The following is a 53,503-nucleotide window of genomic DNA, read 5'->3' on the forward strand; positions in this document are numbered from 1 at the left end:
CCGGCCCCCACCACCCAATGCGAGTTGCGCGACTAACGCTCAGTGAGTCCTCACGTCTGCTGCTCTTGGCGATGTCGCCTTTGGCCTTGATGCTGGAACCGACGGAATGACATCGTGCGGCGCCCTGCCGGCCTCCGATGCCCCGATGTACAAACAGGTAGTTGTTACCAGGGATGCTCCGACGCCCCATGACGCCTATGTCGGCGGAGGTGCATTTCTCCCGGACGATGTTCAGTGGCCCGGGCTTGCCGACGGTCTTCCTCTGGTCCACTTGGCCGCATTTCCTGCGGACTGGTTTTATCCGGAAGGAGTCGCGCTGGACTTCTGGATATCGGTGTTCATTCCAGTCGACATGGAACGTTTCAGCCATCTTGACCAGTTGAGGCTGCATGACGGTTCCAGTGCGGCGGCTGTGATTGCCTATCGCCGTTCCTCAAGGCAGCACTGCAATACACCAATGGATCTGCTGGAAGCTGGGCGCTTGGAGAGGGTTGATTGCCACGACGAAGATGACGAAGACAATCTTGATTCGAAGGTTGACGGCGTCGATGCGTGGCTGCAGGCACCTCTGGCATGGCCAGGCGGACGCCGAAGGTTGGCCATCTATGGTGCAGACATTGACGCCGCTATGCCGAGTAGAAGGGGAATGTTGTTCGACGGAATGGGCTATCTGTTTCTCTCCGATCGACCAGAATTTGACTCATTCGACGAGATTGGAGCGTTTTGCTTTCAGCTGGGTTGATCTTCCTGCTTTGCAGATTCACCAATCACCGCCCAACAACGCCTCCGCCAACACCTGCAGCTTCGGCGAAGCCTGCCGCGAGGGTGGGTAGACCAGTGACAGCACCCGGCTGCGGCCCTCGAAGGGCTGCAGCACCCGCTGCAGCCGCCCGTCCGCCAGCGCATCGGCGACCGCGAAATCCATCACCTGCACGATGCCGATCCCGGCCAGCGCCCCTTCCACCAACGGGTCGCCGCTGTCGAACACCATCCGCGCCGGTGGAGTGAACTCACGCAATTGGCCGTCGGCCTCGCGGAACTGCCAATCCACCAGCCGCCCGCTGCGCAGATTGCGCACCGCCAGGCAGGCGTGATCGTGCAGCGCATCCACCGCGGCCGGTTCCCCGTGCCGCGCGATGTAGGCCGGAGACGCGACGGTGACCCAGTTCAACGGCCGCAGCGGGCGCGCCACCATGCGCACATCGCTGATCGGCCCGGTGCGCAGTGCGGCATCGAAGCCTTCTTCGACCAGATCGACCAGCCGGTCGTTGAGTACCAGCTCGAACTGCAGTTGCGGGTGCGCCGCCATCAACTGCCCGGCCAGCGGCACCAGCACCTTGCGCCCGAACATCGAGGGCGCCGTCAGTTTCAACACGCCCGAGGGCGTGGAGGGGCGATCACCCAGCCGGCGCTCGGCATCCTCCAGCCCACTCAGCAGCGGCGCGCAGTGCTCGACGAACTGGCGGCCATCCGGGGTCAGGCTGACGTTGCGGGTATTGCGGTGGAGCAGCCGCACCCCCAAGGCGCTTTCCAGCCGGCTGATCGCCCGTGACAGCCCGGATTGGCTGATCCCCAGCTGGCCGGCGGCGACGGTGAAGCTGCGTGCTTCGGCCACCTGCACCAGCATGCGCACGGCGTTGAGGTCCATGGATTTCTCCGATTCATGCGGATATGCATGACAGATATCGAAGTATCCGGGTTTATTTCTGCAGCGTCATCAATGAGACTGCCCACCTTCTTACGCAGTACCGAGTCGGCATGACCTCCCCCCTGTCTCCCGCTGGCGCGCCGGCGCCCGCATTTCCGCGCCTCGCCCTGGCGTTGCTGGCCACCGCCCAGCTGATCATCGCGCTGGATTCCACGATCATCTTCGTTGCCCTGCACGAGATGGGCGCGCAGCTGCGCATCAACGCCCAGCAGCTGCAGTGGATCGTCAGCGGTTACACGGTGGCGTTCGGCGGGTGCCTGCTGCTGGGCGGCCGTGCGGCCGATTTGCTGGGGCGCCGCCGGGTCTATCGGCTGGGCATGGCGCTGTTCGCGCTGGCTTCGCTGGTCGGTGGGTTCAGCACCAGTGCGTGGCTGCTGATCGCGGCCCGCGCGGTGCAGGGCATCGGCGCGGCGTTGCTGTTCCCGGCCACGCTGGCGCTGATCAACACCATCTACGCCGAAGGCGCGCCGCGCAATCGCGCGCTGGCGATCTGGTCGATGGCCAGCGCCGGCGGCCTGGCCCTGGGCACGCTGCTCGGTGGCGTGCTGACCCAGAGCTTCGGGTGGGCGTCGGTACTGCTGGTGATCGTGCCGTTCGCCGGCGGCTGCGCGCTGCTGGGTGGCTGGTGGCTGCCGCGCGATCCCGCGCCGCTGGCAGGGCGCTCGTTTGATCTGGCCGGCTGTGTGACCGTCACCCTCGGCGGCAGCCTGCTGGTGACCACCCTCGTGCAGGGCCCGGAATGGGGGTGGTCGGCCCCGCTCACGCTGATCTGCCTGGTCGTGTCGGCAGTGATGCTGGCCGCCTTCGTGCAGATCGAACGCCGCAGCCGCGACCCGCTGATGCAGTTCTCGCTGCTGCGCCTGCGCAGCCTGCGTGCGGCGATGCTGCTGACCATGCTGTTCATGAGCAGCTACGGCGTGCAGTACTACTTCCTGGCGCTGTACTACCAGGATGGCTACGGCTGGAGTGCGCTGCAGGCGGGCCTGGCGTTCCTGCCGCCGACCTTGGTGTGCACCTTCGGCATCCGCATCGCCGAGCGCATGCTCGCGCAGCGTTCGCCGCGTCAGGTGCTGACGGTGGGCATGCTGGCCGGCGCGATCGGCATCGCCGCGGTCGCCGTCGCGCTGCCGTATGGCGCGACCTACTGGGCGCTGCTGCCGGGCATCGTGGTGCTCAGCCTTGGCCAGGGCATCACCTGGACGGCGATGTGGATCGTGGCCGGGCAGGGCGTGCCGGCGGCGCAGCAGGGCGTGGCCTCGGGCATGGCTGCCACCGCACAACAGATTGGCGGCGCGCTGGGCCTGGCGTTGCTGGTGATGCTGGCCAATGCCGGTCGTGGCAGCGCGGGCGCCAGCAGTGAGGCGGCCCTGCAGGGCATGATCCACGCGCAGTACGGCGCGGCCCTGTTCGCCCTGCTGGGGGTGGGCGTGGCGCTGTGGCTGCGGCCGCAGCCGGAGGCCGCGCCTGCCAGGCCGTGCCTCGAATGAACCGGCGCGGTGGGCGCGCAGCCGGCTGACGACCGGCATCACGCAGGCGGCAAGGCGTCCAGCTGCGGCTGCAGTGCAGTGAAGATGCGGGCCAGGCGCTGCGCCCAGGCTAACTGCCCGGCGGCATCGGCAATCAGGTCCTGACGGATCTCCAGCTCCACATGCACCAGCCCGCGGCCTTCGCCATGCACCGGCACGGCATAGTCGCTGGTGCTGCTGACCGCGTAGGGCTGGTTGTCGCCCACCACCAGGTCGCCTTCTTCGCGCAGCGCCTGCAGCAGCGCACGCGCAAAGCGCGTGTCCCGGTGGTACAGCACGCCGGCATGCCAAGGCCGCACGGCGTCGTTCATCACCAGGGTGAAGCTGTGCATCATCACCAGCAACGTCGGCCGGGCCTGCGCCTGGCGCGTGTCCAGCTCGGCATCGATGCGCGCATGGTAGGGCGCATGGATCGCCGCGATACGCTGCTGACGCTGCAGCGCCGACAGGCCCTGGTTGCCGGGAACGGCGGTGAGGTCGCTGACCGCCGGCATCAGCGTGGGCGACGCCAACGGCCGGTTGCAGTCGATCACCAGCCGCGAGTAGGTCTGCGTGATCGCCCACGCATCCAGCAGGCGCGCCAGTTCAATGGTGACCCCGGCGATGCCGATGTCCCAGCCGATGTGGCGGTCCAGTTCGTGCTGCGGCAGGCCGAGGCCGGCCAGTGACGCCGGCACCTGCTGGCCGGCGTGGTCGGCCAGCAGCAGATAGGACGAGCGGCCCTGCGCCTGATGCACGGTGAACGGCGCCGGGTCGGCCGGCCCGAGCAGTGACGCACCCGTGTGCGGAGGGGCAAACGCATCAGCCACGCGGGGTGCCGTCCAGGTGGTGTTCGATCATCCACAGGCCGGCCCACAGCTTGGCGTCCAGCTCATAGCCCTGGCCCATCTTCTCGACCAGCCACGCGGCGGCGCGGGCGCGCGGAATCGCGTGCACGGTGATGTCTTCGCTGGCATCGCCACCGCCCTCACCCACCTTGCGCAGGCCGGTGGCACGGACGAAGGCGATCTTTTCGCTGCTGGCCCCGGAGGAGGTCGGGCCGATCATCAATACCTCGGCGTGATCGGCGGTCCAGCCGGTTTCTTCCTCCAGCTCGCGCACGGCCGAGACCTCGATCGACTCGCCGGCATCGATGTCGCCGACCAGGCCGGCCGGCATTTCGATGGTCTTGGCCTGCAGCGGCACCCGGAACTGTTCGACGAACAGCACCGTGTCGTCCGGGGTGACCGCGATGATGATCGCGGCCAGACCGCCGGCGTGGGTGCGCTCGCTGTACTCCCACGTGCCGCGCACGACCATGCGCTGGTACTTGCCTTCAAAAACGACCTTGGGGGCTTGCGTATTGGGGCTCATGCGAACTCGCTGGCAACGGAAGAGGAATCGGACAGGCCGGCGGCGGTGAACAGGCGGCGCCGGGTCAACGGCCCGAACCGCAGTGCATCGCACAGGCCCTGCAGCATCTGTGCATCGGCCACGCCCCGGCTGAAATCGACGGCGGCGCCGTCCAGCGGCGCATCCAGCGCGATGGTGGTCAGCTGGCGCCACAGCAGCGCATGCTCGCGCTGTTCGCGCAGCCGCACTGCCATCTGCGCCGCGCCGCGCAGGCGCAGGAAGGGCACTTCATCCAGGCGCTCGTACAGCACGTCCAGGCTGCCGAAATGGGCCAGCAGCACCGCAGCGGATTTGGCCCCGACCCCGGTCACGCCGGGGATGTTGTCGACCGCATCGCCGCACAGGGCCAGGTAATCGGCGATCTGGTGCGCATGCACGCCGTGGCGGGCTTTGACGCCGGCCATGCCCCAGCGCTGATTGCGCGCGTAATCCCACTGTTCGTCATGCTCGAACAGCAGCTGCGAGAGGTCCTTGTCGGCGGAGATGATCACCCCGCGCATGCCGGCATCCCGGCGTGCATGCAGGGCGCTGCCGATCAGGTCATCGGCCTCGTACTCGTGGTGGGCCAGCACGGCCAGGCCGAGCGCGGTGCACAGCGCCTTGCAGTGGGCGAACTGGCGGCGCAATGCATCGGGCGCGGGGTCGCGGTTGGCCTTGTAGGCCGCGTAGATCCGGTGCCGGAAGCAGCTGTCCAGGGCTTCATCGAAGGCGATGGCGATGTTGGCGGGGCGTTCGCGCTCGAGCAGGTCGAGCAGGAAGCGCGCGAAGCCGTGCACGGCATTGGTCGGCCAGCCCTGCTGATCCTGGAACTCATCGGGCATCGAATGCCACGCGCGGAACACGTACAGACTGGCGTCGACCAGGTACAGCGGCGCACGCAGCGGCGGGTGCGCCATGCCGGGGCCGGCGGGAAGGGCGGACATCTCAGCCCTCCCAGTCCTGCAGCAGCGCGGCCGGGTCCGGGCGCTCGCGCTCGGGAACCGCGGTCTTCGGTGTGCCGATATGGATGAAGCCGGCGATCTGCTCGCCCTCGGCCAGGCCCAGGTGGGCGTGCACGGCCGGGTCGAAGGCCATCCAGGCGGTCAGCCACTGCGCGCCGAAGCCGAGCGCCTGCGCGGCCTGCAGCAGGGCGAAGCAGACGCAACCGGCGGTCATCAACTGCTCCGCCTCTGGCACCTTGGGGTTCGGGCGCGGGCTGGCGATGACGGTGATGATCAGCGGGGCATGGGAGAAGCGCTGGCGGTCCTTGTCCAGCTGGGCCGGTGAGACCTGGGGGTCGCGCTGGACGGCGCGCTCGGCCAGGAAGGCGCCCAGACTGTGACGTGCATCGCCGGCAATCCGCAGGAAGCGGTAGGGCACCAGCTTGCCGTGGTCCGGCACGCGTACGGCCGAGCTCAGCATCCTCATCAGGGTGGCCGGGTCGGGCCCGGGTTCACCCAGTTGCTTGGTGGGGACCGAACGACGGGCGTCCAGGGCGTGCAGCGCGGGGGGGACGGACATGGGCTCTCAATCTGGCTTCACGGTGCCCCGATTATAGTCGCGACCGTTTGTGACACGGCCTTGGGCGATCTCGGTGCAATTTGCGACAAAACGTGATGAACATCACCTAATCAGCGGACTTCCTTCACGTGGCTGTACTCGCTTCCACGGCCTGCTGCGCTTACGATACAAAGCCTGCCGGGCCACCGGTAACGAGGTTTAAAGTGTCGACTGTTTCACTGTCTCTGACCGGTCGGCCGGCCTACCATCCGAACGTGGGCGCATGGGGTGCGCCGGCGTTCGTTATATCCATGCTGTACTCAGTGCCTGCGAGGGTGGGGAGCCTTTTCGCATGATTGCCACGCCCAATGTAGGGGGGCACCCGGGCCGTGACCCGGCGTTGTTGACGATGGCCCGTGAGGCCGTGCTGCCGGGGCTGGTCGAGTCGTTCTCGACGGTGCTGGCGCGCTTCGACGACGTGCTGTTTGACCGTGCTGGTACCGCCGGCGCGTCGCAGTTGCTGTTCCTGGATGGCATGCGCGAGCTGCGCCGGCGCCGGGACGACATCGTGGCCGGCTTCCGCGCCCACCTGGCCCAGGCCTGGGAGGCGCTGGAGCGGGGCGAGCCGCTGTCGGCCGAGGCCACCCTGGCCGGCCAGATAGAAGATGGGCTGAGCCTGGTGCCCGAACACGTGCTGGAGTCCCGGCTGGCGGTGCGCAATTTCGCCACCGTTCTGCTGCGTGACTTCAAGCCGGTACTGTCGCGTCTGGACCGCCGCCTGGGCATGATCGCCGGGGGGCTGGAACTGCAGGCCGATACCAATCCGATCAGCCCCGAGCACCTCGGTGTGGCGATCCACGAGGCCTTCGCCGATTGTGAACTGGCCCCGGAAGTGCGGCTGGTGCTCATCAAGTTGTGCGAGCGCGATCTGCAGCAGCCGATCGGCAAGCGTTACGAGTATCTGGATGAACAACTGGCCGCAGCGGGCGTGATGCCGCAGATGGCCGCGCGCCGTCCTGCTCCGCGCGCGCCATCGCCGCCGCGCGAGGACCGCGATGCCTTCGAGGGTTTTGAGCCCGAGAGCAGCATGGGATCGGCGGGCGAAGAGGGCCAGGCACCGGCCTGGGCACGTCGCTTCGCCGACCGCTGGGCCGAGAGTCGCGGCCGCCTCCAGGGCGGCGGGCATGCCGCGCACGAGGGACATGGCGAGGGCGGTGACAGCCTTGGGGGCAACCAGGGCATGCTGCTCGATGCCCTGCACGAACTGCTGCAGCAGACCCGCCATGTGCGCGAGGACGCCACCTCGGCGGCCAGCGTCGCGGTCGGCCAGCAGCGCCCGCTGAGCCAGCGCGAAATGATGTCGGTGCTGTCGCTGCTGCAGGCCACACCGAGTGCGACCCTGCGCGCGGCGATCGGTGAAGACGGTGAGTCGCTGGCGCAGCGCCTGAAGAGCGAAGTGCTGTCCGGCGCGACCCGGCTCGGGGTCGATCCCGCGCAGGCGCGGCTGGACCCGCAGGATGAAGATGCGATCGATCTGGTCGGCATGCTGTTCGACGTGATGCTCGATGAGCGCGACCTGGAGGGCCGCTCGCGCGAGCTGATCGGCCGGCTGGTGGTGCCCTTCGTCAAGGTCGCCATGCTCGATCGCCGCATGTTCGTGCAGAAGACCCACCCGGCGCGCAAGCTGCTCAACTCGCTGGCCGAGGCCTGTGAAGGCAACACCGGCGAAAGCCAGGCCGAGCGCGTGCTGATGGGCAAGGTCGAGGAGATCATCGAGCGCCTGGTGGCCGAGTTCAACGAGAACCTGGCCATCTTCCTGACCCTGGAAGAAGAATTCCGCGAGTTTCTGACCCAGCACCGGCGCCGGATCGAGATCGCCGAGCGGCGCGCCGCCGAAACCCAGCGCGGCCAGGAAAAACTTGAAATGGCGCGCCAGCGGGCCAGCACCGAACTGGACCGGCGCATCGGCGACACGACCTTGCCGCAGGCGATCGGTGAATTCCTGCGCCAGCCCTGGCAGCACCACCTGACCCTGACCGTGCTGCGCGAAGGCGAAGACGGCGCTTCGGTCGGTGAGGCGCTGAGCCTGGCCGATGGCATGCTGGATGAAGTGGCCGAGGCACGCCGGCATATCGTCGGCAAGCCGTGGCTGCAGGCCTGGCACCCCGCACTGCGCAAGGTCTTCGCCAGTGTCGGTGTGCATGCCGACGCGGCCACCAGTGCCATCGATGCGCTGCACGACACCCTGCAGGGCATCGCCGAATCGCGCCCCGAGCTGGAACGCGCGCTGCCCGAGCTGCCGCAGGTGGCGTTGCCTTCGCCGCCGGCGCAGGAATCGGCGGCGGTGGAGTTGGGCAGCAAGGTGGATGTCAGCGATTTCGACAATGCCGATGCCGACCGCTTCCGCGGGCTGGAGATCGGCAGCTGGCTGGATTTCGTCGACAAGGACGGCAAGGTCCAGACGGGCAAGCTGTCCTGGGTGAGCCCGATCTCCCAGCGCCTGCTGTTCGTCAATCGGCGCGGGGTGCGCTTCTGCGTGGCCTCTCCAGAAGAGCTGGCGGTGATGGTGCGCCTGGGGCGTCTGCGCGCGCATATCGACGATGGCGCCTTCGACAGCGCCATGCAGGGCGTGATCGATCGCCTGGATACCAAGAACGCCACCGTGCATTGATCCCGGGGCCACCTTGGCCTGACGATCAGGTTACGATCAGCCCACAATCCGCTGATCGTCGGGGACAGGCATGGCTGTCGAGGTGTTGGTGGTAAAGGAGCACGCGCCGGGGGAACGGCGCGTGGCGATGACGCCGGAAACGGCGCGCAAGTTGATCGCGCTCGGCGCGGGCGTGTCATTCGAACCCGGTGCCGGGTTGGCGGCGGGCTTCCCGGATGCGGTGTATCAGGACGTGGGGGCCCAGCCGGCCGATGACACCCGCCTGGCCCAGGCCGACATCGTGCTGTGCGTGCAGCCACCGTCCAATGACCGCCTTGCCCGGCTGAAATCCGGTGCCAGCCTGATCGGCATGCTGCACCCGCAGGCCGATGCCGAACGCGCGGGCCTGATCCAGTCACGTGGCCTGCAGGCGTTCCCGCTGGAACGTCTGCCGCGCACCACGCGCGCCCAATCGATGGATGTCCTCAGTTCGCAGGCCGGCATGGCCGGTTACAAGGCCACCCTGATCGCGGCCCAGCGCGCGCCGCGCTTCTTCCCGATGCTCACCACCGCCGCCGGCACGATCCGTCCGTCCAAGGTGCTGGTGGTCGGTGCCGGTGTGGCCGGCCTGCAGGCGATTGCCACGGCCCGCCGTCTCGGCGCGCAGGTGGAAGGCTTCGATGTGCGCCCGGAAACCCGCGAGCAGATCGAATCGCTGGGCGGAAAATTCCTGGATCTGGGCGTGAGCGCGGTCGGCGAAGGCGGCTACGCGCGGCCGCTGACCGATGAAGAGCGTGCCGAGCAGCAGCGTCGCCTCGGCGAGCACCTGCGCACGGTGGACGTGGTGATCTGCACCGCCGCGGTGCCCGGGCGGCCAGCGCCGAAAATCGTCAGTACCGCGATGGCGCGGGGGATGAAGCCGGGCAGCGTGATCGTCGATCTCGCCGCAGAAACCGGCGGCAACTGCGAAGCCACGCAACCGGGGGAGGTCGTGGATCTGGACGGTGTGCTCATCGATGGCCCGCTCAACCTGGCCAGCCAGGGCGCAGTGCATGCCAGCGAGATGTACGCCCGCAACGTCTACAACTTCGTCGCGCTGTTCCTGAAAGACGGCGCGGTCACCTTCGACTGGGACGACGAACTGCTCGCGAAAACCCGCTGGGTCGCCGCCTGAAATAACAGGGACGGAGGTAGTTAATAATCCCCTCCGTCCCCGTTAACGCCGTTAACGTTAACGCCGTTAACGGCTCAGCGCTTTGGCGGCGGTGGCGGCGTCGGTGCAGGGTTGGCTTTGAGCCACGCCTTGCGTTCATCCGGGGTCATTCGCGCCCAGCGATCACGCAGGTCCTGCCGCTGCTCCGGGGTCATGCTGCGCATCTGGCCGAACAGCGCGCGCGCCTGCTCGCGCTGCTCCGGCGTCATGTTTTCGAAACGGTGGCGGCCCCGGTGCGCCTGCGCGCGTTGTTCCGGGGTCATGGTCAGCCAGCGCTGGCCGTGCTGCAGCATGCGCTCGCGCTGCGGCGCCGGCGCGTCGTTCCAGCGGTCACGCACGGGCGCGATCAACGCTTCGCGCTGCTGCGGGCTGAGTCTGTCCCAGTCCGGTAGCGGGGCGGTCTGCGCCCAGCCGGCCGCACTCAGCGTCAGCAATACCAGCCCCAGGGACAGTCGCAGTTTCATCATCACTCCATTGCCAGGTCGGTGCTGCCCAGCCACACGTACAGATCGGGATTTTCGTCGAGAACATCGCTGCCGTCATCGGCCGCGCTCGCCACGACCGGTGCCGGCGGGGCGGTCGATTCGCCGAGGAGGAAACTGTAGCCCAACGCGAGCGCGACCACCGCAGAACAGGCGGTAGCCATCCACCAGGACGGCGCATGCCGCTTGGCCGACGGGCCGGCATGACGCGCGCTGCGCAGCCGCGCCAACGTGGTCGGCGAGAGCGTATCCAGCGCCTGCGCATGCAGCTGCCGCAGGGCGGCATCGTCTTGCATCGAAGGGGGCAGGGGGCGGTTCACAGGGCGATCTCCAGAGACTGCTGCAGCGCTTGGCGGGCGCGCGAAAGATGGGTTTTGACCGCGCCTTCGCTGCAGCCCATGGCCTTGGCCGTGGTGGCGCCGTCCAGGTCCTGCAGCACGCGCAGGGTGAAGGCCTCGCGCTGGCGGGCGGGCAGCTCACGCAAGGCTTGCACCAGCTGCGCATACTGGTCGCGCTGCTCGTGGGCCTGGGCCGGGCCGGGTGCGTGGTCAGCCCAGTCGATGTCATGCTCGCCGCCGGTCTCGTCGCTGCTGCGCCAGAACTTGAGGCGGAAGCCACGGCGGCGCTGCAGATCCACCACGCAGCGGCGCAGGATGCTCCAGAACAGCGGCGCCCACTCGGCGGCGGGTTTGTCGCGGTAGCCGAGCATCTTCAGCATGCTGTCCTGCACCGCATCCAGCGCGTCGTCGCGCTGGCGCAGGCCGGCCTCGGCGAAACGGAACGCGCGCGGGCCGATGCCGGCCAGGAACGCATCCAGCGACACCGGCAGCGCCACCTCGGCAGGGGCGGGCAGGTCGGCATCCGTCGACGGTAGGGGAGAGCTCACCAGCACAGGGTAGCGTTCCGGCAGGGGGATACCGTGAGAACGCCCCAGGGCGGCCGCGGTTGACCGGCCCGCCCGATTGGTTCAGCGCATGGTTATGATGCAGGGAACGGGATGACCGCCTGGGAGAGTGACTGCAATGAGCGACGGGTTCGTGGCGTTGTATATCTTCATGCTGGCCGCCATTGCCGGCCACGTGATCATTTCGCGGGTGCCGGTGATCCTGCATACCCCTTTGATGTCCGGCTCCAACTTCATCCACGGGATCGTGCTGATCGGCGCGATGGTGGTGCTGGGGCACGCGCAGACCCCGCTGGAGAAGATCATCGGGTTCATCGCGGTGGTGCTCGGCGCGGGCAACGCGGCCGGTGGCTACGTGGTGACCGAACGCATGCTCGACATGTTCAAGCCCAGCGCCAAGCGCGACGCCGGGGAGAAGACGCCTTGAACGTGACCACCGCGCAACTGCTGCAGTGGCTGGTCCAGGTGAGCTATCTGGTTGCCGCAACCCTGTTCCTGCTCGGCCTGCAGCGCATGGCTTCGCCGATGATCGCGCGCAGCGGCATCCGCTGGGCCGGGCTGGGCATGCTGATCGCCACGGTGGCGACGTTCTTCCTGCCCGAGCTGCACAACATCCCGCTGATCCTGGCAGCGGTAGCGATCGGCACCGGCGTGGCGTGGTGGTCGGCCAAGCGCGTGGCGATCACCGACATGCCGCAGATGGTGGCGCTTTACAACGGCATGGGCGGCGGCTCGGCGGCGGCGATCGGTGCGGTCGAACTGCTGCGCTTCTCGTTCCTGACCAACCGCGATACCACGCACTGGAGCGAGCAGGCACTGGCCGATCTCGCTGCGCGCCAGCCGTCGGCCACCGTGCTGGCGCTGGCCGTGATCGGTTCGGCGATCGGCGCGGTCTCGCTGTCCGGCTCGATCATCGCCTGGGCCAAGCTCGATGGCCGGCTCGACCGCCGCGTCACCTTCCCGGGGCAGCAGGTGTTCAATCTGCTGGTCGCGCTGGCGATGGTGGTGCTGGGCATCTGGGCAGCGGTCACCCTGAGCCCGGTGGCCATCATCAGCTTCTTCGTGGTCGCGCTCGCACTCGGCGTGCTGATGACGCTGCCGATCGGCGGCGCGGACATGCCGGTGGTGATCTCGCTGTACAACGCGTTCACCGGCCTGGCCGTGGCCTTTGAGGGCTACGTGCTCGGCAACGAGGCGCTGATCATCGCCGGCATGATGGTCGGCGCGGCGGGCATCCTGCTCACCCGCCTGATGGCCAAGGCGATGAATCGTCCGATCAGCGGCGTGCTGTTTTCCAACTTCGGTGGCGGCGGTGTGGCGCAGGAGATCAGCGGCGCGCAGAAGCCGATCGAGGCCAGCGATGTCGCCGCGATGCTGGCCTTCGCCGAGCGCGTGGTGATCGTGCCCGGCTACGGCATGGCCGTGGCCCAGGCCCAGCACAAGGTGTGGGAGCTCGCGCAGCGGTTGATCGATCGCGGCATCAAGGTGAAGTTCGCGATCCACCCGGTCGCCGGGCGCATGCCCGGGCACATGAACGTGCTGCTGGCCGAGGCGGGCGTGCCCTACGACCTGATCGCCGACATGGACGACATCAACCCGGAGTTCCCCAACACCGACGTGGTGCTGGTGATCGGCGCCAACGACGTGGTCAATCCGGTGGCGCGCACCGACCCGGCCAGCCCGATCTACGGTATGCCCATCCTGGACGTGGTCAACGCCCGCAACGTGGTGGTGATCAAGCGCGGCAAGGGCACCGGCTTTGCGGGCATCGAGAATGCGCTGTTCTACGCCGATAACGCCCGCATGCTGTACGGCGATGGTGCGGGTGCGGCGAGCGCGCTGGTGAGCGAACTGAAGGCGCTCGACGGCGGGCATTGAGGCGCGGATGCAAGGGTCACGACCAACGGTCGTGACCTACCGGCGACCCCGGATCTACGGCGACTCCGGACCTGCGGTAGTGCCGGCCGCTGGCCGGCTCAACGCGATGCCTGAATGCCAGCGCGTTTCCGTTCTGATGTCATGAGGAGCCGGCCAGCGGCCGGCACTACCGATGGCACGCCGCGGCAGCGTGCAGGGGGGGCGTTATTTCGCCACCCACCAACCCACGACCAGCGCCACGCCCAGCCACAGCCATTCGACCGCGCCGTTGGCCAGGCCGCTCAGGGTCCAGGCCAGATAGGGCCCCATGCGCAACGCTGATTCCCACGGGGTGAGCCCCATCGCGCCGCCCAGGTAGGCCGAAGCGATCCCCCAGTTGGCTGCCAGCGCCGCCAGCACGGTGGCCAGCAGGGTCAGCACCACCCGGGTGGTGCCGGCGCGCAGGGTGCCCAAACGCAGCATGAAGGCGATCTCCAACGCCGCCAGAACCGCCATCCAGCCGGCCTGGCGGCCGGTGAGCAGGGCGATGAACAACCAGGCCAGCACGGCCGTGACGACACCAAGCAGAAACAGCGGGGGCCAGAGCCAGTGGCGGCTCCGGACAGGCACGGACGTGGGCGACATACAATCTTCCTGTAAGTCCCCACAGGATACCGGCTTGCGGGGTGACCGGCGCGTGGGCGGCCACTGGGCTAAAATGGTCGCCTTGCGGGAATTGGCCGCGACCCCCATATCGATCCACATGTATTCCCGTAGCAGTGAACCTGTCCACTTCGAACGCGACTGCGAGGCCGTCATGGTCCCGCAGGGCGAAACGGTCACGCTGCCCGCTGGCAGCTATGGCTATATCACCCAGGCCCTGGGTGGCAGCTATACCGTCTTTGTCGAAGGCAATCTGTTCCGCATCGCCGGCAAGGATGGCGATGCCATCGGCAAGGAAGCGCCCCCGGCGCTGGAACTGCCCGCCGATGCCTCCGACGAGGAGGTCGAAAAACTGGTGTGGCAGCAGCTGCGCACCTGTTTCGATCCGGAAATCCCGTTCAACATCGTCGATCTGGGCCTGGTCTATGAAGTGGACCTCAAGCACCTGGATGACGGCCAGCGCGAGGTCGAGATCAAGATGACCCTGACCGCACCCGGCTGCGGCATGGGCGAGATCCTGGTCGATGACGTACGCAGCAAGCTGGAAATGATCCCGACGGTGGCGCAGGCCGACGTCGAGCTGGTGTTCGACCCGCCGTGGGGCCGCCACATGATGTCCGAGGCCGCCCGGCTCGAAACCGGCATGCTGTAACCGCCCATCGCCAGCCGGCGTCACGGCGTTCCCCGTAACCAGAACAGGAAATATCCGGTGTCCCAGTCTTCCGTGAGCTTCAACACCACCCGTTCCGCCCAGCCGCGCAGCAGCGAGGAGCGTGAACGCATCCTGGCCGCCCCCGGTTTTGGTCTGCACTTCACCGATCACATGGTGGAAGTGCGTTGGGACAAGGACACCGGCTGGCACGATGCCGTGGTGCGCCCGTACGGCCCGCTGCAGCTGGATCCGGCCGCCGCGGTGCTGCATTACGGTCAGGAAATCTTCGAAGGCATCAAGGCCTACCGCCACGCCGACGGCTCGATCTGGACCTTCCGCCCGGAGGCCAACGGCCGCCGCCTGCAGCGTTCGGCCCAGCGCCTGGCGCTGCCGGAACTGCCGGTGGACATCTTCGTCGAATCGCTCAAGCAGATGATTGCCGTGGACGCGTCGTGGGTGCCGTCGGCCGACGAATCCAGCCTGTACTTCCGTCCCTTCATGATTGGCGATGAAGCCTTCCTCGGCGTGCGCGGCGCGCACAAGGCCGGCTACTACGTGATCGCCAGCCCGGCTGGCCCGTACTTCGCCAAGGGTGTGGCGCCGGTGTCGATCTGGCTGTCCACCGACTACGCACGCGCAGGCAAGGGCGGCACCGGCGCGGCCAAGTGCGGTGGCAACTACGCCGCCTCGCTGTTGCCGCAGCAGAAGGCGCAGGCGCAGGGCTGCTCGCAGGTGTTGTTCCTGGATCCGGTGGAAGGCAAGTACCTGGAAGAACTGGGTGGCATGAATGTGTTCCTGGTCTACAAGGACGGCACCCTGGTGACCCCGGCGTTGTCGGGCAGCATCCTGGAAGGCATCACCCGTGAAAGCATCCTGCAGCTCGCCCGCGACCGCGGCATGAAGGTCGAAGAGCGCAAGGTCACCCTCGAGGAGTGGAAGGACGGCGTGACCTCCGGCGATATCGTGGAAGCGTTCGCCTGCGGTACCGCGGCGGTGGTCACCCCGATCGGCCAGCTCAAGGGCGAAGGCTTCTCGGTGGGCGACATCAACGCGCCGGCCGGCGAAGTGACGATGTCCCTGCGCAAGGAATTGACCGACATCCAGTACGGTCGCCTGCCGGACCGTCACGGCTGGCTGGTCCGCCTGGACGCCTGATCCCTGCGGATCCGCGCTGATGCATCAAAACCCGCCTGGTGACAGGCGGGTTTTTTGTTGCCTGTTCGCCGCCGACACTCCATGTCCCGCGGTGGCAATAGCGCAAGTCCTTGATGCGCAAGCGTTGTCCGGCCTTTGTCGGCGGAGACAGCCATTTCGGACATCCGGTGACGCCTTCAGAGCGCTTGGAAGCCCCGGCGTCCCTTCACTTTCACAAACCCTCGACCCGGAAAGTCTCAGATCCGACATTTCATGTCATGGAAGCGCGGCTGAAACGTTGTTCATCCGCCAGCAAGCTATTAGCGTCGACTCACTCACCGGGCCGATCCGCGCCATCGCTTCAGCAGCCCCCGGATCGGAGCCGGATTCTCAGCCGCGACGACGGCATTCACTGTCTGAAAGGGAAATCCGATGTCTCATGTCTCGCAACACCGTTTGCGTCAGCGTGCATTGGTGGTACTGGGCGCGTCCGTTCTGTCCACCCTGCTGCTGGCCACCCCGGCGTTCGCCGGCGATGTGCAGTTGAGCGGCCTGTCCTCGGCGCCGACCCATCAGCGCTTCATCGTGAAGTACAAGGATGGCAGCAGGGAGGTCGCCACCCCGACCGCACTGGCCAACTCGCTGAAGGCCGCCGCCGCGGCCGTGCCGGCGGCCCAGGGCCGCGCGCTCGGCCTGCAGAAGCTGCGCCAGTTGGCGATCGGCCCGACCGTGGTCAAGGCCGACCGCCCGTTGGACAGTGCTGAAGCCGAGTTGCTGATGCGTCGCCTGGCCGCCGACCCGGGCGTGGAATACGTTGAAGTCGATCAGCTGATGCAGGCCACGCTGGTGCCCAACGACACCCGCTTCTCCGAACAGTGGGGCTTCGGGACGAGCAACGCCTCGATCAACGTGCGCCCCGCCTGGGACAAGGCCACCGGCACCGGCGTGGTGGTGGCGGTGATCGATACCGGCATCACCAACCATCCGGATCTCAACGCCAACATCCTGCCCGGCTATGACTTCATCAGCGACGCGGCGATGGCGCGCGACGGCGGTGGCCGCGACAACAATCCCAACGACGAAGGCGACTGGTACGCCGCCAACGAATGCGGTTCCGGCATTCCTGCGTCCAATTCCAGCTGGCACGGCACCCACGTGGCCGGCACCGTCGCGGCAGTGACCAACAACAGCACCGGCGTGGCGGGCACGGCGTTCAACGCCAAGGTCGTCCCGGTGCGCGTGCTCGGCAAGTGCGGCGGCTACACCTCCGACATCGCCGACGCGATCGTCTGGGCGTCCGGCGGCACCGTCAGCGGCGTCCCGGCCAACGCCAATCCCGCCGAAGTGATCAACATGTCGCTTGGCGGCGGTGGCAGCTGCTCCACCACCTACCAGACCGCGATCAACGGCGCCGTCTCGCGCGGCACCACGGTGGTCGTCGCGGCCGGCAACAGCAACACCAACGTGTCCTCTTCGGTGCCGGCCAACTGCGCCAACGTCATCGCTGTCGCCGCCACCACGTCAGCCGGCGCCCGTGCCAGCTTCTCCAACTACGGTACCGGCATCGACATCTCGGCCCCGGGGCAGGGCATCCTCTCCACCCTCAACAGCGGCACCACGGTGCCGGGCAGCGCATCGTATGCCTCCTACAACGGCACTTCGATGGCGGCCCCGCACGTGGCCGGCGTGGTCGCGCTGATCCAGTCCGTCGCCCCCGCCGCGCTGAGCCCGGCGGCCATCGAAAGCCTGCTCAAGAGCACCGCACGGCCGTTGCCGGGCGCCTGCTCCGGCGGCTGCGGCGCGGGCATCGTCGATGCCGATGCGGCGGTGACGGCGGCGCTGGGCGGGACCAATCCCAACCCGGGCACCGGCAACGTGCTGCAGAACAACGTGCCGGTCACCGGGCTTGGCGCCGCCAGTGGTGCTTCGCTGGCCTACACCGTGACCGTGCCGTCCGGCCGCAGCCAGCTGAAGGTCACCCTCGCCGGCGGCAGCGGCGATGCCGACCTCTATGTCCGCAATGGCAGCGCGCCGACCGACACCGTCTACACCTGCCGCCCGTACCTCAGCGGCAACAACGAAACCTGCACCATCGCCTCGCCGGCGGCAGGTACCTGGCACGTGCGGGTGAAGGCCTACTCGACCTTCTCCGGGGTCACCCTCACCGCGCAGTACTGATCGCGTTCCATCGCCCCAACGCAGAACGCCCCGGCATGCCGGGGCGTTCGTTCAATCAACACCGATTACGCAGCTTCGAACCGGTTGGCGGCCACGTTCTTGCGCACCTGTTCCGGATTCCAGATCCGGCCGTTCATCGCGATGTACACACCGCTCGGCAACGACTGCACCGCACCGATCGCACAGCCGATGTTGAACTCCGCATCCGAGCCGCGGAAGCGCGCCGGGCTCAACGCACCGGTCATCACGATCGTCTTGTCGGTGATCGACTTCAACACCTGGCCCGTCTGCACCATCGAATCGGTGCCGTGCGTCACCAGCACATGCCGCGTCGGCTGCGCGGCGATCGTCGCCCGGATCAACTCACGGTCATCGTCGGTGATGTGCAGCGAATCCTTGCGCAGGATCGGGATCACATTGAAACGGAAGGTCACGCCCAGCTCGCGCAGGATCATCCCGATCTGCGGATCACCGATCTGATAGTCAGACTTGTCGTCGAAGTAGATCTTGTCGATCGTGCCACCGGTGGTGATGATCAGTAGTTCTTCCATTGCAAGCATCCTGGGTACCAGACAGAAGGGCACGGAACCGCCGCGCCGACCCGTAGATGATACGGCTGCCGCCCGCCCGATGCAGGCGCGCGCCGCAGCGACCTCAGCTGGCCGGCGTCCTGCGCCCGAAGCGACGCCGCAGCCCCGGCGTGCTGGCCACCCCGATCACGGCCAGGGCCAGGCCCAGCTCGAGCCAGCCCCAGAGCGCCACCTCCGGATGGCTCCAGGCGCTCATCACCCCATGGCTGAACCAGAACAGCGCCAGCACCCCGGCCCAGAACATCGCCTTGCCACGCCGCACCAGCACGCCCAGCGCCAGCAGCAGCGGCGGCAGGGTGAACACCAGCTGGGTGGCCAGCCAATGCTTGTCCTGCGCGAACCAGACCGCGAACAGCACCGCCAGCGCCACCAGCAGCAGGGCCAGCACGATCTCCTGGGCGCGCGTACTCACGCCAGCCGCCGTGCGATATCGGCGACCCGCCGCCCCAGCGCCCGCGCCAGGATGCTCTCATCCTCGCTCGGCACCGGGTTGTCGTCCGCCCCGGCCACATGGCTGGCGCCATACGGCGTGCCGCCGGTGGTGGTGTGGCTCAGCGCCGGCTCGGTGAACGGGATACCCACGATCAGGCAGCCGTGGTGCAGCAGCGGCACCTGCATTGACAACAGCGTCGACTCCTGCCCACCGTGCAGCGAGGCCGTCGAGGTGAACACGCCCGCCGGCTTGCCGGCCAATGTCCCGTTGACCCACTCCGCGCCCAGCCCATCCAGGAAGTGCTTCACCGGCGCGGCCATGTTGCCGAAGCGGGTCGGGCTGCCCAGCAACAGCCCGGTGCATTCGGCGAGGTCGGCCACGCTGACATACGGTGCGCCATCCTCGGGCACCGGCGGCAGCGCGGTCTGCGTCACCGCCGCCACCGGGGGCACCGTGCGCAGCCGCGCGCTCATGCCCGGCACCTCGCCGATGCCGCGCGCAATCTGGCGGGCAAGCCGTGCCACTGAACCGCCACGGCTGTAGTACAGCACCAGGATCTCCGCCATTTCGCTTTCATCTCATTGCGTCCGATGCGGGCAGTATGGCAACGCAGCCGGCTCAGGGCGAGGTCCGTGCCCGGGCCGGGCACCGTGAGCGGGCGTGCATGCCCCACACCCGTCATCGGGTACCCTTGCGCCGATGGAACCTCTCGATACGATCAACCTGTGGATCGAACGCGTCCGGGATCGCGCGCGCACGATCAGCTTCGGCCGCTTCCTGTGGCGCCGCTTCCTGGATGACCGCCTGTTCCAGGCGGCCGCCTCGCTGGCCTACACCACGGTGTTCGCGCTGGTGCCGCTGGCCATCGTGGTGTTCGGAGTGCTCTCCGCGTTCCCGGTGTTCGACCGCTGGAGCGACACCCTCAGCGACTACGTGTTCTCCAACTTCGTGCCCAACGCCGCGCGCGCCGCCGAAGGCTACCTGCGACAGTTCTCGGCCAGTGCCGGGCAGCTGACCGCCGCCGGCTTCATCGCGCTGGTGGTATCGCTGCTGATCACGCTCAATAGCGTGGAGGAAACCTTCAACCAGATCTGGCGGGTGAGTTCGACCCGGCCCAAGCTCACCCGCTTCCTCGTGTACTGGACCGTGCTCACGCTTGGCGCGATGCTTGCCGCCGCCTCGCTGGCGGTCTCGGCGCGGGTGTTCGCGCTGCCGCTGTTCGGCACCAGCGAGGGCCGCTGGCTGGCCAACGTCTCACTGACGGTCGCGCCGATCCTGATCGAGTTCGTCTGCATCATGCTGGTGTATCGCGTGGTGCCGCACCACACGGTCAAATGGCGCCATGCCGTCCCCGGCGCGATCCTGGCCGCGATCATGCTGGAGTTGGTGAAGTGGGGCATGGGCGCCTACCTGGGCAGCTTCCAGTCCTACCAGAAGCTTTACGGCACGGTCGCCTTCGTGCCGATCCTGCTGCTGTGGATCTACCTGTGCTGGGTCTCGGTGCTGCTCGGCGCATCGCTCGCCTCCTCGATCGCCGCGTTCCGCTACCAGCCGGCCGACCTGCGCCTGCCGGTGGGGTATGAGATCTACGGCCTGCTGCGCCTGATCGGTCGCTTCCACCAGGCGCGTGCCGATGGCCGCAGCCTGGATGACGACGAGATCCTGAAGCTGGAGCCGATGCTGACCGATTCGCTGTTGCAGACGTTGCTCTGCGATCTGGAAGCGATCCGCGTGGTGCGCCGCGACGAGCAGGGCGAATGGCTGCTCGCGCGCGACCTGGACAAACTCACCCTGGCCGACCTGTACGAGACCACGCAGATGCGGATCCCGATCAAGGAAGCCTACCTGCCCTATCGCGACGACAGCCTGGGCACGGCCTCGGTGGCCGCGCTGGACACCTTGCGCCTGCCGCTGCGCGAACTGCTCAAACGCCGCGTCAGCGACATCTACTCGACCCCCGGAGACACACCATGACCGCCAAGCCCCTGCTGCTGGCCCTGGGCATGCTGACGCTGGCCGCCTGCAACAAGCCCGCCGCACAGAGCGAGGCCACCGCGCCTGCCGCCCCGGCCCCGATCAACGAACCCGCCGCGCCGCCGACCGAAGCCGTGCCGGCCACCGAGCGCAAGACCGTCGAACAGCCGACGCTGAAAGCCAAAGCGCTGGACGGCACCGACTACGATCTGGCCGCGCACCGCGGCAAGTGGGTGGTGGTGAACTTCTGGGCAACCTGGTGCGCCCCGTGCCGCAAGGAAATGCCCGAGCTCTCCGCGCTGCACGCCATGCGCAATGAGATCGAGGTGGTCGGGCTGGCCTTCGAAGACATCGAGCCGGCCGAGATGAAGGCCTTCCTGGAGAAGCGTCCGGTCACCTATCCGATCGTGATCGTGGATACCTACAACCCGCCGGAAGACTTCGCGATCCCGCGCGGCCTGCCGATGACCTACCTGATCGCGCCGGATGGCAAGGTCGCCAAGGAGTTCCTTGGCCCGGTCACCGCGCACGACATCGAAGCGCGGATCAAGGAAGGCTGAGCCTGACGGGCGTGCCGGTGGATAGCCGGCACGCCTTTGCCCCGCTGCGCGCGGTAGACCCACGCCGTGCGTGGGTACCGAGTGCAGCAAAGCATCCACGCATGGCGTGGATCTACGTGGTGACAAAGGGTTCGATCGGCTTCAGCACGCCGAAGTGCTCCTTGTACAGCTTGCCCTTCAACGGCGGCAGCGCCAGCACGGGTTCGTCCACGCGGGTATCGGGCAGGCGGTCGAGCAGGTTGCGGATCAGGCCCAGCCGCCCGCGTTTCTGGTCGTTGAAGTCCACCAGCGTCCACGGGGCATCGTCGTTATGCGTGGCGCGCAGCATCACTTCGCGGCTCTCGGTATAGGCGCTGTACTTGCTGCGTGACTTCAGGTCCACCGGCGACAGCTTCCAGCCCTTGAGCGGATCGAGGTGGCGCTCGGCAAAGCGCTTTTCCTGTTGTGCCTGGTCCACGCTGAGCCAATACTTGAACAGCACGATGCCATCGTCGATCAGCAGCTTCTCGAACACCGGCGTCTGCGCCAGGAAGCTGCGGTACTGCGCCTCGGTGCAATAGCCCATCACATGCTCGACGCCGGCGCGGTTGTACCAGCTGCGGTCCATCAGCACGATCTCGCCCGCCGCCGGCAGGTGCGAGACATAGCGCTGGAAATACCACTGCGTGCTTTCGCGATCGGTTGGCTTGGGCAGCGCGACCACCTTGCACTGGCGCGGATTGAGATGCTCGGCGATCGCCTGGATCGCACCGCCCTTGCCGGCCGTGTCGCGGCCTTCGAACAGCACCAGCACGCGCTGCCCGGTGTGCTGCACCCAGCGCGCCATCGCCGCCAGTTCCAGTTGCATCGGTTCCAGCAGGGCCTGGTAGTCCTTGCGCTTGAGCTTGCCCATCGGCGTGCCTCGGTGATTCACAGGGAAGCCCGAGCCTAGCGCAGCCGATGCTCAGGCGATGTGTGGGCCCTGCCAGCCGCGTTCGCGCGCGAGCGTTTGGATCACCTCGGTGAGGTCGCGCGCGAAACCGGCCATGTCGAACAGGCCGCTGGCCTCGCGCCGTTGCGCCAGCGTGGCGCGCGCGGCCTGCAGCGCAGCCGGGTCGTTGCCGAGCTGGATCGCGGTGGCCACGAACGCGGCGTCATCGGCCACGTTGAAATCATGCATGCCCAGATGATGATTGAGGCTGCTGGCCACGCGCGAGGCGAACGTTGTGCCGGGGCAGGTCAGCACCGGGCAGCCGGCCCACAGCGCATCGGAGGCGGTGGTGTGGGCGTTGTAGGGATGCGTGTCCAGGAACAGGTCGGCATGCTGGTAACGCGCCAGGTACTGCGGGTGGGGCAGGCGCGGCATGAACACCAGCCGCGCCGGATCCAGCTGCGCCTGGCGTGCCGCGCTGCGCAGGCGCGCGTCGGCGTTGCCCGGGCCGGAGAGCAGCCACAGCACGCTGCCGGGTACGCCCTGCAGCACCGCGAACAGGCGCTGCACGCTGCGCGGATTGAGCTTGTAGCTGTTGTTGAAACAGCACAGCACCACGCCCTGCGCAGGCAGGCCGCAGTCCTCGCGCGAGGGCACCGGCTCAAGCACGCGGGTGTTGTCCGAGGGCTGGAACGCACGCGGCAGGCGTCGCACGTTCTCACTGAACGCCGGTTCCAGCGCGTTGGGCAGCACAAAGGCATCGGCCAGTAGATGATCGATCCACGGCGCGCCGGAGGTGCCCGGGTAGGCCAGCCAGTTGATCTGCACCGGGGCCGGGCGCATCGCCAGCACCTGCGGGGTGCCGCCACCGCCCCAGCCGCGCAGATCGAACAGCACATCGATGCTGGCCTCGCGGATGCGCCGGGCGATCACCTGATGCGGCTGCGCGCTGACATCGTGCAACGTGTGGGCGGCCTGCTGCAGGCGCTGACGGATGCTGCTGCCGTCATCCGCGCTGAGCGCGAACAGGTGCAGGTCCAGCATGCCCAGCGCGCGCAGCTGTTCAAACAGGGCGACGGTCAACAGGCCGGTCGGATGCGCGCCGAAGCCGTTGGAGAGGAAGCCGACCCGCAGCGTGCCGTGCGGGCGCACCGTGGCCGGCGGCAACCGCGGGATGCCTTCGGCCAGCGCCGCCGCGCGCTGGCGGGCGCAGGCCAGCTGCTCGGCGGCGCTGCTGTCTTCGCTGAGGAAGGCGAACGGCTCGACCACCGCCTGGCCCTGCGCGACGGCCTGGCGCACCAGCGCCGACAGCCGCTCCAGATCCCGCCAATCGCACAGCCGGCGCTGCCAGTTGAGCAGCTGCGCGGTGATGTAGGGCTCGCCCGGCAGCAGGCGATGCGCATGGCGATAGGCATCGGCGGCCGCTTCGGGCTGGCCGGCATCTTCCAGTGCGTGGCCGAGCCACAGGGTGATGCCGGGATGTTGTGGGGCGCGATCCGCCGCCTGGCGCAGCAGCGTGGCCGCCTCGCCGTGGCGGCCCTGCATCCAGCGTGCGCGACCCAGCCGGGCCAGCGCTTCGGGATGGTCGCCGCGCAGCTGCAGGGCGCGTGTGGCGGCCTGTTCGCCGGCACGCACATCGCCGGCCTCCAGCTCCGCGTCGGCCAGCATCACCCAGGCGATGAAGTCCGCCGGTTGCCGCTGCACGGCTTGGCGCAACTGCAGGCGCTGCGGATCGGCACTCATCGCTGCCGCTCGGCGGCCGCCATGCTCAGTTGCCTTCCGCGAGCCGGGCCAGCTCGTCGGCCTGGTGTTCGTGGGTCAGGCGGCTGACCAGCGCATCCAGATCGCCGGTCAGGATGTTGGGCAGGTCGTACAGGGTCAGCCCTTCCACGCGGTGGTCGGTGATCCGTCCCTGCGGGAAGCTGTAGGTGCGGATGCGCTGGCTGCGGTCGCCACTGCCGACCTGCAGGCGGCGGCTTTCGGCCTGGGCGGCGGCCTGCTTGCTGCGCTCGGTATCCAGCAGCTGTGCTTTGAGGCGCTTCATCGCCTTGTCGCGGTTGGCGTGCTGGCTGCGCTCGGTCTGGCACTCCACCACCACGCCGCTGGGCAGGTGGGTGATGCGGATCGCCGATTCGGTCTTGTTGACGTGCTGGCCACCGGCGCCGGAGGAGCGGTAGGTGTCCACGCGCAGGTCGGCCGGGTTGATCACCACGTCTTCGACGTCGTCCGCCTCGGGGATGATCGCCACCGTCGCGGCCGAGGTATGGATGCGGCCCTGCGACTCGGTCGCCGGCACGCGCTGCACGCGGTGCGTGCCTGATTCGAACTTCAGCCGTGAGAACGCGCCACGGCCGACCACGCGCGCCACCACTTCCTTGTAGCCGCCATGTTCGCCCGGGTTGTCCGATTCGATCTCGACCTTCCAGCCCTGGCGCTCGGCATAGCGGGCGTACATGCGGAACAGATCGCCGGCGAAGATCGCCGCCTCGTCACCGCCGGTACCGGCGCGCACTTCCAGGAACAGGTTGCCCTCATCGCGCGGATCGCGCGGCACCAGCAGCAGGGCCAGTGCTTCGTCCAGCTGCTGCAGGCGCTGCTGCGCGGCGATGATTTCCTCGTCGGCCAGTTCGCGCAGGTCCGGGTCCTCGCGCATCGCTTCGGCGGCGGCGAGATCGGCCTTGGCGCGGGCTTCGTCGGCCAGCGCAGTGGCGACCGGCTCCAGCTGCGAAAACTCGCGCGAGAGCGCGCGGAAACGGTCGTTGTCGCCGACCACGGCCGGGTCGGACAACAGGCGTTCCAGTTCTTCGCGGCGCTCGGCCAGCGCTTCCAGCTTACGGCGCAGGGTCGGCGTCATCATTCCTCGCTACATCGGTACGCACGGCAGGGTGCTGGTAACCCGGCTTGGCCGGGAACAGGCGCTCGGCGGCGCGGGTGAGTTCAGTATCGCCGCTGAGCGCGGCCGCGCGCAGGGCGGCGGTCGGCGGGTGCAGCAGGCGGTTGGTCAGGCCGTGCGCGAGCAGCTCGAGCACCTCTTCCGGTGATTTGCCGTGGGCCAGTTGCTGGCGGGCTTTCTCCAGCATCTCCACGCGGGTCGCTTCGCCATAGGCGCGCAGCTGCCGCAGCGGGGCCTGGTGCACGCTGGCCTGCAGCGTTTCCACGAAGCGGGCGACCTGCAGCTCGATGATCGCCTCGGCCTCGGCCGCGGCTTCGCGGCGGCTGCGGCGGTTGTCTTCGACCGCGCGCTCCAGATCATCCACGGTGTACAGGAAGGCGTCGGCCAGTTCGCCCACGCCGGCCTCGATATCGCGGGGCACGGCCAGATCGAACAGCAGCATCGGCTTGTGCTTGCGGGTTTTCAGTGCGGCAGCCACATGTGCGCGAGTGATCACCGGCTCACGCGCGGCGGTGGCCGAGAACACCACGTCGGCCTCGCCCAGGTGGCGGTCCAGCTCACTCAGGGGCAGGGCGACGCCGCCATGACGGCTGGCCAGCTCCTGCGCATGGGCCAGGGTGCGGTTGGCGATCAGCAGCCGCCGCACGCGCCCTTCGCTGAGATGGCGCGCGGCCAGCTCGATGGTCTCGCCGGCGCCGACCAGCAGCACGGTGGAATCTTCCAGCCGCGCGAACGAGTTCTGCGCCAGGCGCACCGCGGTGGAGGCCACCGAGACCGGGTTGGCGCCCACGCGGGTATCGGTGCGGGCGCGCTTGGCCACCGAGAAGGTCTGCTGGAACAACCGGTCCAGGCGCTGGCCGAGCAGGCCGTGATCACGCGCCAGGGCCCAGGCATCCTTCACCTGGCCCAGGATCTGCGGCTCGCCCAGCACCATCGAATCCAGCCCGGTGGCCACCCGGAACAGGTGGCGCACCGCATCGGCGTCGGCGTGCTGGTAGAGGTACCCATGCAAGGTGCCGGCATGCGACTCCAGCCACTGGGCCAGCGCGTCACCGGATTCGGCCACCGCGTACAGCTCGGTGCGGTTGCAGGTGGAGAGCAGGACCGCCTCGGCCACCTGTGGCGTATCGCGCAGCGACGCCAATGCCTGGGGCAGGGCGTCGCCGCCAAAGGAGGCGCGTTCGCGCAGTTCCACTGGCGCGGTCTGGTGATTCAGTCCGAGCACCCACAGGGTCATTGTTCAGTTGCTTGCGATAAGCTGCTGGCCATTCAAGTCGTCATTTTAAGGCTCAGATGCCCCCGATGCCCGCATTGATTCGCATCTCTAGCGTTCTGCTGCTGTCTTTGTTCACCGCCAACGCCCTGGCCGCCCCCCCGGCAGCCCCGGCGAAGGCCAAGAACAGCACGGCCGAGGCGGTCCCCCTGGCCCCGGTCATGGCGGGCGAATTCGCCCTGCAGGCAGGCAAACTGGGCGACGCCGCGCGCTGGTACCTGGAGGCGGCCGAGGCCAGTGAAGGCGATGCCGGCCTGGCCGAGCGCGCCTCCCGGATTGCCATGCTGGCCAACGATGACAAGCGTGCCGCCCGCGCGCTGGCCCTGTGGGAGCAGCGTGCGCCGCGCTCACTGGCCATGCGCAGCAGCACCGCCGCGCTGGACATGCGCCAGAACAAGGTGAAGGCCGCCCGCACCGAACTGCAGGCGCTGCTCAAAGACCCGGACCCTACCGCCTGGAAGTTCGCGATCGGCGCCCTGATCAGCGGCGGCAGCGATCCCAAGGTTCCGGCCCAGGTGCTGGGCGAGCTGGTGGATGCCAATGCCATCCCCGACCGCCTGGAGGTCTGGCAGGAGTTCGGCCGCCTGGCCATGCGCATGGAGCAGCCCGAGCTGGCCCGGCGCATGGTGGATGAGGTGGTCAAGCGCTTCCCGGATGAGCCGCGCGTGGCCCTGCTGCACGCCAGTCAGCTCAACCAGGCCGGCAAGTCCGATGAGGCGCTGGCCCTGTTGAAGGGTGTGGAGCCCAAGACCACGCAGGACCCCGAGCTGCGCAACGCGGTGGCGATCTCTTACGACCTGATGGGCCAGCCTGCTGCGGCCGAGCGCGTGCTGGCGGTTGGCCCGCAGGATGTGCAGACCTACGGCATGCGCGCCTCGCTGCTGGCCAAGCAGAAGGACGACCCCGGCCTGCTGGCCCTGTATACCGAACTCTCCGGGCAGGCGACCAAGCCGGATCCGGCCCAGCGCCTGCTGCTGGGCAAGATCGCCGAGTACCTCAAGCGCTACGAGGAAGCGGTCAACTGGTATCACAGCGTGCCCGGTGGCCCGGAGCGCGATGAGTCGCGGCTGCGCGCGGCCAATGCGCAGAACGAACTGGGCCGCACCGACAAGGCACTGGCCGAAGTGCACGCGATCCAGTCCGATGCCACCGTTGATGACGATGCCCGCCGCGATGCCTATCTGCTCGAGGCCGAGCTGCGCCAGCGCGGCAACGACGATGCCGGTGAGCTGGACGCGCTGGCCCGTGGCCTGGCCGCGTATCCGGACGAAAACGCGCTGCTGTATGCCCGCGCGCTGGCCTGGGAGCGTCGCGATGACATCCCGCGCGCCGAGGCCGACCTGCGCAAGGTGCTGGTCACCGATCCGGAGAACATCGCCGCGCTCAACGCGCTCGGCTATACCCTGGCCGACCGCACGCAGCGTTATCAGGAAGCCTTGGAACTGATCGACCGCGCGCGCGTGGCCGAGCCGGACAACGCCGCCATCGTCGACAGTTACGGCTGGGTGCTGTATCGCCTGGGCCGCAACGAAGAAGCACTGGTGCAGCTGCGCCGCGCCTGGACCCTGGCCAAGGATGCGGAGATCGCCGCGCATGTGGGCGAGGTGCTGTGGGTGTTGAACAAGAAGGACGAGGCGCGCCACTTCTTTGAAGAGGCCCGCAAGCTGGACCCGGACAACCGCGCCCTGCAGCGCGTGATCGAGAAATACGGCGTATGAATCTGCTGTCCCTGAAGGCCGCGTTTGCTGCGGCCGTGGCGTTGTCGCTCTCTGCGTGCGTGTCCCTGGATGAGCGCAAGGCCCCCTCCGCCCCGACCGTGGTCACCACCGTCTCTCCCGCTGCGCAGCAGGCCGAGGTCGAGCGTGTCACTGCGGTGCGCGCGCAGCCGGCCTGGTCGTTCCAGGGCAGGGTGGCGATCAGCAAGGGCCGCAATGGCGGCAACGGCCGCATCGACTGGCAGCAGCAGGGCCAGGGATATGTGGTGGAACTCAGTGCCCCGGTCACCCGGCAGAGCTGGAAGCTGACCGGCGACAGCCATCATGAAGGCGGCCGCCTGGAAGGTCTGGAAGGCGGCACCCGCGAGGGCGACGATGCCCAGCAGGTCCTGCTGGACGCCACCGGCTGGGATATCCCGGTCAACCAGCTGCCCGATTGGGTGCGCGGCCTGATCGCCGATGCGGCCCCGGTCGAGCGCATCGAGCGCGACGGCGACGGCCGCCCGCGACGTGTGCAGCAGCTGGGCTGGGAGATCCAGTACCTGGATTGGTACCCGGCCGAGGCCGGTCGCCCGGTGCTGCCGCGCCGGATCGAAGCGGTCAATGGCGACGCCAAGGTCCGCCTGGTGGTCGACAGCTGGGTGCTGGCCACGCCATGAGCAGGCTGGATGCAGTCGACGGCGGGTCGACCTGGCCGGCCCCGGCCAAGCTGAATCTGTTCCTCCACATCACCGGGCGGCGCCCGGACGGTTATCACCAGCTGCAGACCGTGTTCAGGCTGCTCGATTGGGGCGATCGGATCCATCTGCGTGTCCGCGAGGACGGCCGGATCCGCCGTGAGGGCACCTCCGTGGCCGGCGTTGCCGAGGCCGATGATCTGGCGATCCGCGCCGCGCACCTGTTGAAGGATGCTGCGAACATCGCCCAAGGTGCCGATATCGGCGTCGAAAAGCGCGTTCCGGCTGGTGGTGGCTTCGGCGGCGGGTCCTCCGATGCCGCCACCGTCCTGGTCGCACTGAACCGCCTGTGGGGCGCCGGTCTGGAGGTCGACGCGCTGGCCGCGCTGGGTCTGCAGCTGGGCGCGGATGTGCCGGTCTTCGTGCGCGGGCACAACGCCTGGGCCGAGGGCGTGGGCGAACTGCTGACCCCGATCGCCCTGCCGCCGGCCTGGTTTGTGCTGGTCCATCCCGGCGTTCACGTGCCGACTCCCGCACTTTTCGCATCACCGGATTTGACGCGGGATGCCCCAGTGGCGAAAATAGCGGACTTCGCTTCCGGGTCTTTGCTCGGGAATGCGTTCGAGCCGGTCCTGCGCCGCCGCGAACCTGCCGTAGAGGCAGCGCTCGCAGCGTTGAGCAGTATCGGCCGGGCACGACTCACCGGGTCGGGAAGCGGTTGTTTCGTCGAGTTCGCCACGCGCGCTGCTGCAGAGCAGGGCCTGGCGCAATTGCCGAAGGAACTGCGGGCATGGGTGGCTGCGGGCGTGGAGCGCTCGCCACTGCTTGATGTACTCGAGCGTTACTGATTTTGATGCAGGGGCGTCGCCAAGAGGCCCAAGGCACCAGGTTTTGATCCTGGCATTCGGAGGTTCGAATCCTCCCGCCCCTGCCACTAGCGGATATCTGCCGCGACTCCATGCGCATGTCTGCGCGGGCGCGGTGCATACGCCGCGGTGTTGTCACCGCAGACACCTCCGGGTGCCGGCGGCCCAGTTCTCCGCCAATCGCTCCCGCCCGAGACCGTCATGATGCAAGAACACCCCAACCTGCTGGTATTTTCCGGCAACGCCAACAAGCGCCTTGCGCAGAGCATCTGCAAGGAACTGGGGGTGCGGCCTGGCAAGGCATTGGTGTCGCGCTTCTCCGATGGTGAAGTACAGGTCGAGATCGAGGAAAACGTCCGTAAGCAGGACGTGTTCGTGATCCAGCCGACCTGCGCGCCCAGCGCAGAGAACCTGATGGAACTGCTGGTCCTGATCGATGCGCTCAAGCGCGCTTCGGTCAACAGTGTCACCGCCGTGGTGCCGTATTTCGGCTACTCGCGCCAGGATCGCCGCATGCGTTCCTCGCGCGTGCCGATCACCGCCAAGGTGGCCGCAAAGATGTTCAGCGCCGTCGGGGCTGACCGGGTACTGACGGTGGATCTGCATGCCGATCAGATCCAGGGTTTCTTCGACATGCCGGTGGACAACGTATACGCCTCGCCGCTGCTGCTCGCCGATATCTGGCGCGCCTACGGCACGGAAAACCTGATCGTGGTGTCCCCGGACGTGGGTGGTGTGGTGCGCGCGCGCGCCGTCGCCAAGCGCCTGGACGATGCCGATCTGGCGATCATCGACAAGCGCCGCCCGCGCGCCAACGTCTCCACCGTGATGAACATCATCGGTGACGTCGAAGGCAAGACCTGCGTGATGGTCGATGACATCGTCGATACCGCCGGCACCCTGTGTGCGGCCGCTGCAGCCCTGAAGGCGCGTGGCGCCCTCAAGGTCGCCGCGTACTGCACCCACGCCGTGCTCTCGGGCCCGGCGGTGGACAACATCAACAACTCCCAGCTCGATGAGCTGGTGGTGACCGACACCATCCCGCTGCGTGAAGAGGCGCGGGTGTGCAGCAAGATCCGCCAGCTCAGCGTGGCGGAAATGCTGGCCGAGACGATGCGCCGCATCGCCTTCGGTGAGTCGGTCAGCTCGCTGTACGTGGATTGATTTTTCCGCCCACCGGCAACGGTGGGTGGTTTCCCGGGGAGATCTGGTCGCGGATCTCCCCTCATCGCCTCGCCATCATGGCGCGGCAAACAACGAAGGTAGTAAATCAGCATGGCCAAGAATCATGAAATCAAGGTCGTCCAGCGCGAACTGCAAGGCAAGGGTGCGAGCCGCCGCCTGCGTGGCGCTGGCCAGATCCCGGCGATCATCTACGGCGGCGACGTCGAGCCGAGCGTCATCCAGCTCAACCACAACGAAATCTGGCTGGCCCAGCAGAACGAGTGGTTCTACTCGTCCATCCTGGACCTGAACCTGGATGGCAAGGTCACCAAGGTGCTGCTGCGTGACATGCAGCGCCACCCGTTCAAGCAGCTGATCCTGCATCTGGATTTCCTGCGCGTGAACGAGAACGAAGCGCTGACCGCCAACGTCCCGCTGCACTTCATCAACGAAGACACCTCGCCGGCTGGCAAGGCTGCCGACGTCGTGGTCACCCACGAACTGAAGGAAGTGAGCATCACCTGCCTGCCGAAGGACCTGCCGGAATCGATCGACGTCGACCTGGCCGACCTGAAGGCTGGTGACGTGATCTACCTGTCGGACATCAAGCTGCCGAAGGGCGTCGAGATCCCGGCGCTGGCCCAGGGCAAGGACCATGACGACGCGATCGTCACCGCCAAGCTCGGCAAGGAAGAAGCTGCCGACGAAGCGCCGGCTGCAGAGTAAGTGATTGCGGCGCCTGTCCTTCGGGGCAGGCGCCGTTTCTGTATGTACCGGCACAGCGCTGGTACCGACGAAGAAGAGTAATGACAGGATTGCGATTGATCGTTGGTCTGGGCAACCCCGGACCCGAGCACGCCCAGACCCGGCACAATGCCGGGTTTCGTTTCATTGACGCCCTGGTCGAACAGGCCGGCGCGCGCTGGAGCGTGGACAGCAAGTTGTTCGGCGAGACCGCCAAGGTCGATATCGCCGGCCAGCCGGTATGGCTGCTCAAGCCCGCCACCTTCATGAACCTCAGTGGCAAATCGGTCACTGCGGCGCAGCGCTTCTGGAAGATCGAACCGGAAGAAACGCTGCTGGCGCACGACGAGCTCGACCTGCCGCCCGGCGTGGCACGGCTCAAGTTCGACGGCGGCCACGGCGGCCAGAACGGCCTGCGCGACACCATCCGTCTGCTCGGCCATGGCAGATTCCACCGCCTGCGCATCGGCATCGGTCATCCCGGCCACAAGGACCGCGTGGTCCCGTGGGTGCTGGGGCGTGCCAGCAAAGACGATGATGTGCTGATCGGTCATGCCGTCAACGATGCGATCGACGTCCTGCCGCTGGCAGTGAAGGGCGATTTCAGCGAAGCGATGAAGCGGCTGCACACTCCGCGGTGAGCATGACAGACGGTCGCCTTCCCTGTTCCACATGCAGCGCCATGATTCTGCTGGCGACGGCAGCGCGTACAGGCGGCCAATGCATGCCGTGCAGCAATGGAACGCGCAAGGGCATGGAAGAAGCGCGACGACGCAAGAAGGAGGAGGGCGAGGAGCGAGCGCGATACGAAAAATCGGCAGAAGGACGCCACTGGCGCTGGCTGGTGGATCAGTTGCGTGATGGAGGGGCAGGATTCACTGGGTTGTCTGAACCCAACCAACGATATTTCGCGGTTACTTGCCTTTCCAATGAAGTGCATGGCGGGGGCTTCTCCACGTATTTTCATAATTCGTCGAGTTCTTACCACGCGCACGCGCTTTCGGGGCTTGAAGAGATGGAGGAGACCATCCTCCGCCAGATCGTAGTGGAGGCCCAACGATTGGTATTCGGCCTCGAGGAAGTGTCGTCGGACTGGGCGCTAAGGCGCGAAAGGATGTACGGTCAGCACGAAGAGTTGTCAGAGGAGGTGGAGGCTGCGCTTGATCCATTGGACCGGGCGTTTTGTTTGGCCAAAAATAGCGTCCGTCTGCAGGTGTCGTTGGAAAACTATGCAGAGAAGCACAATTTATACGCTACGTTCTGAAGTCTCGCGGCACTGGAAGATTGGGGATTGGGGCTTTGCCGCGGGGCGAAACCTTAATCCCGAATCATCCAACTACACTCAATCCGGATCCTAGACATGGGTATCAAATGCGGCATCGTCGGTCTGCCCAACGTCGGCAAATCGACCCTGTTCAATGCGCTGACCAAGGCGGGCATCGCGGCGGCCAACTTCCCGTTCTGCACGATTGAACCGAACGTCGGCATCGTGCCGGTGCCGGATCCGCGTCTGAACGAGCTGGCGGCCATCATCAACCCGCAGAAGGTCATCCCGACCGCGGTCGAGTTCGTGGACATCGCCGGCCTCGTCGCCGGCGCGGCCAGTGGTGAAGGCCTGGGCAACAAGTTCCTGGCCCACATCCGCGAAGTGGATGCGATCACCCACGTGGTGCGCTGCTTCGAGAATGCCGACGTCATCCACGTCAACAACAAGGTCGACCCGCTCTCGGATATCGACACCATCGATACCGAACTGGCCCTGGCCGATCTGGACAGCGTCGAGAAGGCGCTGAACCGCGCCGAGCGCGCTGCCAAGGGTGGCGACAAGGAAGCCGCGGCCCGCAAGCCGGTGCTGGCCAAGCTGCAGGCGGCGCTCGCCGACGGCAAGGCGGGTCGTACCGCCGGCCTGGACGAGGAAGAGAAGGCGCTGGTCCGTGACCTGTTCCTGCTGACCCTCAAGCCGGTGATGTACATCGCCAACGTGCTGGAAGACGGTTTCGAGAACAACCCGCATCTGGATGCCGTGCGCGCCCGTGCCGCCGAAGAAGGTGCGCAGGTGGTGCCGGTCTCGGCTGCGATCGAAGAAGAGCTGTCCCAGCTCGACGACGAAGACCGCGACACCTTCCTGGCCGACCTGGGCCTGTCCGAGCCGGGCTTGAACCGCGTGATCTACGCCGCGTACCAGCTGCTGGGCCTGCAGACCTACTTCACCGCAGGCGTGAAGGAAGTCCGCGCATGGACCGTGCGCAAGGGCGCCACCGCCCCGCAGGCCGCCGCCGTGATCCACACCGACTTCGAGAAGGGCTTCATCCGCGCCGAAACCATCGCGTATGACGACTTCATCAAGTACAAGGGCGAGGCCGGTGCCAAGGAAGCGGGTCGTCTGCGTCTTGAAGGCAAGGAATACCGCGTCCAGGAAGGCGACATCCTGCACTTCCGCTTCAACGTCTGATTCCATCGCACGTTGAGGTCCGCAACGCCCCGCCTTGAGCGGGGCGTTTGCGTTCGGGGAACCACCTTCCACGCCATGAACAGGCTGGATAAAAAATGACCAGCCATCGAAATGCTTGCCTGGTATGCCTCCGCCTCACTTGTCCACAACAAACCCCCACGCCTCTCCACGCACCATGTGGAAAACCCGCGCGCGGTAGTGCCGGCCGCTGGCCGGCAACCCATCTGACCCGCCCGCAAGCGACGTGGACAATTTTTGACCACTACTGAAAACCGTTGCAGTGCATCGCTCACACAGGGTTGTCCACAGCAAACCCCCATCGCTTTCCACGCCACCTGTGGAGAACCGATACTGAGGCCCCAATACGGATGTTGCCGCCATGACCGATCTTCCCCGCGAATCTGCACGCAGCGTGCTGGCCCAGCTCCTGCTGGTTACGGCCGTCCTGGTCTGTAGCGGCGTCGCCGTGATGCTGGTGCTGATCGCCTTCGCCGTGCAGCCCGATGCGCACCGATACGCCTACATGCCCATGCTGATGGACCAGCGCCCCATGGCCGAGGCCACACTACGCTTTCTCCATGCGCGATTGACCGCTGATACGCAGGTGATCACTGTGATCGCGCTCCTGCTGGCCAGTGCGTCATGGAGGTTGGCCCGCGCAGCCAAGGCCGCCTGTCTGCGCCACAACAGTCGCCCGCTACCGCCCGCCCTGCCGGCTGTCCGGGCGCGCAAACGCCTGCTTGCCTGGTGCATCCGCCTCGGCCTTGCCAGCGCCGCCGTGCCGCTGCTCTACAGCACCTGGGTGTTGGCGCTGGATATCATCGTCCTGCTGCTCAGCCCGGATCCTTATCCCGCGGCTGAGCGGGCGGACAACGCCTTGCAGGTGCTGTACTGGACATTGAGCGCGAGTGGAAAGCTCCCGATCACCGTCGCCTGCGTGATGGTGCTGGTGGCTGTGGCGACGGCGTATTGGCTGACGAACCGGCTGTTGTACCCGCCGGGCGTCAAGCCGGACATCAGGTAGCAGTGTTTGCCTGGCGTTTCGGCCCGGCTGTATTGCCTGGACAAAAAATCGCCACACCCTGAAAGCACTGCGCTGCATGGCTTGCATGCACTTGTCCACACCAAACCCCCATGGCTTTCCACGACGCATGTGGAAAACAAAGACAGCGCATCCGGCAATGGGTGAATCCGACCAGCGGCCACGGAGCACAAAAAAAGACGGAGGCAATGCCTCCGTCCTTGATCCCCTATCGGCAATGAAACGGCGCTTACAGCGCCGTACCGCCAAACTTGTGCGTGTACTGCAGGTTGATCGTCCGGCCCACGGTGTCGAACCAGGAGACGTCGTAGTACGGATACGGCGTGTACGTGGCATCCTTCGGCGGCATCTTGTTGGCGATGTTGACCACCGACAGCGACAGGCGCGAATGATCATCGAAGCGGTACTGCAACGACACGTTGTAGCGGTACGTCGCCCCGATCCACGGGCTGTCGCCGCTGTCCGGATCAAAGCTCTGGTCGTAACTGTCGTAGGTTGGCAGTTTGCCCAGCCGTGAGCCGTACAGCGTGGCCGACCACGCCGCGTTCTCCCACGTCACACTCGCACTGGTCTTGGTGCGCGGAATGTCGAAACCGCTGTTGACCGCGAACTGGTCCTCGACCACATCGCCGTCAAACTGCTGGAAATCGTGCGTCTTCACCCAGGTGTGGTTGCCGCTGAGGATGAAATCGCCGATCCCGGTGCTCAGGCGGTAGCGCAGGCCCACATCGATGCCGCGGGTCGTTTCGCGCGCGATGTTGATCGGGCTCACGTGCACGCCATACAGGCGGCCATCACTGGTGCGGGTAACCCGGCTGATCGCATCCACGCAGGTCGGGGACGCCGCGTCCGCGTCCCCCAGGCGGCAGGCCGCCTCGTCGCGCAGAATGGTACTCACATCCATGTCCTGCACCTGGTCGCGCATGTCGATATCGAACCAGTCCACCGACAGGTCCAGTCCCGTTGCTGGCGACCACACAAAACCAGCGCTCCACGAGGTGCTGGTTTCCGGGTCCAGCTTGCGGTTGCCTTCGCGCGTGCGGATCAGGTTCTCTTCGTAATCCGAGCAGTCATCGCCGCCGTCCACCGCGCAGGCGTAGTAGTCGTTGGCACTGGTTTCATCATTGCCCGGGCCGGCGTACACGTAGTGCAGGTCCGGTGCGCGGAACGCGGTGCCGTAAGAGCCGCGCACCAGCAGCGTATCGATCGGGCGCCACTCCAGGCCACCGCTCCAGGTCGCCTTGCCGATCGTGTTGCCGGAGTAGCGGTATTGGTCAAAACGGCCGGCCACGCTGACGTTGAACGTGTCATGCAGCGGCAGGCGCAGCTCGGCCGCGGTCGCCCAGCGGTTGCGGCTGCCGTGCCCGTCCGAATCCTTCCAGCTGTAGTAGTAGTACTGCGTCGCCAGCGGGTCCGGATTCAGCGCGTAGGACTGGTTGCCGAACTCGGCGGTCGCCGCGAAGCCGGCCTTGCCGCCCGGCAGCTCGAACAGCTCTCCGTTGGTCAGGGTCAGCGCGGCGGTATCGGTACGCGACTTCGGGGTATAGGTGGTGCGTGCAGCGATCGAATCGTACTCGCTGCGGCTCAGCGGCCGGTACAGGCGCGCCGGGTCGGCGTTGAACACCGGGAACACGTTGTCGTCGTCATCGGTGTACTCGCCCAGCTGCTCGCCCAGGAACAGCGCATTGGCCTTGGCGGCGATGATCTGCGGCCAGCGGATGCTGGATTGGTACTGCGAATGGCTCAGCGAGGCCTCGTATTCCCAGTCCGCACCGAGCGCGCCCTTGAACCCGGTGGTCACGCTGAAGGTCTTCTGGGTGCTGCGCACCATGCCGTTGTTGAGTCCGCCCATTTCCTCGGGGGAGAACTGGCGCTGCCAGAACTCCACCTGGTCGGTGGCCTGGTTGTAGAAGTAGCCGTCCTCATTGCCGTCGGCGGCCATGCGGCCCCACTGGGTGACATCGCGCATCAGCGCCAGGTCGTGATAGCCCATCTGCACATCGGCGAACCATTCCGCGCCGTTGTCGAAGGCGTAGCGCAGCGAGGCATAGCCGTTGGCACCGCGGCGCTTGCTCAGGATCGTGCCGTAGCCGATCGAGCGGTCGCTGCCGCAGTAGAAGCCATACCGCGCACGCTCGGCGTACTGGGTGCTGCCGTTGTTCTGGCCGGCCAGCGCATCGCAGGTGGCCTGGCCCGGGTCCAGGTAGTCGTCGTTGTAGTCGGTGCGCAGGTAGGCGCGGCGCAAGGCGCGGGCGCTCTCGGTCGGCGCGTCCAGCGTGGAATCCTGCTGGCCACGCTCATAGGCCCACAGCGGCGTCTGCGACTGCAGCTCCAGGCTGTAGACCGCGCTGAAACGGCCGGCGTCGAAGCCACTGGCAATGCTCATGTCGAAGGACTCACCGCCGCCTTCGCTGGTGGTGCCCATGCGCATGTTGACCGTGGTGCCATCCACCTGCTTCTTCAGGATGAAGTTGACCACGCCGGCGATCGCGTCAGAACCATAGATCGCCGAGGCGCTGCCGGTCAGCACTTCGATGCGCTCGATCATCCCGATCGGGATGTTGGAGACGTCGGTGAAGTTGCTGCGGCCCTGGAAGGGCATCGGGAAATCGGCGATGCGGCGGCCGTTGACCAGCACCAGGGTGTGGTTGGGGCCAAGGCCGCGCAGGTCCACCTGCTGCGCACCGGGGGAGAAGTCCGCGCCGCTGGAGGACTGCTGGCTCTGGGTCTCACCTCCGTTCTGGGTCATCGAGCGCAGCACGTCCGGCACGCTGGTGAAGCCGCTGGCCTGGATCTGCTCGGCAGTGATGACGGTGACCGGGGCCGGCCCCTCCACCTGCGCGCGCGGAATGCGCGAGCCGGTGACCTGCACCGTATCCAGTTGCTGCACCCCGGGGGCGGGCGTCTGGGCGCCCGCAGTTGCGGCCACACCCATCAACGCCAGCTGGATCGACCACGCCATCGCCTGTTTACGCATGAGAATTCTCGAGAAGAAAGTGTCGGCCTCGAGGGAGGCCTGTCCCCCATTCACATTTCGCGAATGGACGGCGCGCATTTAACGCCTTTTTTACGGGGTTGACCACTGCCAATTTCTCTGGCAAAGAGTGAAAGCGCTTACACGCCCGTTTTATTCAGGGAGTTCAACGTGCACAAGGGTTTCCGGCCGATCCATTCCTTGCTGTGGTTGCTGCTTGCAGCGCTCTCGCTCCCCCTCCACGCCCAGACTCCGCGCAGTCTGCAGGATCGGGGCTACCGCTATTACGAGGTCGGCGCCCTCCAGGCCCCGCAGGCGCCCCACACCGAGCCGGCGATGATGCTGATGGGCGGCGGCGAGTGGGTACCGGCAGCCTTCCAATGGTGGTTGGCGCGCGCCGGCCATGGCCGGGTGGTGATCCTGCGCGCCTCCGGTGCCGATGAGCTGCAGAACCGGCTGTATCGGGAGATCGGCGGCGTGGCATCGGTACAGACCCTGGTGTTCAACAGCCGCCGCGCGGCGGACGACCCGGCCGTGCTGGGGGTGATCGCCGCCGCCGATGCGATCTTCATCGCCGGTGGCGACCAGGCGCGCTATATCCGTTTCTGGAAGGGCACGGCGGTGAACGCGGCGCTCAATGCACACGTCCGCGCCGGCCGGCCGATTGCCGGCACCAGTGCCGGGCTGGCCATCCTGGGGGGCTACAGCTACGGCGCCCTGGATGGTGGCAGCGTGACGTCCCGCCGCGCGCTGCGCGATCCGATGGGCAGGGCAGTGACCCTGGACAGTGATTTCCTGGCCATGCCGTACCTGTCCAACGTGATCACCGATACCCACTTCGGCAAGCGCGACCGGCTCGGCCGCCTGATCGTCTTCGTGGCCCGTGCCGCCCAGCGCAGTGGGCAGCAGGACATGGTCGGTCTCGGCGTGGATGAAGACACCGCGCTGTGTGTTGAGGCCGACGGCACCGGACAGGTATTCAGCCGCGATGGCGGCTATGCGTGGCTGGTGATGCCGCAGCGCGCGGCCGATCGCCTGCGCGGCGGTAAACCGCTGGATTTTCTGGCCATTCCGGTCACCGGGGTAGGCGAGGGAAGTCGCCTGCATCTGGCTGGCTTCCAGGTGGACGACGCGGCGTTCGAGGTGACGGCGGATATCCGGGAGGGACGCCTGCAGCTGCGCCGGTAGATCCTCGCCAAGCGTGGATGCTGTGGCGGGCGTTTCGACGTCATGGCCACGCGCGTGGATGGCCCGACGCGCGTGCCATGATGAGGCCTCGTCCCTTGAGAGTGCCTGCCCATGTCGCGTTCTGCTGTGGTGGTGTTGTCGCTGTGCCTGTCGCTCCCGCTGGCGGCCACCGCCGCCGAGCCGGTGCTGGTCATCCATGGGGGAGCGGGAGTGGAGCGCAAGGATCTCTCGCCCACCGAAGAAAAAGCCGCGCGCGCGGCCCTGCAGCAGGCGCTGTTGAAAGGCCATGCCGCGCTGGCGGCAGGCAGGCCGGCACTGGAAGCCGTTACCGCGGCGATCACCGTGCTCGAGGACGATCCCACCTTCAATGCCGGCAAAGGGGCGGTGTTCACCCACGACGGTCGCAATGAACTGGATGCCTCGCTGATGGATGGCGCCACGCTCAAGGCCGGCGCGGTGGCCGGGGTGCAGCGTGTGCGCAACCCGATCCTGCTCGCCGAAGCGGTGATGCAGCATTCGCCGCACGTGATGATGGTGGGGCAGGGGGCGGAGGCGTTCGCCAGCAACCAGGGCATTCCCCTGGTGGATCCGTCCTACTTCCGCACCGATAAACGCTGGCAGCAGCTGCAGAAGGCACTCAAGGAAGAAGCCAGCGGCCAGGCCCATGCGGACCTGGAAACGGCGCGCCACTTCGGCACGGTCGGCGCGGTCGCACTCGACAAGGACGGCAAGCTCGCCGCGGGCACCTCCACCGGAGGGATGACCAACAAGCGCTATGGCCGTGTGGGCGACTCACCGATCATCGGCGCGGGCACCTATGCCGATGCGGGATGCGCGGTATCGGGCACAGGCTGGGGCGAGTACTACATCCGCACGGCGGCCGCGCACGATATCTGCGCGCGCATGCAGTACCTCAAGCAGGGGCCCATGGAAGCGGGGCGTGCAGTGATCAACGAGCGCATTCCCGCCCTCGGTGGCGATGGCGGTGCGATCGTGCTTGCCGCCGACGGTCGCGCAGCGACGCCGTTCAACACGCAGGGCATGTATCGCGGTTGGATCGGGGCCGATGGCGTGCCACACGTGGCGATCTTCGCCAGCGAAACCCTGCCGTTGCCAGGCCAATAGCCTGTCCCGACAAGGCAATTGCAGATTCGTGTGAAAAATTTCAAAAAGGTTGTTGACAGAGCCCGCGTTTATCCCCAAAATTCACGGCTCTTCCACCCCACACCGAAAACGCTTCGGCGCCACGGGACAGGGTGGTAAGGAGGGATACCCAAGCGGCCAACGGGGGCAGACTGTAAATCTGCTGGCTTACGCCTTCGGTGGTTCGAATCCACCTCCCTCCACCAGTTTCATGTTGTGGCAAGAGCTTCCGATGCGGGAGTAGTTCAATGGTAGAACCTCAGCCTTCCAAGCTGATGGTGCGGGTTCGATCCCCGTCTCCCGCTCCATTGAATGAGTTTGAATATATTCAAATTCGTGCCATAATACAAAACTCGCTCACGTAGCTCAGTCGGTAGAGCACCTCCTTGGTAAGGAGGAGGTCGAAGGTTCGATTCCTTTCGTGAGCACCATCTAAGTGCTACCAATTCAGACGATTTCGAGATAAGCAGCCATGGCCAAGGGTAAGTTCGAGCGCACCAAGCCGCACGTCAATGTCGGCACCATCGGTCACGTTGACCACGGCAAGACCACGCTGACCGCCGCACTGACCAAGATCGGTGCCGAGCGCTTTGGCGGTGAGTTCAAGGACTACTCGTCGATCGACGCCGCGCCGGAAGAAAAGGCGCGTGGCATCACGATCTCGACCGCACACGTCGAATACGAATCCACCGAACGTCATTACGCCCACGTCGATTGCCCGGGCCATGCTGACTACGTCAAGAACATGATCACCGGTGCTGCCCAGATGGACGGCGCGATCCTGGTCTGTTCGGCTGCTGACGGCCCGATGCCGCAGACCCGTGAGCACATCCTGCTCTCGCGTCAGGTCGGCGTGCCGTACATCGTCGTCTTCCTGAACAAGGCAGACATGGTCGATGACGCCGAGCTGCTGGAACTGGTCGAAATGGAAGTCCGCGAGCTGCTGAGCAAGTACGACTTCCCGGGCGATGACACCCCGATCATCTCGGGTTCGGCCCGCCTGGCGCTGGAAGGCGACCAGAGCGAGATCGGCGTGCCGGCCGTGATCAAGCTGGTCGATGCTCTCGACAGCTGGATCCCGACCCCGGAACGCGACATCGACAAGCCCTTCCTGATGCCGGTCGAAGACGTGTTCTCGATCTCGGGCCGCGGCACCGTCGTGACCGGTCGTATCGAGCGCGGCGTGATCAAGGTCGGCGAAGAAATCGAAATCGTCGGTATCCGTCCGGTCCAGAAGACCACCGTCACCGGCGTGGAAATGTTCCGCAAGCTGCTCGACCAGGGTCAGGCAGGCGACAACGCTGGTCTGCTGCTGCGCGGCACCAAGCGTGACGACGTCGAGCGTGGCCAGGTCCTGGCCAAGCCGGGTTCGATCAAGCCGCACACCACCTTCGACGCCGAAGTGTACGTGCTGTCCAAGGACGAAGGTGGCCGTCACACCCCGTTCTTCAAGGGCTACCGTCCGCAGTTCTACTTCCGTACCACCGACATCACCGGCGCTTGCGAACTGCCGGAAGGTGTGGAAATGGTGATGCCGGGTGACAACGTGAAGATGGTTGTCACCCTGATCAACCCGGTCGCCATGGATGAAGGCCTGCGCTTCGCGATTCGCGAAGGCGGCCGTACCGTCGGCGCCGGCGTGGTCTCCAAGATCATCGCGTAATCTGCTAGAATCTGCGCCCCGATGTTGCCTGGGTAGGGCATCGGGGTGTAACCAAACGGGAAAAGAGGCGCAGGATGCTCCTCGTGTTCCCCAGACCAGGAAGGGTCGCGCCATTCAGGCTTTGTCAACAGTGACCCTGTTGACTGCCAACTTGTATGCGCGCTATACTTTTTGTCTGGGCAGATCGGGAGACCGGTCTGCCTCGATTTTTGAGGTCTACGGAAAGATCTTGTCGCCGCGCAGGAATGTGCGGCGTCTGCATTCAGGATATTCATGGGACAAGGCAACCCAGAGGCCTTGTCCGTCGCTCTTTTAACGAAGGAACCCACCGTCATGGCGGACCAAAAGATCCGGATTCGGCTGAAGGCGTTCGATCATCGTTTGATCGACCGTTCGGCCAGCGAGATCGTAGAAACGGCAAAGCGGACCGGCGCGCAAGTGCGTGGCCCGATCCCCCTGCCGACCAAGATCGAGCGTTACACCATTCTCGTCTCGCCGCACGTCGATAAAGACGCGCGTGACCAGTACGAGACCCGCACGCATAAGCGCGTGCTCGATATCGTTGACCCGAACGACAAGACCGTGGACGCGCTGATGAAGCTCGAACTGGCTGCCGGCGTCGACGTTCAGATCAAGCTGACCTGAGGACTACGACCATGACGAAGAAATATTCGTTGGGCTTCGTGGGCCGCAAGGCTGGCATGAGCCGCGTGTTCACCGAAGATGGCCAGGCCATCCCGGTAACCCTGATTGAAGCTACCCCGAACCGCATCGCGCAGATCAAGACCGTCGAAGCTGACGGCTACAGCGCCGTGCAGGTGACCGTCGGCGCGCGTCGCGCTGCCCTGGTCAACAAGCCGGAAGCCGGTCACTTCGCCAAGGCGAAGGTCGACGCGGGCCGTGGCCTGTGGGAATTCCGCGTTGAAGACGCGCAGCTCGGCGATTTCGCCGTTGGCGGCGAAGTCAAGGCGGACATCTTTGAAGTTGGCCAGAAGGTCGACGTCCAGGGTGTCACCAAGGGTAAGGGCTTCCAGGGCACCATCAAGCGCTACAACTTCCGTATGGGCGATGCAACCCACGGTAACTCGCTGTCGCATCGCGCGCCGGGTTCCTTGGGCCAGCGCCAGACCCCGGGTCGCGTTTTCCCGGGTAAGAAGATGTCCGGCCACATGGGTTCGGTGCAGCAGAGCACCCAGAACCTTGAAGTGGTGAAGGTCGATGTCGAGCGTGGTCTGATCGCGATCCGTGGTGCCGTTCCGGGCGCAGCGGGTGGTGACGTGATCGTTCGTCCGGCTAGCAAGGCATAAGGAGAGATGACGATGGAACTCGTTATCACGGGTAGCAACAACAAGGTCTCGGTCTCCGATGCCGTGTTCGGTCGCGATTTCAGCGAAGATCTGGTTCACCAGGTCGTCGTTGCTTACCGCAACGCCGGTCGCGCCGGCACCAAGGCACAGAAGACTCGCTCTGAAGTGGCTGGTACCACCAAGAAGTCGAAGAAGCAGAAGGGCGGCGGCGCGCGTCATGGCGCACTGACGGCTCCGATCTTCATCGGCGGCGGTGTCACCTTCGCGGCCAAGCCGCGCAGCTTCGAGCAGAAGGTCAACCGTAAGCAGTACCGTGCAGCCATGTGCGCGATCCTGTCCGAGCTGAACCGCCAGGGCCGTCTGACCATCGTGGAGTCCTTCGATGTCGAAGCGACCAACACGAAGGCTCTGATCGCCAAGCTGGCCGGCCTGGAAGTGGGCAAGCGTCCGCTGATCGTCACCGAAGATGCTTCCGAGCACCTGTACCTGTCGGCGCGCAACATTCCCTACGTGGAAGTGCGTGACGTGCAGGGCCTGGACCCGGTGTCGCTGGTCGGTGCCGACACGGTCGTCATCACCGCTGATGCGGTCAAGAAGGTCGAGGAGTGGCTGGCATGAGCAGCAACGAAAAAGTCTTCAGCGTGCTGCGCGCTCCGCGAGTCTCCGAAAAGACCGCGCGCCTGCAGGAACATTCCAACCAGTATGTCTTCGAAGTTTCGAACGAAGCCACCAAGGCCGATGTAAAGGCCGCGGTTGAGCAGCTGTTCGACGTCAAGGTCGAGTCGGTCAACGTGCTGAACGTGAAGGGCAAGAACAAGTCCTTCCGTAACCGCACCGGCCGCCGCGGCGATTGGCGCAAGGCGTACGTGCGTCTCGCCGATGGCCAGTCCATCGATGTAACGGCCAAGGCCTGAGGTCCATCCCATGCCATTGATGAAATTCAAACCCACTTCTCCCGGCCGTCGTTCGGCCGTGCGCGTGGTCACGCCCGATCTGCACAAGGGCGCGCCGCATGCTGCGCTGCTGGAGCCGCAGAGCAAGTCCGGTGGTCGTAACCACCACGGCCGCATCACCACCCGTCACGTGGGTGGTGGTCACAAGCAGCACTACCGCGTCATCGACTTCAAGCGCAACAAGGAAGGCATTCCGGCGCGCGTGGAACGCATCGAATACGATCCGAACCGCACCGCCCATATCGCCCTGCTGTGCTACGTCGACGGCGAACGCCGCTACATCATCGCACCGAAGGGCCTGAAGGCCGGTGACCAGGTGATCGCGGGTTCGGATGCGCCGATCAAGACCGGTAACACGCTGCCGCTGCGCAACATCCCGGTCGGTACCACTGTCCACGGCATCGAACTGAAGCCGGGCAAGGGTGCTCAGATCGCGCGTGCCGCCGGCGCTGCCGTGCAGCTCGTCGCTCGTGAAGGTATCTACGCCACCCTGCGCCTGCGCTCGGGTGAAATGCGTAAGGTGCCGGTCGAGTGCCGCGCCACCATCGGTGAAGTCGGTAACGACGAACACAACCTGGAAAAGCTGGGCAAGGCTGGCGCCAAGCGCTGGCGTGGTGTCCGCCCGACCGTTCGTGGTGCTGCCATGAACCCGGTTGACCATCCGCACGGCGGTGGTGAGGCGAAGGCCGGCCAGGGCAACCCGCATCCGGTCACCCCGTGGGGTGTCCCGACCAAGGGTTACAAGACGCGCAAGAACAAGCGCACCCAGCAATTCATCGTCCGCGATCGTAGGGGCTAATCGACCATGGCACGTTCACTCAAGAAGGGCCCGTTTGTCGATCACCACCTCATCAAGAAGGTGGAAGCCGCTGCGGGTAGCAAGAAGCCGATCAAAACCTGGTCGCGCCGTTCGATGATCCTGCCGGAAATGGTAGGCGTCACCATCGCCGTTCATAACGGTAAGAACCACGTTCCGGTGCTCGTCAACGAGAACATGGTCGGCCACAAGCTCGGCGAATTTGCCATCACCCGGACCTTCAAGGGTCACGGTGGTGACAAGAAGTCGGGCAAGTAAGGAGAGATGACAATGGAAGCGAAAGCAATCCTGCGCTCCGCGCGCATCTCTGCGCAGAAAGCCCGCCTGGTCGCTGACCAGGTGCGCGGCCTGCCGGCCGAGCGTGCGGTCAACCTGCTGAAGTTCTCGGACAAGAAGGCTGCCCACCTGATCAAGAAGGTGGTGGAGTCTGCTATTGCAAACGCCGAGAACAACCAGGGCGCCGACGTCGACGAGCTGAAGGTACAGACCATCATGGTAGATGAAGGTCCGACCCTGAAGCGTTTCATGGCGCGGGCGAAAGGCCGCGGCACCCGCATCCTCAAGCGCACCAGCCACATCACTGTGGTTGTGGGCGCCGGCAAGTAAGCGGAAAGGAAAACACCATGGGTCATAAAGTTCATCCGATTGGTATCCGCCTCGGCATTTCCAAGGACTGGAACTCCAAGTGGTACGCCAACAAGGCCGAGTTCGCTGGTTATCTGGCAGCCGACCTGAAGGTGCGGGACATGCTGCGCAAGAAGCTTGCGCAGGCCGGCATCAGCAAGATCCTGATCGAGCGTCCGGCAAAGACCGCTCGCGTGACGATCCACACCGCCCGTCCGGGCGTGGTGATCGGCAAGCGCGGTGAGGACATCGAGAAGCTGCGCAAGGAAGTGAGCGAAATGATGGGCGTCCCGGCGCACATCAACGTCACCGAAGTGCGTAAACCCGAGCTGGACGCACAGCTGGTTGCCGAGTCGATCGCGCAGCAGCTGGAGCGTCGCATCATGTTCCGCCGCGCGATGAAGCGTTCGGTCGGCAACGCGATGCGCCTCGGTGCCCTGGGCATCAAGGTCAACGTCGGTGGCCGCTTGAACGGCGCAGAAATCGCCCGTTCGGAGTGGTACCGCGAAGGCCGCGTGCCGCTGCATACGCTGCGTGCCGACATCGACTATGGCTTCGCTGAAGCCAAGACGACCTACGGCATCATCGGCATCAAGGTCTGGATCTACAAGGGCGAAGTCTTCGATTTCTCCCAGGTTGGCCAGGAAAAGCAGGACGACTCCCCGCGCAACGATCGTAACGATCGCGGCGACCGCGGTGACCGTCCGTCGCGCCCGGCTCGTGAAGCGAGGTAACGACAATGTTGCAACCCAAGCGAACCAAATACCGCAAGGTACACAAGGGCCGTAACGATGGTCTGAGCTGGAGCGGCAACGCTGTCAGCTTCGGCGAATACGGCCTGAAGGCAACCGCTCATGGTCAGCTGACCGCGCGTCAGATCGAAGCGGCTCGCCGCTCGATCAGCCGCTACGTCAAGCGCGGCGGCAAGATGTGGATCCGAGTGTTCCCCGACAAGCCGATCACCAAGAAGCCCATCGAAGTCCGAATGGGTTCTGGTAAGGGCAACGTGGAGTACTGGGTAGCCCAGATCCAGCCCGGCCGCATGATCTATGAAATCGAAGGCGTCGCAGAAGACGTGGCACGTGAGGCGTTCCGCCTGGCTGCCGCCAAGCTCTCCGTGACCACCACTTTCGTGACCCGGACGGTGCTCTGATGGATATCAAACAACTTCGCGAAAAGTCGGCTGACGACCTGAAGAGCCACCTGATCGACCTGCGTAAGGAGCAGTTCTCGCTCCGTATGCAGCAGGTCACTGGCCAGCTGCCGAAGACCCACGAAACCCGCCGGGTTCGCCGCGAGATCGCTCGCGTCAAGACCCTGCTCGGCAGCACCAAGTAAGGATGGCCGCGATGAGCGATAACAACGACAGCAAGACGCTGCGCACGGTCGAAGGCCGTGTCGTCAGCAACAAGATGGACAAGACGGTCACCGTGTTGGTGGAGCGCCTGGTCAAGCACGCCCTGTACGGCAAGTACATCAAGCGTTCGACCAAGCTGCACGCACACGACGCCGACAACACCTGCAACGAAGGTGATGTCGTTCGTGTGACCGAGATTGCTCCGATGTCCAAGACCAAGAACTGGCGCGTGGTGGAAGTCATCACGCGTGCGGTTCAATAAGGAGATCTGACTCATGATCCAGATGCAGAGCTACCTCGAAGTCGCGGACAATTCCGGTGCCAAGGAAGTGATGTGCATCAAGGTGCTCGGCGGCTCCAAGCGCCGCTACGCGCACATTGGCGACATCATCAAGGTCACCGTGAAGGATGCAATTCCGCGCGGCAAGGTCAAGAAGGGTGAAGTGTTCGACGCCGTCGTGGTGCGTACCCGCAAGGGTGTGCGTCGCGCCGACGGTTCGCTGATCCGTTTCGATGCCAACGCCGCGGTCCTGCTCAACAACAAGCAAGAGCCGATCGGTACCCGCATCTTCGGACCGGTGACGCGTGAACTTCGTTCCGAGAAGTTCATGAAGATCGTCTCGCTCGCTCCCGAAGTGCTGTGAGCGACAGGAGATAATCATGGCTAACCGTATCAAGAAGGGCGACCAGGTTGTCGTCAACACCGGCAAGGACAAGGGCAAGCAGGGCGAAGTCGTCCGCGTCGACGGCGATCGTGTGATCGTCGCCAACGTGAACATCGTCAAGCGCCACACCAAGCCGAACCCGCAGGCAGGCGTTGCCGGCGGCGTGGTCGAGCGTGAAGCGTCGATCCATATCTCCAACGTGAATGTGCTGAACCCGGCTTCGGGCAAGGGCGAGCGCGTTGGCTTCAAGGTGCTGGAGGATGGACGCAAACTGCGTGTGTTCCGCTCCAGCGGTGAGGCGCTCGACGCCTGAGGAATGAGCAGATGAATTCCCGTCTCGAAAAGTTTTACAAGGAAGAAGTGGTGCCGGCGCTGATGAAGCAGTTCGGCTACACCAATCCGATGCAGGTTCCGAAGCTGGTCAAGGTCACCCTGAACATGGGTGTCGGCGAAGCAGCCACGAACAAGAAGATCCTGGAAAATGCCGTCGCCGATATGGCCAAGGTCTCCGGTCAGAAGCCGATCGTGACCAAGTCCCGCGTCTCGGTGGCATCGTTCAAGATCCGCGATGGTTGGCCGATCGGCTGCAAGACCACGCTGCGTCGTGAAAAGATGTACGAGTTCATGGACCGTCTGATCAACATCTCGTTGCCGCGCGTGCGCGACTTCCGTGGTGTCTCGGGTCGTTCCTTCGACGGTCGTGGCAACTTCAACATGGGTGTGAAGGAACAGATCATCTTCCCGGAAATCGACTTCGACGCTGTCGACGCGATCCGCGGCATGGATATCGCCATCACCACCACCGCCAAGACCGATGCGGAAGCGAAGGCGCTGCTCGCAGCGTTCAAGTTCCCGTTCCGTAACTGATACGTCGAGGAATCCGAAATGGCAAAGACCTCCATGGTCAACCGCGACCTCAAGCGTGCGAAGCTGGCCGTCAAGTACGCCGGCAAGCGTGAAGAGCTGAAGAAGATCATCTCCAGCGCGACCGCTTCGTACGACGAAAAGGCCGAGGCCGTCATCAAGCTGCAGAAGCTGCCGCGCGATTCGTCGCCGAGCCGTCACCGCAACCGTTGCGAGCTCTCGGGCCGCCCGCGTGGCGTGTACAGCAAGTTCGGCCTGGGCCGTAACAAGCTGCGCGAAGCCACCATGCGTGGTGACGTGCCGGGCCTGCGCAAGGCCAGCTGGTAAGGGATTCGTCCCTTCAACTGCCCGGTGCCTTCACGGCGCAGGGCAGGGGAGAGGGGCCGGTTTTCCGGCTCTGATCCCGGATTAAGGGAGCCCGACGCAAGTCGGGCTCTTTTTGCCGTATACTCCCGCGTCTTGCTCGCCCGCAAGGCGTGAGCAGTGTGTGAAAACGGGCCCTGGCCCATTCCAGGTAGACACAAGATTTTCGCGAAAGCGGATATCGGTGCACTCAAAGGTATCGACTATGAGCATGACTGATCCCATCGCCGACCTGCTGGTACGCATCAAGAATGCGGCCGCGGTTGGCAAGCAGACGGTGAAAGCACCGTCGTCCAAGATCAAGGTGGCAATCGCAGAGGTGTTGAAGGCCGAAGGCTACATCACCGATCTGCGCGTGACCAAGATCGAGAACAACAAGGCCGAGCTTGAAATCGTCCTGAAGTATTTCGAGGGCAAGCCGGTCATCGAGACCCTGAAGCGCTTCTCGCGTTCGGGTCTGCGCCAGTACCGTGGCAAGTCCGAGCTGCCGAAGGTCCTCAACGGCCTGGGTATCTCCATCATCTCCACCTCCAAGGGCATCATGACTGATGCGCAGGCGCGCCAGTTGGGCGTCGGCGGCGAAGTCCTGTGCTTCGTGGCCTAAGGCGAGAAGGAACCAACTATGTCCCGCGTAGCCAAGAAGCCAGTCAACCTGCCCAAGGGCGTTGAACTGAACATCCAGCCGGAATCCGTCAGCGTGAAGGGCCCGAAGGGCACCCTGTCGCTTGCCAAGGTTGCTGGCGTTGAAATCACTGTCGACAACGGCGTTGCCACCCTGGCCGCCAACGATGCCTCGCTGGTCGCCCTCACCGGCACCGTGCGCGCCATCCTGGCCAACATGGTCAAGGGCGTCACCGAAGGCTTCGAGCGCAAGCTTGAGCTGGTCGGCGTCGGTTACCGTGCCGCCATGCAGGGCAAGGATCTGAACCTGTCGCTCGGGTTCTCGCATCCGGTCCTGTTCGTGGCGCCGGAAGGCATCACCATTTCGACCCCGACCCAGACCGAAGTGCTGGTCCAGGGCACCGACAAGCAGCGCGTTGGCGAAGTTGCCGCCAAGATCCGTGGCTTCCGTCCGCCGGAGCCCTACAAGGGCAAGGGTGTGAAGTACGCCGGCGAAGTCATCATTCGTAAGGAAGCCAAGAAGGCCTAATTCAGGTCCTCAGCTTTCCAAGGAAAAAGATCATGAACAAGAACATCGCTCGTCTGCGTCGTGCCAAGTCGACCCGTGCACACATCCGTGTGCTCGGCGTGCCGCGCCTGTCGGTGCTGCGCACCGGTCAGCACCTGTACGCCCAGGTCTTCACCGCCGATGGCTCCAAGGTGCTGGCGTCGGCCAACACCACCCAGGCCGACGTCAAGGAAGGCCTGAAGAACGGCAAGAACAGCGACGCCGCCGTCAAGGTTGGCAAGCTGGTCGCCGAGCGCGCCAAGGCTGCGGGCATCGAGAAGGTCGCTTTCGACCGCTCGGGCTACCGCTACCACGGCCGCATCAAGGCACTGGCTGATGCAGCCCGCGAAGGCGGCCTGCAGTTCTAAGGGATAAGGAAGCGGGGCTGGTCCCCGCTTCCGCCTGCCTGCCGGCGCGGGTTGCGCCGGGCGACGTCCTTCTTCTGCAGGGGCGCTCGATCCACCGCTTCATTTCACAGCTATAAGCGGCATTGAGCCGTACATACTCAATCAATCAAGGAATCAACATGGCAGAAGAACGTCAGCAGCGGGGTCGCGATCGCGATCGCCGCGAAGAGAAAGTCGACGACGGCATGATCGAAAAGCTGGTCGCGGTCAACCGCGTCAGCAAGACCGTCAAGGGCGGTCGCCAGTTCACCTTCACCGCACTGACCGTGGTCGGTGATGGCGCAGGCAAGGTTGGCTTCGGTTACGGCAAGGCGCGTGAAGTGCCGGTCGCCATCCAGAAGTCGATGGAGCAGGCTCGCAAGAACCTGGCCAATGTCGATCTGAACAACGGCACGTTGTGGCACCCGGTGAAGTCCGGTCACGGCGCAGCTCGCGTGTTCATGATGCCGGCCTCCGAAGGTACCGGTGTGATCGCCGGTGGTGCCATGCGCGCCGTCCTGGAAGCCGTTGGCGTCAAGAACGTGCTGGCCAAGGCCGTCGGTTCGCGTAACCCGATCAACCTGGTTCGCGCCACGCTGAAGGGTCTGACCGAAATGCAGTCGCCGGTCCGCATCGCGGCCAAGCGCGGCAAGAAGGTGGAGGATCTCAACCATGGCTAATGACACCGTCAAGACCGTCAAGGTCCGTCTGGTTCGTGGCCTGCGTGGTGCCCAGGCGCGTCATCGCCTGTCGGTGCGTGCGCTGGGCCTGGGTAAGCTGAACGATGTCCGTGAACTGAAGGACAGCCCGCAGGTTCGCGGTCTGATCAACAAGGTCCACTACCTCGTCAAGGTTGAGGAATAATCCAATGACCATGCATCTGAATGAATTGAGCCCGGCACCGGGCGCTCGTAAAGAGCGTACCCGCGTCGGTCGTGGTATCGGCTCCGGCCTGGGCAAGACCTGCGGCCGCGGCCACAAGGGTTCGTTCGCCCGTAAGGGTGGCGGCAAGATCAAGGCGGGCTTCGAAGGCGGCCAGACCCCCATGCAGCGTCGTCTGCCCAAGGTCGGTTTCCGTTCCAAGATCGCCAAGGACACCGCTGAAGTGCTGTCCTACCAGCTTGAGCGTCTGGAAGCTGGCGAGATCGACTTTGCCGCGCTGCGCGCTGCCAAGCTGGTCCCGAGCACCGCTAAGCGTGCCAAGATCGTCATGAAGGGTGACCTGACCAAGGCATTCACCCTGAAGGGCGTCGCTGCAACGGCCAGTGCCAAGGCCGCGATCGAAGCTGCCGGCGGCAGCGTACAGGAGTAAGACATGGCGCAAGCTGGCATTGGTAACCTCGGCGGCGGGCTCGGCAAGTTCACGGAACTCCGCCAGCGACTGCTGTTCGTCATCGGGGCATTGATCGTCTACCGCATCGGCTGTTATGTGCCGGTGCCTGGCGTCAATCCCGATGCCATGCTTGCGCTCATGCAGGCGCAGGGCGGCGGCATCGTGGACATGTTCAACATGTTCTCGGGCGGCGCCCTGCACCGTTTCAGCATTTTCGCGCTGAACGTGATGCCGTACATCTCGGCATCCATCGTGATGCAGCTGGCGGTCCACATCTTCCCCGCATTGAAGTCGATGCAGAAGGAAGGTGAATCGGGTCGTCGCAAGATCACCCAATATTCCCGCATCGGCGCCGTGTTGCTGGCGGTGGTGCAGGGCGGCAGCATTGCGCTGGCGCTGCAGAACCAGGTCTCCCCGGGCGGTGCTCCGGTCGTCTACGCGCCGGGCATGGGCTTCGTGCTCACCGCCATCGTCGCGTTGACCGCCGGTACCATCTTCCTGATGTGGGTCGGTGAGCAGGTCACCGAGCGCGGCATCGGCAACGGTGTGTCGCTGATCATCTTCGCCGGCATCGTGGCCGGCCTGCCGGGCGCGGTCATCCACACCGTGGAAGCCTACCGCGACGGCAACATGAGCTTCATCGCCCTGCTGCTGATCGTGCTGGTGGTGCTGGCCTTCACCTACTTCGTGGTGTTCGTCGAGCGCGGCCAACGCCGCATCACGGTGAACTACGCACGTCGCCAGGGTGGCCGCAACGCGTACATGAACCAGACCTCGTTCCTGCCGCTGAAGCTGAACATGGCGGGCGTGATCCCGGCCATTTTCGCCTCGAGCATCCTGGCATTCCCGACGACGCTGGCCATGTGGTCCGGCCAGGCCAGTTCGGCCACGTGGCTGCAGAAGGTCGCCAACGCCCTCGGGCCGGGCGAGCCGCTGCACATGATCGTGTTCGCCGCGCTGATCAGTGGTTTCGCGTTCTTCTACACCGCGCTGGTGTTCAACTCGCAGGAAACCGCCGACAACCTGAAGAAGTCGGGCGCGCTGATTCCGGGCATCCGTCCGGGCAAGGCCACCGCCGACTACGTGGATGCCGTGCTGACCCGTCTGACGGCCGCCGGTTCGCTGTACCTGGTGATCGTCTGTCTGCTGCCGGAAATCCTGCGCACCCAGCTCGGCGCCTCGTTCTACTTCGGTGGCACCTCGCTGCTGATCGTGGTGGTGGTGGTGATGGATTTCATTGCCCAGATCCAGGCGCACCTGATGTCGCACCAGTATGAGAGCCTGTTGAAGAAGGCCAACCTGAAGGGCGGCAACCGCGGCGGTTTTGCCCGCGGCTGATTGACCTGTTACACTAGTCTTCTTGTTGCGAAGGCCCTCCGGTTCCCGGACTGGCCTTCCAAATCGAAGGGCGGCCCCTGCAGCGGTTTCGGGTGGGGGTGTGATGTGGTGGTCCCGCGCGGGAGTAGCGCGGGCGGCGGCGAGGGAAACCTCTGCAGTCAACGACATCCGGCGCCGGAGCATGGGCACACTCCCCACGCCGGGTCCATGGAACCTTCAGGTTCCACGG

Annotated in this window: 62 protein-coding genes and 4 tRNA genes; 49 read left to right on the forward strand and 17 right to left on the reverse strand. The window is 65.7% G+C overall.

All coding sequences use genetic code 11. The features are described 5' to 3' along the window. The first annotated feature begins 145 nt into the window (after positions 1-145). A complete protein-coding gene (locus ACE026_RS03645; RefSeq protein WP_486037907.1) occupies positions 146-742 on the forward strand; it encodes a hypothetical protein in 597 nt (198 codons plus the stop codon). Between the two features lie 18 nt (positions 743-760). Here the strand turns inward: ACE026_RS03645 and ACE026_RS03650 are convergent, their stop codons facing one another. Beyond that, complete coding sequence (locus ACE026_RS03650) at positions 761-1,648, reverse strand: LysR family transcriptional regulator (protein WP_486037909.1); 888 nt, start codon at positions 1,646-1,648, stop codon at positions 761-763. A 110-nt stretch (positions 1,649-1,758) separates the two neighbouring features. On the opposite strand from ACE026_RS03650, the gene ACE026_RS03655 reads away from it, so the two are divergent. Beyond that, the gene (locus tag ACE026_RS03655; RefSeq protein WP_486037911.1) at positions 1,759-3,195 is read left to right on the forward strand and encodes an MFS transporter; all 1,437 of its coding nucleotides are present in this window, start codon (positions 1,759-1,761) and stop codon (positions 3,193-3,195) included. A gap of 38 nt (positions 3,196-3,233) precedes the next feature. Here the strand turns inward: ACE026_RS03655 and ACE026_RS03660 are convergent, their stop codons facing one another. Genes ACE026_RS03660 through ACE026_RS03675 form a run of 4 tightly spaced genes read right to left on the reverse strand, consistent with a single transcriptional unit; the run spans position 3,234 to position 6,126 of the window. Continuing rightward, positions 3,234-4,043 carry an N-formylglutamate amidohydrolase gene (locus ACE026_RS03660; protein ID WP_486037913.1) on the reverse strand — a complete coding sequence of 270 codons (810 nt, stop codon included), beginning with the start codon at positions 4,041-4,043 and terminating at the stop codon, positions 3,234-3,236. Continuing rightward, on the reverse strand, positions 4,036-4,587 hold the full coding sequence (locus ACE026_RS03665) for an NUDIX hydrolase (protein ID WP_486037915.1): 552 nt from the start codon (positions 4,585-4,587) through the stop codon (positions 4,036-4,038). Before ACE026_RS03665 ends, ACE026_RS03660 begins: the two co-directional genes overlap by 8 nt. Beyond that, positions 4,584-5,522 carry a 5'-3' exonuclease gene (locus ACE026_RS03670; RefSeq protein ID WP_486037996.1) on the reverse strand — a complete coding sequence of 313 codons (939 nt, stop codon included), beginning with the start codon at positions 5,520-5,522 and terminating at the stop codon, positions 4,584-4,586. Before ACE026_RS03670 ends, ACE026_RS03665 begins: the two co-directional genes overlap by 4 nt. Positions 5,523-5,550: 28 nt before the next feature. Then, positions 5,551-6,126: a nitroreductase family protein gene (locus tag ACE026_RS03675; RefSeq protein WP_486037917.1), complete on the reverse strand. Its 576-nt coding sequence runs from the start codon at positions 6,124-6,126 to the stop codon at positions 5,551-5,553. A 331-nt stretch (positions 6,127-6,457) separates the two neighbouring features. On the opposite strand from ACE026_RS03675, the gene ACE026_RS03680 reads away from it, so the two are divergent. Further along, positions 6,458-8,776, forward strand: coding sequence for a DUF1631 domain-containing protein (locus ACE026_RS03680; protein WP_486037919.1), 2,319 nt, complete (start codon positions 6,458-6,460; stop codon positions 8,774-8,776). 70 nt (positions 8,777-8,846) lie between these two features. Then, a complete protein-coding gene (locus ACE026_RS03685; protein ID WP_486037921.1) occupies positions 8,847-9,929 on the forward strand; it encodes an NAD(P) transhydrogenase subunit alpha in 1,083 nt (360 codons plus the stop codon). Between the two features lie 74 nt (positions 9,930-10,003). On the opposite strand, the gene ACE026_RS03690 is transcribed toward ACE026_RS03685, so the two are convergent. From ACE026_RS03690 to ACE026_RS03700, 3 genes are read right to left on the reverse strand one after another with little or no spacing between them, the layout of a single operon-like run. Next, positions 10,004-10,435 carry a DUF3106 domain-containing protein gene (locus tag ACE026_RS03690; RefSeq protein ID WP_486037923.1) on the reverse strand — a complete coding sequence of 144 codons (432 nt, stop codon included), beginning with the start codon at positions 10,433-10,435 and terminating at the stop codon, positions 10,004-10,006. Beyond that, on the reverse strand, positions 10,435-10,770 hold the full coding sequence (locus tag ACE026_RS03695) for a hypothetical protein (protein WP_486037925.1): 336 nt from the start codon (positions 10,768-10,770) through the stop codon (positions 10,435-10,437). Before ACE026_RS03695 ends, ACE026_RS03690 begins: the two co-directional genes overlap by 1 nt. Further along, positions 10,767-11,342, reverse strand: a complete 576-nt coding sequence (locus ACE026_RS03700) for an RNA polymerase sigma factor (RefSeq protein WP_486037927.1) — start codon at positions 11,340-11,342, stop codon at positions 10,767-10,769. Before ACE026_RS03700 ends, ACE026_RS03695 begins: the two co-directional genes overlap by 4 nt. 130 nt (positions 11,343-11,472) lie before the next feature. On the opposite strand from ACE026_RS03700, the gene ACE026_RS03705 reads away from it, so the two are divergent. Together ACE026_RS03705 and ACE026_RS03710 are read left to right on the forward strand one after the other, a co-directional pair. Beyond that, complete coding sequence (locus ACE026_RS03705) at positions 11,473-11,781, forward strand: NAD(P) transhydrogenase subunit alpha part 2 (RefSeq protein ID WP_121044596.1); 309 nt, start codon at positions 11,473-11,475, stop codon at positions 11,779-11,781. Further along, a complete protein-coding gene (locus ACE026_RS03710; RefSeq protein WP_486037929.1) occupies positions 11,778-13,232 on the forward strand; it encodes an NAD(P)(+) transhydrogenase (Re/Si-specific) subunit beta in 1,455 nt (484 codons plus the stop codon). Before ACE026_RS03705 ends, ACE026_RS03710 begins: the two co-directional genes overlap by 4 nt. A gap of 204 nt (positions 13,233-13,436) precedes the next feature. On the opposite strand, the gene ACE026_RS03715 is transcribed toward ACE026_RS03710, so the two are convergent. Further along, positions 13,437-13,856: a hypothetical protein gene (locus ACE026_RS03715; protein WP_486037931.1), complete on the reverse strand. Its 420-nt coding sequence runs from the start codon at positions 13,854-13,856 to the stop codon at positions 13,437-13,439. 118 nt (positions 13,857-13,974) lie between these two features. On the opposite strand from ACE026_RS03715, the gene sufT reads away from it, so the two are divergent. From sufT to ACE026_RS03730, 3 genes are all read left to right on the forward strand, one after another. After that, on the forward strand, positions 13,975-14,526 hold the full coding sequence (sufT, locus tag ACE026_RS03720; RefSeq protein ID WP_123728426.1) for a putative Fe-S cluster assembly protein SufT: 552 nt from the start codon (positions 13,975-13,977) through the stop codon (positions 14,524-14,526). Between the two features lie 57 nt (positions 14,527-14,583). Beyond that, the gene (locus ACE026_RS03725) at positions 14,584-15,681 is read left to right on the forward strand and encodes a branched-chain amino acid aminotransferase (protein ID WP_486037933.1); all 1,098 of its coding nucleotides are present in this window, start codon (positions 14,584-14,586) and stop codon (positions 15,679-15,681) included. Between the two features lie 411 nt (positions 15,682-16,092). Next, positions 16,093-17,838 carry a S8 family peptidase gene (locus tag ACE026_RS03730; protein ID WP_486037935.1) on the forward strand — a complete coding sequence of 582 codons (1,746 nt, stop codon included), beginning with the start codon at positions 16,093-16,095 and terminating at the stop codon, positions 17,836-17,838. Between the two features lie 65 nt (positions 17,839-17,903). On the opposite strand, the gene ACE026_RS03735 is transcribed toward ACE026_RS03730, so the two are convergent. The 3 genes from ACE026_RS03735 to wrbA all read right to left on the reverse strand — a co-directional run bounded on the left by ACE026_RS03735 (position 17,904) and on the right by wrbA (position 19,427). Continuing rightward, positions 17,904-18,389, reverse strand: a complete 486-nt coding sequence (locus ACE026_RS03735) for an asparaginase domain-containing protein (RefSeq protein ID WP_121044584.1) — start codon at positions 18,387-18,389, stop codon at positions 17,904-17,906. 103 nt (positions 18,390-18,492) lie between these two features. After that, the gene (locus ACE026_RS03740; RefSeq protein WP_486037937.1) at positions 18,493-18,840 is read right to left on the reverse strand and encodes a DUF2069 domain-containing protein; all 348 of its coding nucleotides are present in this window, start codon (positions 18,838-18,840) and stop codon (positions 18,493-18,495) included. Further along, complete coding sequence (gene wrbA, locus ACE026_RS03745; protein ID WP_019186096.1) at positions 18,837-19,427, reverse strand: NAD(P)H:quinone oxidoreductase; 591 nt, start codon at positions 19,425-19,427, stop codon at positions 18,837-18,839. Before wrbA ends, ACE026_RS03740 begins: the two co-directional genes overlap by 4 nt. Before the next feature lie 133 nt (positions 19,428-19,560). Here wrbA and ACE026_RS03750 point away from each other — a divergent pair, with 133 nt between their 5' ends. Continuing rightward, positions 19,561-20,835, forward strand: coding sequence for a YihY family inner membrane protein (locus tag ACE026_RS03750; protein ID WP_486037940.1), 1,275 nt, complete (start codon positions 19,561-19,563; stop codon positions 20,833-20,835). After that, positions 20,832-21,395, forward strand: a complete 564-nt coding sequence (locus ACE026_RS03755; protein WP_486037942.1) for a TlpA family protein disulfide reductase — start codon at positions 20,832-20,834, stop codon at positions 21,393-21,395. The genes ACE026_RS03750 and ACE026_RS03755 overlap by 4 nt, the downstream gene beginning before the upstream one ends. Positions 21,396-21,507: 112 nt before the next feature. Here ACE026_RS03755 and ppk2 read toward each other — a convergent pair whose 3' ends face one another. Genes ppk2 through hemA form a run of 4 tightly spaced genes read right to left on the reverse strand, consistent with a single transcriptional unit; the run spans position 21,508 to position 26,435 of the window. Then, a complete protein-coding gene (gene ppk2, locus ACE026_RS03760; protein ID WP_486037944.1) occupies positions 21,508-22,287 on the reverse strand; it encodes a polyphosphate kinase 2 in 780 nt (259 codons plus the stop codon). Positions 22,288-22,338: 51 nt separating this feature from the next. After that, positions 22,339-24,048, reverse strand: coding sequence for an O-linked N-acetylglucosamine transferase, SPINDLY family protein (locus ACE026_RS03765; RefSeq protein ID WP_486037946.1), 1,710 nt, complete (start codon positions 24,046-24,048; stop codon positions 22,339-22,341). Positions 24,049-24,073: 25 nt separating this feature from the next. After that, positions 24,074-25,159 carry a peptide chain release factor 1 gene (gene prfA, locus ACE026_RS03770; RefSeq protein WP_486037997.1) on the reverse strand — a complete coding sequence of 362 codons (1,086 nt, stop codon included), beginning with the start codon at positions 25,157-25,159 and terminating at the stop codon, positions 24,074-24,076. Further along, complete coding sequence (gene hemA / locus ACE026_RS03775; protein WP_019186102.1) at positions 25,137-26,435, reverse strand: glutamyl-tRNA reductase; 1,299 nt, start codon at positions 26,433-26,435, stop codon at positions 25,137-25,139. Before hemA ends, prfA begins: the two co-directional genes overlap by 23 nt. Positions 26,436-26,500: 65 nt before the next feature. On the opposite strand from hemA, the gene ACE026_RS03780 reads away from it, so the two are divergent. The 10 genes from ACE026_RS03780 (at position 26,501) to ACE026_RS03825 (ending at position 35,113) form a co-directional block, all read left to right on the forward strand. Continuing rightward, positions 26,501-28,189, forward strand: a complete 1,689-nt coding sequence (locus ACE026_RS03780) for a tetratricopeptide repeat protein (protein ID WP_486037949.1) — start codon at positions 26,501-26,503, stop codon at positions 28,187-28,189. Further along, entirely contained in the window at positions 28,186-28,845 is a 660-nt protein-coding gene (lolB, locus tag ACE026_RS03785) for a lipoprotein insertase outer membrane protein LolB (RefSeq protein ID WP_486037951.1), read from the forward strand. Before ACE026_RS03780 ends, lolB begins: the two co-directional genes overlap by 4 nt. Next, a complete protein-coding gene (ispE, locus tag ACE026_RS03790; protein WP_486037953.1) occupies positions 28,842-29,711 on the forward strand; it encodes a 4-(cytidine 5'-diphospho)-2-C-methyl-D-erythritol kinase in 870 nt (289 codons plus the stop codon). Before lolB ends, ispE begins: the two co-directional genes overlap by 4 nt. Positions 29,712-29,720: 9 nt before the next feature. After that, positions 29,721-29,797 (forward strand) — tRNA-Gln (locus ACE026_RS03795). 136 nt (positions 29,798-29,933) lie between these two features. Then, entirely contained in the window at positions 29,934-30,893 is a 960-nt protein-coding gene (locus ACE026_RS03800; RefSeq protein WP_026070235.1) for a ribose-phosphate diphosphokinase, read from the forward strand. Positions 30,894-31,004: 111 nt separating this feature from the next. Continuing rightward, positions 31,005-31,619 (forward strand): 50S ribosomal protein L25/general stress protein Ctc, encoded by a 615-nt coding sequence (locus ACE026_RS03805; protein ID WP_102789571.1) that lies wholly within the window; start codon positions 31,005-31,007, stop codon positions 31,617-31,619. Between the two features lie 80 nt (positions 31,620-31,699). Continuing rightward, complete coding sequence (pth, locus tag ACE026_RS03810) at positions 31,700-32,278, forward strand: aminoacyl-tRNA hydrolase (RefSeq protein ID WP_486037955.1); 579 nt, start codon at positions 31,700-31,702, stop codon at positions 32,276-32,278. A gap of 41 nt (positions 32,279-32,319) precedes the next feature. Continuing rightward, positions 32,320-32,901 (forward strand): DMP19 family protein, encoded by a 582-nt coding sequence (locus ACE026_RS03815; RefSeq protein ID WP_486037957.1) that lies wholly within the window; start codon positions 32,320-32,322, stop codon positions 32,899-32,901. A gap of 96 nt (positions 32,902-32,997) precedes the next feature. Beyond that, a complete protein-coding gene (ychF, locus tag ACE026_RS03820; RefSeq protein ID WP_088434937.1) occupies positions 32,998-34,089 on the forward strand; it encodes a redox-regulated ATPase YchF in 1,092 nt (363 codons plus the stop codon). A gap of 379 nt (positions 34,090-34,468) precedes the next feature. Beyond that, positions 34,469-35,113: a hypothetical protein gene (locus tag ACE026_RS03825; RefSeq protein ID WP_486037960.1), complete on the forward strand. Its 645-nt coding sequence runs from the start codon at positions 34,469-34,471 to the stop codon at positions 35,111-35,113. A 247-nt stretch (positions 35,114-35,360) separates the two neighbouring features. Here the strand turns inward: ACE026_RS03825 and ACE026_RS03830 are convergent, their stop codons facing one another. Beyond that, complete coding sequence (locus tag ACE026_RS03830; protein ID WP_486037962.1) at positions 35,361-38,108, reverse strand: TonB-dependent receptor plug domain-containing protein; 2,748 nt, start codon at positions 38,106-38,108, stop codon at positions 35,361-35,363. A gap of 168 nt (positions 38,109-38,276) precedes the next feature. On the opposite strand from ACE026_RS03830, the gene ACE026_RS03835 reads away from it, so the two are divergent. The 28 genes from ACE026_RS03835 (at position 38,277) to secY (ending at position 53,274) form a co-directional block, all read left to right on the forward strand. Next, entirely contained in the window at positions 38,277-39,293 is a 1,017-nt protein-coding gene (locus ACE026_RS03835; RefSeq protein WP_486037963.1) for a cyanophycinase, read from the forward strand. Positions 39,294-39,404: 111 nt separating this feature from the next. Then, positions 39,405-40,418: an isoaspartyl peptidase/L-asparaginase family protein gene (locus ACE026_RS03840; RefSeq protein WP_486037965.1), complete on the forward strand. Its 1,014-nt coding sequence runs from the start codon at positions 39,405-39,407 to the stop codon at positions 40,416-40,418. 138 nt (positions 40,419-40,556) lie between these two features. Next, a tRNA-Tyr gene (locus ACE026_RS03845) sits at positions 40,557-40,642 on the forward strand. Positions 40,643-40,670: 28 nt separating this feature from the next. After that, a tRNA-Gly gene (locus ACE026_RS03850) sits at positions 40,671-40,744 on the forward strand. Positions 40,745-40,791: 47 nt separating this feature from the next. Continuing rightward, positions 40,792-40,867: transfer RNA gene (locus tag ACE026_RS03855), tRNA-Thr, on the forward strand. Between the two features lie 41 nt (positions 40,868-40,908). Then, complete coding sequence (tuf, locus tag ACE026_RS03860; RefSeq protein ID WP_486037967.1) at positions 40,909-42,099, forward strand: elongation factor Tu; 1,191 nt, start codon at positions 40,909-40,911, stop codon at positions 42,097-42,099. Between the two features lie 333 nt (positions 42,100-42,432). Next, the gene (gene rpsJ, locus ACE026_RS03865; protein WP_010341589.1) at positions 42,433-42,744 is read left to right on the forward strand and encodes a 30S ribosomal protein S10; all 312 of its coding nucleotides are present in this window, start codon (positions 42,433-42,435) and stop codon (positions 42,742-42,744) included. An 11-nt stretch (positions 42,745-42,755) separates the two neighbouring features. Next, positions 42,756-43,406: a 50S ribosomal protein L3 gene (gene rplC / locus ACE026_RS03870; RefSeq protein ID WP_019186145.1), complete on the forward strand. Its 651-nt coding sequence runs from the start codon at positions 42,756-42,758 to the stop codon at positions 43,404-43,406. Positions 43,407-43,418: 12 nt separating this feature from the next. Further along, positions 43,419-44,024, forward strand: coding sequence for a 50S ribosomal protein L4 (rplD, locus tag ACE026_RS03875; RefSeq protein WP_313217314.1), 606 nt, complete (start codon positions 43,419-43,421; stop codon positions 44,022-44,024). Further along, positions 44,021-44,320 (forward strand): 50S ribosomal protein L23, encoded by a 300-nt coding sequence (gene rplW / locus ACE026_RS03880; RefSeq protein ID WP_019186147.1) that lies wholly within the window; start codon positions 44,021-44,023, stop codon positions 44,318-44,320. Before rplD ends, rplW begins: the two co-directional genes overlap by 4 nt. Before the next feature lie 10 nt (positions 44,321-44,330). Continuing rightward, positions 44,331-45,158: a 50S ribosomal protein L2 gene (gene rplB, locus ACE026_RS03885; RefSeq protein WP_038690292.1), complete on the forward strand. Its 828-nt coding sequence runs from the start codon at positions 44,331-44,333 to the stop codon at positions 45,156-45,158. Between the two features lie 6 nt (positions 45,159-45,164). After that, positions 45,165-45,434, forward strand: a complete 270-nt coding sequence (gene rpsS, locus ACE026_RS03890; protein WP_019186148.1) for a 30S ribosomal protein S19 — start codon at positions 45,165-45,167, stop codon at positions 45,432-45,434. Positions 45,435-45,446: 12 nt separating this feature from the next. Further along, the gene (gene rplV / locus ACE026_RS03895; RefSeq protein ID WP_017355410.1) at positions 45,447-45,782 is read left to right on the forward strand and encodes a 50S ribosomal protein L22; all 336 of its coding nucleotides are present in this window, start codon (positions 45,447-45,449) and stop codon (positions 45,780-45,782) included. Between the two features lie 17 nt (positions 45,783-45,799). Next, positions 45,800-46,534, forward strand: coding sequence for a 30S ribosomal protein S3 (rpsC, locus tag ACE026_RS03900; protein ID WP_019186149.1), 735 nt, complete (start codon positions 45,800-45,802; stop codon positions 46,532-46,534). A gap of 5 nt (positions 46,535-46,539) precedes the next feature. Then, complete coding sequence (rplP, locus tag ACE026_RS03905) at positions 46,540-46,953, forward strand: 50S ribosomal protein L16 (RefSeq protein ID WP_019186150.1); 414 nt, start codon at positions 46,540-46,542, stop codon at positions 46,951-46,953. Then, the gene (gene rpmC / locus ACE026_RS03910; protein WP_019186151.1) at positions 46,953-47,138 is read left to right on the forward strand and encodes a 50S ribosomal protein L29; all 186 of its coding nucleotides are present in this window, start codon (positions 46,953-46,955) and stop codon (positions 47,136-47,138) included. The genes rplP and rpmC overlap by 1 nt, the downstream gene beginning before the upstream one ends. Before the next feature lie 11 nt (positions 47,139-47,149). Further along, the gene (rpsQ, locus tag ACE026_RS03915; RefSeq protein ID WP_121042876.1) at positions 47,150-47,419 is read left to right on the forward strand and encodes a 30S ribosomal protein S17; all 270 of its coding nucleotides are present in this window, start codon (positions 47,150-47,152) and stop codon (positions 47,417-47,419) included. 13 nt (positions 47,420-47,432) lie between these two features. Further along, positions 47,433-47,801 carry a 50S ribosomal protein L14 gene (gene rplN, locus ACE026_RS03920; RefSeq protein WP_017355415.1) on the forward strand — a complete coding sequence of 123 codons (369 nt, stop codon included), beginning with the start codon at positions 47,433-47,435 and terminating at the stop codon, positions 47,799-47,801. 16 nt (positions 47,802-47,817) lie between these two features. Then, positions 47,818-48,135 carry a 50S ribosomal protein L24 gene (gene rplX, locus ACE026_RS03925; RefSeq protein WP_017355416.1) on the forward strand — a complete coding sequence of 106 codons (318 nt, stop codon included), beginning with the start codon at positions 47,818-47,820 and terminating at the stop codon, positions 48,133-48,135. Between the two features lie 11 nt (positions 48,136-48,146). Further along, positions 48,147-48,689, forward strand: coding sequence for a 50S ribosomal protein L5 (gene rplE, locus ACE026_RS03930; protein WP_019186154.1), 543 nt, complete (start codon positions 48,147-48,149; stop codon positions 48,687-48,689). 18 nt (positions 48,690-48,707) lie between these two features. Further along, positions 48,708-49,013, forward strand: coding sequence for a 30S ribosomal protein S14 (gene rpsN, locus ACE026_RS03935; RefSeq protein ID WP_121042878.1), 306 nt, complete (start codon positions 48,708-48,710; stop codon positions 49,011-49,013). Between the two features lie 241 nt (positions 49,014-49,254). Further along, positions 49,255-49,653: a 30S ribosomal protein S8 gene (gene rpsH, locus ACE026_RS03940; RefSeq protein ID WP_019186156.1), complete on the forward strand. Its 399-nt coding sequence runs from the start codon at positions 49,255-49,257 to the stop codon at positions 49,651-49,653. A gap of 18 nt (positions 49,654-49,671) precedes the next feature. Next, on the forward strand, positions 49,672-50,199 hold the full coding sequence (gene rplF, locus ACE026_RS03945) for a 50S ribosomal protein L6 (RefSeq protein WP_259261110.1): 528 nt from the start codon (positions 49,672-49,674) through the stop codon (positions 50,197-50,199). 32 nt (positions 50,200-50,231) lie between these two features. Continuing rightward, on the forward strand, positions 50,232-50,585 hold the full coding sequence (rplR, locus tag ACE026_RS03950; protein WP_123728451.1) for a 50S ribosomal protein L18: 354 nt from the start codon (positions 50,232-50,234) through the stop codon (positions 50,583-50,585). 158 nt (positions 50,586-50,743) lie between these two features. Then, entirely contained in the window at positions 50,744-51,283 is a 540-nt protein-coding gene (rpsE, locus tag ACE026_RS03955) for a 30S ribosomal protein S5 (protein WP_313209665.1), read from the forward strand. Next, positions 51,276-51,467: a 50S ribosomal protein L30 gene (rpmD, locus tag ACE026_RS03960; RefSeq protein ID WP_259261111.1), complete on the forward strand. Its 192-nt coding sequence runs from the start codon at positions 51,276-51,278 to the stop codon at positions 51,465-51,467. Before rpsE ends, rpmD begins: the two co-directional genes overlap by 8 nt. Before the next feature lie 4 nt (positions 51,468-51,471). Beyond that, a complete protein-coding gene (gene rplO, locus ACE026_RS03965) occupies positions 51,472-51,915 on the forward strand; it encodes a 50S ribosomal protein L15 (RefSeq protein WP_019186161.1) in 444 nt (147 codons plus the stop codon). A 3-nt stretch (positions 51,916-51,918) separates the two neighbouring features. After that, positions 51,919-53,274 (forward strand): preprotein translocase subunit SecY, encoded by a 1,356-nt coding sequence (gene secY, locus ACE026_RS03970; protein ID WP_019186162.1) that lies wholly within the window; start codon positions 51,919-51,921, stop codon positions 53,272-53,274. Positions 53,275-53,503: the final 229 nt, after the last annotated feature.

It is taken from the genome of Stenotrophomonas sp. AGC87, from assembly GCF_057333975.1.

Bases quoted from the DNA above. Each gene is read 5' to 3' on its own strand.
- ACE026_RS03805 (WP_102789571.1), top strand. From the start codon at position 31,005: ATGGCCAAGAATCATGAAATCAAGGTCGTCCAGCGCGAACTGCAAGGC.
- rplE (WP_019186154.1), top strand. From the start codon at position 48,147: ATGAATTCCCGTCTCGAAAAGTTTTACAAGGAAGAAGTGGTGCCGGCG.
- tuf (WP_486037967.1), top strand. From the start codon at position 40,909: ATGGCCAAGGGTAAGTTCGAGCGCACCAAGCCGCACGTCAATGTCGGC.
- rplR (WP_123728451.1), top strand. From the start codon at position 50,232: ATGAACAAGAACATCGCTCGTCTGCGTCGTGCCAAGTCGACCCGTGCA.
- ACE026_RS03655 (WP_486037911.1), top strand. From the start codon at position 1,759: ATGACCTCCCCCCTGTCTCCCGCTGGCGCGCCGGCGCCCGCATTTCCG.
- prfA (WP_486037997.1), bottom strand. From the start codon at position 25,159: ATGACGCCGACCCTGCGCCGTAAGCTGGAAGCGCTGGCCGAGCGCCGC.
- ACE026_RS03830 (WP_486037962.1), bottom strand. From the start codon at position 38,108: ATGCGTAAACAGGCGATGGCGTGGTCGATCCAGCTGGCGTTGATGGGT.
- ACE026_RS03730 (WP_486037935.1), top strand. From the start codon at position 16,093: ATGTCTCATGTCTCGCAACACCGTTTGCGTCAGCGTGCATTGGTGGTA.
- ACE026_RS03750 (WP_486037940.1), top strand. From the start codon at position 19,561: ATGGAACCTCTCGATACGATCAACCTGTGGATCGAACGCGTCCGGGAT.
- ACE026_RS03665 (WP_486037915.1), bottom strand. From the start codon at position 4,587: ATGAGCCCCAATACGCAAGCCCCCAAGGTCGTTTTTGAAGGCAAGTAC.
- rplV (WP_017355410.1), top strand. From the start codon at position 45,447: ATGGAAGCGAAAGCAATCCTGCGCTCCGCGCGCATCTCTGCGCAGAAA.
- rplX (WP_017355416.1), top strand. From the start codon at position 47,818: ATGGCTAACCGTATCAAGAAGGGCGACCAGGTTGTCGTCAACACCGGC.
- rpsQ (WP_121042876.1), top strand. From the start codon at position 47,150: ATGAGCGATAACAACGACAGCAAGACGCTGCGCACGGTCGAAGGCCGT.
- ACE026_RS03815 (WP_486037957.1), top strand. From the start codon at position 32,320: ATGATTCTGCTGGCGACGGCAGCGCGTACAGGCGGCCAATGCATGCCG.
- rpsE (WP_313209665.1), top strand. From the start codon at position 50,744: ATGGCAGAAGAACGTCAGCAGCGGGGTCGCGATCGCGATCGCCGCGAA.
- lolB (WP_486037951.1), top strand. From the start codon at position 28,186: ATGAATCTGCTGTCCCTGAAGGCCGCGTTTGCTGCGGCCGTGGCGTTG.
- ispE (WP_486037953.1), top strand. From the start codon at position 28,842: ATGAGCAGGCTGGATGCAGTCGACGGCGGGTCGACCTGGCCGGCCCCG.
- ACE026_RS03680 (WP_486037919.1), top strand. From the start codon at position 6,458: ATGATTGCCACGCCCAATGTAGGGGGGCACCCGGGCCGTGACCCGGCG.
- rpsJ (WP_010341589.1), top strand. From the start codon at position 42,433: ATGGCGGACCAAAAGATCCGGATTCGGCTGAAGGCGTTCGATCATCGT.
- ACE026_RS03840 (WP_486037965.1), top strand. From the start codon at position 39,405: ATGTCGCGTTCTGCTGTGGTGGTGTTGTCGCTGTGCCTGTCGCTCCCG.
- ACE026_RS03670 (WP_486037996.1), bottom strand. From the start codon at position 5,522: ATGGCGCACCCGCCGCTGCGTGCGCCGCTGTACCTGGTCGACGCCAGT.
- ACE026_RS03690 (WP_486037923.1), bottom strand. From the start codon at position 10,435: ATGATGAAACTGCGACTGTCCCTGGGGCTGGTATTGCTGACGCTGAGT.
- ACE026_RS03735 (WP_121044584.1), bottom strand. From the start codon at position 18,389: ATGGAAGAACTACTGATCATCACCACCGGTGGCACGATCGACAAGATC.
- rplB (WP_038690292.1), top strand. From the start codon at position 44,331: ATGCCATTGATGAAATTCAAACCCACTTCTCCCGGCCGTCGTTCGGCC.
- ACE026_RS03780 (WP_486037949.1), top strand. From the start codon at position 26,501: ATGCCCGCATTGATTCGCATCTCTAGCGTTCTGCTGCTGTCTTTGTTC.
- rplC (WP_019186145.1), top strand. From the start codon at position 42,756: ATGACGAAGAAATATTCGTTGGGCTTCGTGGGCCGCAAGGCTGGCATG.
- pth (WP_486037955.1), top strand. From the start codon at position 31,700: ATGACAGGATTGCGATTGATCGTTGGTCTGGGCAACCCCGGACCCGAG.
- rplW (WP_019186147.1), top strand. From the start codon at position 44,021: ATGAGCAGCAACGAAAAAGTCTTCAGCGTGCTGCGCGCTCCGCGAGTC.
- rpsC (WP_019186149.1), top strand. From the start codon at position 45,800: ATGGGTCATAAAGTTCATCCGATTGGTATCCGCCTCGGCATTTCCAAG.
- ACE026_RS03825 (WP_486037960.1), top strand. From the start codon at position 34,469: ATGACCGATCTTCCCCGCGAATCTGCACGCAGCGTGCTGGCCCAGCTC.
- ACE026_RS03675 (WP_486037917.1), bottom strand. From the start codon at position 6,126: ATGTCCGTCCCCCCCGCGCTGCACGCCCTGGACGCCCGTCGTTCGGTC.
- rplP (WP_019186150.1), top strand. From the start codon at position 46,540: ATGTTGCAACCCAAGCGAACCAAATACCGCAAGGTACACAAGGGCCGT.
- rpsN (WP_121042878.1), top strand. From the start codon at position 48,708: ATGGCAAAGACCTCCATGGTCAACCGCGACCTCAAGCGTGCGAAGCTG.
- rpmD (WP_259261111.1), top strand. From the start codon at position 51,276: ATGGCTAATGACACCGTCAAGACCGTCAAGGTCCGTCTGGTTCGTGGC.
- ACE026_RS03765 (WP_486037946.1), bottom strand. From the start codon at position 24,048: ATGAGTGCCGATCCGCAGCGCCTGCAGTTGCGCCAAGCCGTGCAGCGG.
- wrbA (WP_019186096.1), bottom strand. From the start codon at position 19,427: ATGGCGGAGATCCTGGTGCTGTACTACAGCCGTGGCGGTTCAGTGGCA.
- ACE026_RS03755 (WP_486037942.1), top strand. From the start codon at position 20,832: ATGACCGCCAAGCCCCTGCTGCTGGCCCTGGGCATGCTGACGCTGGCC.
- rpsH (WP_019186156.1), top strand. From the start codon at position 49,255: ATGAGCATGACTGATCCCATCGCCGACCTGCTGGTACGCATCAAGAAT.
- rplN (WP_017355415.1), top strand. From the start codon at position 47,433: ATGATCCAGATGCAGAGCTACCTCGAAGTCGCGGACAATTCCGGTGCC.
- ychF (WP_088434937.1), top strand. From the start codon at position 32,998: ATGGGTATCAAATGCGGCATCGTCGGTCTGCCCAACGTCGGCAAATCG.
- ACE026_RS03650 (WP_486037909.1), bottom strand. From the start codon at position 1,648: ATGGACCTCAACGCCGTGCGCATGCTGGTGCAGGTGGCCGAAGCACGC.
- ACE026_RS03685 (WP_486037921.1), top strand. From the start codon at position 8,847: ATGGCTGTCGAGGTGTTGGTGGTAAAGGAGCACGCGCCGGGGGAACGG.
- secY (WP_019186162.1), top strand. From the start codon at position 51,919: ATGGCGCAAGCTGGCATTGGTAACCTCGGCGGCGGGCTCGGCAAGTTC.
- sufT (WP_123728426.1), top strand. From the start codon at position 13,975: ATGTATTCCCGTAGCAGTGAACCTGTCCACTTCGAACGCGACTGCGAG.
- hemA (WP_019186102.1), bottom strand. From the start codon at position 26,435: ATGACCCTGTGGGTGCTCGGACTGAATCACCAGACCGCGCCAGTGGAA.
- rpsS (WP_019186148.1), top strand. From the start codon at position 45,165: ATGGCACGTTCACTCAAGAAGGGCCCGTTTGTCGATCACCACCTCATC.
- ppk2 (WP_486037944.1), bottom strand. From the start codon at position 22,287: ATGGGCAAGCTCAAGCGCAAGGACTACCAGGCCCTGCTGGAACCGATG.
- ACE026_RS03715 (WP_486037931.1), bottom strand. From the start codon at position 13,856: ATGTCGCCCACGTCCGTGCCTGTCCGGAGCCGCCACTGGCTCTGGCCC.
- ACE026_RS03800 (WP_026070235.1), top strand. From the start codon at position 29,934: ATGCAAGAACACCCCAACCTGCTGGTATTTTCCGGCAACGCCAACAAG.
- ACE026_RS03705 (WP_121044596.1), top strand. From the start codon at position 11,473: ATGAGCGACGGGTTCGTGGCGTTGTATATCTTCATGCTGGCCGCCATT.
- rplD (WP_313217314.1), top strand. From the start codon at position 43,419: ATGGAACTCGTTATCACGGGTAGCAACAACAAGGTCTCGGTCTCCGAT.
- rpmC (WP_019186151.1), top strand. From the start codon at position 46,953: ATGGATATCAAACAACTTCGCGAAAAGTCGGCTGACGACCTGAAGAGC.
- ACE026_RS03645 (WP_486037907.1), top strand. From the start codon at position 146: ATGTACAAACAGGTAGTTGTTACCAGGGATGCTCCGACGCCCCATGAC.
- rplF (WP_259261110.1), top strand. From the start codon at position 49,672: ATGTCCCGCGTAGCCAAGAAGCCAGTCAACCTGCCCAAGGGCGTTGAA.
- rplO (WP_019186161.1), top strand. From the start codon at position 51,472: ATGACCATGCATCTGAATGAATTGAGCCCGGCACCGGGCGCTCGTAAA.